Origin of the sequence: Paenibacillus sp. FSL R5-0407, from assembly GCF_038009185.1 — a bacterium.
GTDB lineage: Bacteria > Bacillota > Bacilli > Paenibacillales > Paenibacillaceae > Fontibacillus > Fontibacillus vini.
Genome location: NZ_JBBPAX010000001.1, coordinates 1,932,360 through 1,990,030 on the forward strand (window position 1 = coordinate 1,932,360; position 57,671 = coordinate 1,990,030).

The 57,671-nt window shown below is 50.3% G+C and carries 49 protein-coding genes (2 of these 49 cut by a window edge); 10 read left to right on the top strand and 39 right to left on the bottom strand.

The features are described 5' to 3' along the window. From NYE70_RS09355 to NYE70_RS09405, 11 genes are all read right to left on the bottom strand, one after another. On the bottom strand, window positions 1-24 hold the start of the coding sequence (locus tag NYE70_RS09355; protein WP_211019898.1) for a helix-turn-helix domain-containing protein. It extends 240 nt beyond the left edge of the window; only the first 24 of its 264 coding nucleotides appear in the window; the start codon lies at window positions 22-24; the stop codon falls past the left edge of the window. Window positions 25-36: 12 nt separating this feature from the next. Next, the gene (locus NYE70_RS09360; RefSeq protein ID WP_341045759.1) at window positions 37-1,029 is read right to left on the bottom strand and encodes a hypothetical protein; all 993 of its coding nucleotides are present in this window, start codon (window positions 1,027-1,029) and stop codon (window positions 37-39) included. Window positions 1,030-1,330: 301 nt separating this feature from the next. Continuing rightward, window positions 1,331-5,764 carry an S-layer homology domain-containing protein gene (locus NYE70_RS09365; RefSeq protein WP_341045760.1) on the bottom strand — a complete coding sequence of 1,478 codons (4,434 nt, stop codon included), beginning with the start codon at window positions 5,762-5,764 and terminating at the stop codon, window positions 1,331-1,333. Between the two features lie 105 nt (window positions 5,765-5,869). Next, a complete protein-coding gene (locus tag NYE70_RS09370; RefSeq protein WP_290407940.1) occupies window positions 5,870-6,391 on the bottom strand; it encodes a phage tail protein in 522 nt (173 codons plus the stop codon). A gap of 10 nt (window positions 6,392-6,401) precedes the next feature. Beyond that, the gene (locus NYE70_RS09375; RefSeq protein WP_290407939.1) at window positions 6,402-6,896 is read right to left on the bottom strand and encodes a phage tail protein; all 495 of its coding nucleotides are present in this window, start codon (window positions 6,894-6,896) and stop codon (window positions 6,402-6,404) included. Window positions 6,897-6,916: 20 nt separating this feature from the next. Further along, window positions 6,917-7,435 (bottom strand): phage tail protein, encoded by a 519-nt coding sequence (locus NYE70_RS09380; RefSeq protein WP_290407938.1) that lies wholly within the window; start codon window positions 7,433-7,435, stop codon window positions 6,917-6,919. Window positions 7,436-7,453: 18 nt separating this feature from the next. Beyond that, window positions 7,454-7,933, bottom strand: coding sequence for a GNAT family N-acetyltransferase (locus NYE70_RS09385; RefSeq protein ID WP_290407937.1), 480 nt, complete (start codon window positions 7,931-7,933; stop codon window positions 7,454-7,456). A 524-nt stretch (window positions 7,934-8,457) separates the two neighbouring features. Beyond that, the gene (locus tag NYE70_RS09390) at window positions 8,458-9,474 is read right to left on the bottom strand and encodes a S66 family peptidase (protein WP_341045762.1); all 1,017 of its coding nucleotides are present in this window, start codon (window positions 9,472-9,474) and stop codon (window positions 8,458-8,460) included. 101 nt (window positions 9,475-9,575) lie between these two features. Then, a complete protein-coding gene (locus tag NYE70_RS09395) occupies window positions 9,576-10,373 on the bottom strand; it encodes a helix-turn-helix transcriptional regulator (protein ID WP_341045763.1) in 798 nt (265 codons plus the stop codon). Window positions 10,374-10,465: 92 nt separating this feature from the next. Next, entirely contained in the window at window positions 10,466-10,888 is a 423-nt protein-coding gene (locus tag NYE70_RS09400) for a hypothetical protein (RefSeq protein ID WP_341045764.1), read from the bottom strand. A gap of 102 nt (window positions 10,889-10,990) precedes the next feature. Further along, complete coding sequence (locus tag NYE70_RS09405; protein WP_341045765.1) at window positions 10,991-11,224, bottom strand: hypothetical protein; 234 nt, start codon at window positions 11,222-11,224, stop codon at window positions 10,991-10,993. A gap of 166 nt (window positions 11,225-11,390) precedes the next feature. On the opposite strand from NYE70_RS09405, the gene NYE70_RS09410 reads away from it, so the two are divergent. The 3 genes from NYE70_RS09410 to NYE70_RS09420 all read left to right on the top strand — a co-directional run bounded on the left by NYE70_RS09410 (window position 11,391) and on the right by NYE70_RS09420 (window position 13,446). Then, window positions 11,391-12,380, top strand: coding sequence for a hypothetical protein (locus tag NYE70_RS09410; RefSeq protein WP_341045766.1), 990 nt, complete (start codon window positions 11,391-11,393; stop codon window positions 12,378-12,380). A gap of 185 nt (window positions 12,381-12,565) precedes the next feature. Next, entirely contained in the window at window positions 12,566-12,886 is a 321-nt protein-coding gene (locus NYE70_RS09415) for a PadR family transcriptional regulator (protein ID WP_211019912.1), read from the top strand. Then, on the top strand, window positions 12,883-13,446 hold the full coding sequence (locus NYE70_RS09420) for a DUF2812 domain-containing protein (RefSeq protein WP_290407932.1): 564 nt from the start codon (window positions 12,883-12,885) through the stop codon (window positions 13,444-13,446). The genes NYE70_RS09415 and NYE70_RS09420 overlap by 4 nt, the downstream gene beginning before the upstream one ends. Before the next feature lie 79 nt (window positions 13,447-13,525). Here NYE70_RS09420 and NYE70_RS09425 read toward each other — a convergent pair whose 3' ends face one another. From NYE70_RS09425 to NYE70_RS09525, 21 genes are all read right to left on the bottom strand, one after another. Continuing rightward, window positions 13,526-15,229 (bottom strand): ABC transporter substrate-binding protein, encoded by a 1,704-nt coding sequence (locus NYE70_RS09425; RefSeq protein ID WP_341045769.1) that lies wholly within the window; start codon window positions 15,227-15,229, stop codon window positions 13,526-13,528. Between the two features lie 103 nt (window positions 15,230-15,332). Continuing rightward, the gene (locus tag NYE70_RS09430) at window positions 15,333-16,262 is read right to left on the bottom strand and encodes a carbohydrate ABC transporter permease (RefSeq protein ID WP_213656349.1); all 930 of its coding nucleotides are present in this window, start codon (window positions 16,260-16,262) and stop codon (window positions 15,333-15,335) included. A gap of 26 nt (window positions 16,263-16,288) precedes the next feature. Beyond that, entirely contained in the window at window positions 16,289-17,248 is a 960-nt protein-coding gene (locus tag NYE70_RS09435) for an ABC transporter permease (RefSeq protein ID WP_341045771.1), read from the bottom strand. Window positions 17,249-17,437: 189 nt separating this feature from the next. Further along, window positions 17,438-20,674: a glycosyl hydrolase gene (locus tag NYE70_RS09440; RefSeq protein WP_341045772.1), complete on the bottom strand. Its 3,237-nt coding sequence runs from the start codon at window positions 20,672-20,674 to the stop codon at window positions 17,438-17,440. 220 nt (window positions 20,675-20,894) lie between these two features. Then, window positions 20,895-22,445, bottom strand: a complete 1,551-nt coding sequence (locus NYE70_RS09445) for a response regulator transcription factor (protein ID WP_213656352.1) — start codon at window positions 22,443-22,445, stop codon at window positions 20,895-20,897. After that, window positions 22,423-24,231: a sensor histidine kinase gene (locus NYE70_RS09450; protein ID WP_341045773.1), complete on the bottom strand. Its 1,809-nt coding sequence runs from the start codon at window positions 24,229-24,231 to the stop codon at window positions 22,423-22,425. Before NYE70_RS09450 ends, NYE70_RS09445 begins: the two co-directional genes overlap by 23 nt. 132 nt (window positions 24,232-24,363) lie before the next feature. Next, window positions 24,364-25,335 carry a glycosyl hydrolase gene (locus tag NYE70_RS09455; protein WP_341045774.1) on the bottom strand — a complete coding sequence of 324 codons (972 nt, stop codon included), beginning with the start codon at window positions 25,333-25,335 and terminating at the stop codon, window positions 24,364-24,366. 236 nt (window positions 25,336-25,571) lie between these two features. Continuing rightward, on the bottom strand, window positions 25,572-26,624 hold the full coding sequence (locus NYE70_RS09460; RefSeq protein WP_341045775.1) for a glycosyl hydrolase: 1,053 nt from the start codon (window positions 26,622-26,624) through the stop codon (window positions 25,572-25,574). 3 nt (window positions 26,625-26,627) lie between these two features. Beyond that, on the bottom strand, window positions 26,628-27,623 hold the full coding sequence (locus NYE70_RS09465; RefSeq protein ID WP_341045776.1) for a carbohydrate ABC transporter permease: 996 nt from the start codon (window positions 27,621-27,623) through the stop codon (window positions 26,628-26,630). A 15-nt stretch (window positions 27,624-27,638) separates the two neighbouring features. Next, a complete protein-coding gene (locus NYE70_RS09470) occupies window positions 27,639-28,538 on the bottom strand; it encodes a carbohydrate ABC transporter permease (protein WP_341045778.1) in 900 nt (299 codons plus the stop codon). Then, a complete protein-coding gene (locus NYE70_RS09475; protein ID WP_341045780.1) occupies window positions 28,535-31,108 on the bottom strand; it encodes a DUF5696 domain-containing protein in 2,574 nt (857 codons plus the stop codon). The genes NYE70_RS09470 and NYE70_RS09475 overlap by 4 nt, the downstream gene beginning before the upstream one ends. Before the next feature lie 11 nt (window positions 31,109-31,119). Then, window positions 31,120-31,740, bottom strand: coding sequence for a Yip1 family protein (locus tag NYE70_RS09480; RefSeq protein ID WP_211019925.1), 621 nt, complete (start codon window positions 31,738-31,740; stop codon window positions 31,120-31,122). Further along, window positions 31,727-33,253, bottom strand: coding sequence for an NHL repeat-containing protein (locus NYE70_RS09485; protein ID WP_341045781.1), 1,527 nt, complete (start codon window positions 33,251-33,253; stop codon window positions 31,727-31,729). Before NYE70_RS09485 ends, NYE70_RS09480 begins: the two co-directional genes overlap by 14 nt. Before the next feature lie 13 nt (window positions 33,254-33,266). Beyond that, on the bottom strand, window positions 33,267-34,169 hold the full coding sequence (locus NYE70_RS09490; protein WP_211020235.1) for a carbohydrate ABC transporter permease: 903 nt from the start codon (window positions 34,167-34,169) through the stop codon (window positions 33,267-33,269). Between the two features lie 20 nt (window positions 34,170-34,189). Continuing rightward, window positions 34,190-35,098 (bottom strand): carbohydrate ABC transporter permease, encoded by a 909-nt coding sequence (locus tag NYE70_RS09495; protein ID WP_211019927.1) that lies wholly within the window; start codon window positions 35,096-35,098, stop codon window positions 34,190-34,192. Between the two features lie 12 nt (window positions 35,099-35,110). Continuing rightward, window positions 35,111-38,017 (bottom strand): extracellular solute-binding protein, encoded by a 2,907-nt coding sequence (locus tag NYE70_RS09500; RefSeq protein ID WP_341047561.1) that lies wholly within the window; start codon window positions 38,015-38,017, stop codon window positions 35,111-35,113. Between the two features lie 139 nt (window positions 38,018-38,156). Beyond that, window positions 38,157-39,518: an ABC transporter substrate-binding protein gene (locus NYE70_RS09505; protein WP_290407918.1), complete on the bottom strand. Its 1,362-nt coding sequence runs from the start codon at window positions 39,516-39,518 to the stop codon at window positions 38,157-38,159. Between the two features lie 277 nt (window positions 39,519-39,795). Beyond that, entirely contained in the window at window positions 39,796-40,833 is a 1,038-nt protein-coding gene (locus NYE70_RS09510) for a LacI family DNA-binding transcriptional regulator (protein ID WP_211020236.1), read from the bottom strand. 119 nt (window positions 40,834-40,952) lie between these two features. Beyond that, window positions 40,953-41,774 (bottom strand): ABC transporter permease, encoded by an 822-nt coding sequence (locus NYE70_RS09515; RefSeq protein ID WP_247681498.1) that lies wholly within the window; start codon window positions 41,772-41,774, stop codon window positions 40,953-40,955. 4 nt (window positions 41,775-41,778) lie between these two features. Next, the gene (locus NYE70_RS09520) at window positions 41,779-42,585 is read right to left on the bottom strand and encodes an ABC transporter permease (RefSeq protein ID WP_244861665.1); all 807 of its coding nucleotides are present in this window, start codon (window positions 42,583-42,585) and stop codon (window positions 41,779-41,781) included. After that, window positions 42,586-43,641 (bottom strand): ABC transporter ATP-binding protein, encoded by a 1,056-nt coding sequence (locus NYE70_RS09525; RefSeq protein ID WP_290407916.1) that lies wholly within the window; start codon window positions 43,639-43,641, stop codon window positions 42,586-42,588. A gap of 190 nt (window positions 43,642-43,831) precedes the next feature. On the opposite strand from NYE70_RS09525, the gene NYE70_RS09530 reads away from it, so the two are divergent. The 4 genes from NYE70_RS09530 (at window position 43,832) to NYE70_RS09545 (ending at window position 47,866) form a co-directional block, all read left to right on the top strand. Continuing rightward, entirely contained in the window at window positions 43,832-44,659 is an 828-nt protein-coding gene (locus NYE70_RS09530) for an AraC family transcriptional regulator (protein WP_341045786.1), read from the top strand. 137 nt (window positions 44,660-44,796) lie between these two features. Then, window positions 44,797-45,966, top strand: coding sequence for a Gfo/Idh/MocA family protein (locus NYE70_RS09535; RefSeq protein ID WP_341045788.1), 1,170 nt, complete (start codon window positions 44,797-44,799; stop codon window positions 45,964-45,966). Between the two features lie 36 nt (window positions 45,967-46,002). Beyond that, window positions 46,003-46,746, top strand: a complete 744-nt coding sequence (locus tag NYE70_RS09540; protein WP_341045790.1) for a ThuA domain-containing protein — start codon at window positions 46,003-46,005, stop codon at window positions 46,744-46,746. Window positions 46,747-46,762: 16 nt separating this feature from the next. Then, complete coding sequence (locus NYE70_RS09545) at window positions 46,763-47,866, top strand: Gfo/Idh/MocA family protein (protein WP_211019933.1); 1,104 nt, start codon at window positions 46,763-46,765, stop codon at window positions 47,864-47,866. Window positions 47,867-47,945: 79 nt separating this feature from the next. Here NYE70_RS09545 and NYE70_RS09550 read toward each other — a convergent pair whose 3' ends face one another. After that, window positions 47,946-48,611: a bifunctional 2-keto-4-hydroxyglutarate aldolase/2-keto-3-deoxy-6-phosphogluconate aldolase gene (locus NYE70_RS09550; protein WP_211019934.1), complete on the bottom strand. Its 666-nt coding sequence runs from the start codon at window positions 48,609-48,611 to the stop codon at window positions 47,946-47,948. Between the two features lie 45 nt (window positions 48,612-48,656). Next, window positions 48,657-50,354, bottom strand: coding sequence for a hypothetical protein (locus tag NYE70_RS09555; protein ID WP_341045792.1), 1,698 nt, complete (start codon window positions 50,352-50,354; stop codon window positions 48,657-48,659). A 211-nt stretch (window positions 50,355-50,565) separates the two neighbouring features. Here NYE70_RS09555 and kduI point away from each other — a divergent pair, with 211 nt between their 5' ends. The 3 genes from kduI to kduD are packed head-to-tail and all read left to right on the top strand — an operon-like array spanning window position 50,566 to window position 52,971. Next, window positions 50,566-51,399, top strand: a complete 834-nt coding sequence (gene kduI / locus NYE70_RS09560; protein ID WP_341045794.1) for a 5-dehydro-4-deoxy-D-glucuronate isomerase — start codon at window positions 50,566-50,568, stop codon at window positions 51,397-51,399. 32 nt (window positions 51,400-51,431) lie between these two features. After that, on the top strand, window positions 51,432-52,181 hold the full coding sequence (locus tag NYE70_RS09565; protein WP_341045795.1) for a DeoR/GlpR family DNA-binding transcription regulator: 750 nt from the start codon (window positions 51,432-51,434) through the stop codon (window positions 52,179-52,181). A 37-nt stretch (window positions 52,182-52,218) separates the two neighbouring features. Beyond that, window positions 52,219-52,971, top strand: a complete 753-nt coding sequence (gene kduD, locus NYE70_RS09570) for a 2-dehydro-3-deoxy-D-gluconate 5-dehydrogenase KduD (RefSeq protein WP_341045797.1) — start codon at window positions 52,219-52,221, stop codon at window positions 52,969-52,971. 127 nt (window positions 52,972-53,098) lie between these two features. On the opposite strand, the gene NYE70_RS09575 is transcribed toward kduD, so the two are convergent. From NYE70_RS09575 to NYE70_RS09595, 5 genes are all read right to left on the bottom strand, one after another. Then, entirely contained in the window at window positions 53,099-54,070 is a 972-nt protein-coding gene (locus NYE70_RS09575; RefSeq protein ID WP_341045798.1) for a sugar kinase, read from the bottom strand. Further along, window positions 54,063-54,614, bottom strand: coding sequence for a hypothetical protein (locus tag NYE70_RS09580; RefSeq protein ID WP_341045800.1), 552 nt, complete (start codon window positions 54,612-54,614; stop codon window positions 54,063-54,065). The genes NYE70_RS09575 and NYE70_RS09580 overlap by 8 nt, the downstream gene beginning before the upstream one ends. Window positions 54,615-54,778: 164 nt before the next feature. Further along, on the bottom strand, window positions 54,779-56,494 hold the full coding sequence (gene rnjA, locus NYE70_RS09585; RefSeq protein WP_211019940.1) for a ribonuclease J1: 1,716 nt from the start codon (window positions 56,492-56,494) through the stop codon (window positions 54,779-54,781). 259 nt (window positions 56,495-56,753) lie between these two features. Further along, window positions 56,754-57,422 carry an SGNH/GDSL hydrolase family protein gene (locus tag NYE70_RS09590; protein WP_341045801.1) on the bottom strand — a complete coding sequence of 223 codons (669 nt, stop codon included), beginning with the start codon at window positions 57,420-57,422 and terminating at the stop codon, window positions 56,754-56,756. 181 nt (window positions 57,423-57,603) lie between these two features. Beyond that, window positions 57,604-57,671: the end of a class I SAM-dependent DNA methyltransferase gene (locus NYE70_RS09595; RefSeq protein WP_213656369.1), read on the bottom strand. The gene runs 706 nt beyond the window's last position; the window shows 68 of its 774 coding nt (coding positions 707-774); its start codon lies off the right edge, out of view; the stop codon is at window positions 57,604-57,606.

The window sequence follows — 57,671 nt, forward strand, 5'->3', positions numbered from 1 at the left end:
TTCCATTGAACGTTGTCTGGACATGAGCGTGCTCCTTTATGCCAGGTGTTTCGGAAGCAGGCGTACCCCATGGATGGGCACTCTTCCGTAAACTGCGTGCGGAATCGCTTCGTAGACCAGATTATCAATTTTGAGGTTCGGAACCTGGCCTTTGCTCAATACTTTGACCCGGTGTCCTTTGGACTCAAGCCGTGTCAGCACATCCCTCAGCCTTGCTTCAGGACCGGGGAGCATCGCCTCTGTATCAATGAATATCGCCTGCGAGCGCTCGAGAATCGGGAACAGGAAGTTTACTCCGCTGCCTGCCTGTGTCGATACGGCCCGCTTCTTGAATTGCAGGAGCTGCTTAACGGCGATTTCGAAGCCGCGGCGGATCCGGAGAGGATACAAAGTCTTGGCCAGAGGCCGGCTTTGCATCAGGCTGACCATTCTACGAGTGACCTGATCCAGTTCATTTCGCGAAAACAAATCATGCATACAGCCGCTCTCCCGCAGCAACCATAGCATACAGACCGACTGATCCGTCATGGTTCCATCCTCCAGGACATCCGCACGTAAAAACTCCGTGATCCTTGCGTATTCCTCGACATGGCTGCGGTATTCCTTGATAGAAACACCGGCTGAATGAAAATATAAATCACAGCCGAGCAGATGCGGGATCTGCTCCAGCAGTCCCCGTTCCTCGAGCGAAGCAGCCATGCTTCGTTCAAATCGGACCAGCTTGCCGGCGGACAAGCGGGACACTCTATGCAGCCACCAAGGCAGCTCCTGGTCCAAATCTCGCTTACCGCCTGCGAGTGGCACCAATACCGTTCTCCGATAGGTTCCTTCCGGCGATCCGCCTGTTGTATCCTGCTTCAAACGCATTTGAGCCACTTGATTTTGCAGCCCGCCTTCCAGATTAAGCTCCAAGATTACCGCCGCCGCCATACAACGGAGCGCCACTTTTTTCGCCATCGTCAACTCAAGACTTCGCTGAGCATTCAATGCAACCATCGCAAAGCTCTCAGCCAATTTCAAATCCGCCATCCGCCATCTCCCCGATCCTTAAGAATAGACGTTTCATACCTGGTTAAGCTTATTTGCCCGTTACCTACACCATATATCATCATGCTTTTTGTAACTTTTACTTACTACTTATCACTTATTACTTACTATATACGTGATTTCCTCCAAAATGTCAATGGATGCGAGCAGTCGCCATACAACTAGCTGTATTTCCAATGTCATTTAAAAAGGCTGCCCCGAAGCCAGGGCAACCTTTGCATTACATCCTTGCGATTATTGAAAATCTTTAACATTCATAACAAGCTTTCAATGCTGCTTCGCCCTAAATTAAACCGGCTTGCTGGAGCAAACGTTGGATCATGACAGCCGTCTCAGCTCGGGTAATCTGCTGTTTCGGAAGGGCCATGCCGTTAAAGCCGGTTAATATGTGGAATTTCGCATTGAGGGCTGCAGCAGTCTTGGACCATTCATGAAATTGGCTGCCATCTTTAAAAGCCCCCAATATCCCGGCACTCTCGGTCTCCGTAATGTTTGTATCCATACGAGCCAGATTCATTGCACGGAATAAGAGCACCGTAGCCTCTTCTCTAGTAATTTTTTGATTAGGGAGAAACTCGCCATTTTCAAATCCTTCAACTAAATCATAACTCGAACCGACAGATACAGACTCATAAAACCAGTTGCTTTTATTTACATCACGGAAGGAAACAGATTTGTCGATAAGATGCAATCCTAAAGCTCGGACAAGAATAGCTGTAAATTCTGCACGTGTGATACCTTGATCAGGCATAAACTGCTTATCATTAACGCCCTCAAAAATCATCCGCGCAGACATGTCCTCAATGCTTGCTTTTGCCCAGTGATGGGTAATGTCGGCAAAAGTTTTTTCGTTATAAATTACGGAATAAACACTGTTCGTCAAGCTGTTGATGATAGCGACCGACTTTCCGGCTCTCGTCTCCACTTTTGTCGGAATGTGTGCTACTTTACCGTCTTTCGTAAGTACAACGCCTGTCGTGATTTTCTTCGGATCAACGCTATCCGGGATCGTAATCAATCTTTCTACAAAACTATTAAACTGATCGACTTCAATCTCTTTACCATTATAAGCAGCCGTAATAGAAAAATGCACAGCCGGGGCTATTCGTGTCGCTTCACCCAATCCGCTCGCAAGAAGCTGAACGTCAGCATCAGAAGCCAGCGTAACTGTAACACGAAGTTCGATGTCTTCAAGGGCAACAGCCGTACCCAAGGCTTCTGAAATCTTGTCGATATTAATCTCTTTGGCCGGAATCGTGTAGGTCGCTTGATTGAGTTGAATTTGCAGTGTAACCGCTTTGATCTCCATCGCTTTTATTATGCGGCCGTTTAATTCGGTGACTCCATTATCCGTGTTATGAATCGGAATCACGACTGTCGCCCCCAACGGCTCCTTTTGAAGTTTGTCTTCAAACTTCTTCTCATTAATCGAAACTACGGTTACGTTTTTACCACTTCTCATCTCCACATGCGCTTCGGCAATTTGTTCCTGAACTTGACCGTTTACGATCACCACTATTTTACTGTTTGATTGATCCTTAACGCTGCCAGAATTACTGGTATTTCCTATGCTCCCATTACCGCCAATGTTTCCGTTACTGCCTGTGCCGCCGCCCGGGTTGGTGGTTGCTATTGTAATTGTAAAACCAACAGAGGTTTGGTTCCCCGCTTCATCGGTTACTACAAGCGTGTATTTACCTCCGTTCGAAATCGTAGAACCCGAAGTGAAAGGATTATCGTTCAACGTCGCAATTCCTTCATTAAACGTCACAGTAACAGCTGTTTTATATTCGCCTTGGTCCGATATACCGGAAATCACAGGCTTTGTTTTATCGATTGTAAAGGATACCTTCGTCTCATTCCCTGCTGCATCTGTTACAACAAGCGTGTAGCTGCCTTCCTCGCTGACAGTCGTCCCTGAGCTATAAGGCTCATCGTTTAAGGTAGCCGTACCCTCGATATACGTTATGGTTTGATCCGTATTATAACTTTTTCCATTTGTAATCCCGGTCACGACCGGGGCCGTCTGATCGATGGCGAAGTGAATCGTTGTTACGTTGCCCGCCTTATCGGTAACAATGAGTGTATAATCTCCATCATGACTCACGGTATCCCCTGATACGAACGAGGCATCGTTCAACGTCGCTTTTCCCTCGTCAAACGTCACCGTTTTATCCGTGTTATACAGCTTCCCGTCTTCTACGCCCGAAACCACTGGCTTCGTTTTGTCGATGGTAAAGCTAACCGTCGTCGCATTGCCGGCGGCATCACTCACGACAAGCGTGTAGCTACCTTCTGCACTTATCATAGTGCCCGAAGTATACGGCTGGTCGTTTAACAGAGCATTCCCCTCTGTAAACGTAATGGTTTGATCCGTATTGTAATTGCTTCCGTCTGTTACCCCTGTTACGGTTGGAGGTGTTTTATCGAGTGAAAATGTTACCGTTGTTGTATTTCCCGCCGCATCCGTTACGATGAGCGTATAATCGCCATCCTGGCTGATCGTATCGCCTGACATGAACGAACCACCATTTAATGTCGCAGTCCCTTCGTCAAACGTCACCGTTTTATCCGTGTTATACAGCTTCCCGTCTTCCACGCCCGAAACCACCGGCTGCGTTTTGTCGATGGTAAAGCTAACCGTCGTCGCATTGCCGGCGGCATCACTCACGACAAGCGTGTAGCTACCTTCTGCACTTATTGTAGTGCCCGAAGTATACGGCTGGTCGTTTAACAGAGCATTCCCCTCTGTAAACGTAATGGTTTGATCCGTATTGTAATTGCTTCCGTCTGTTACCCCCGTTACGGTTGGAGGTGTTTTATCGAGTGAAAATGTTACCGTTGTTGTATTTCCCGCCGCATCCGTTACGATGAGCGTATAATCGCCATCCTGGCTGATCGTATCCCCTGACATGAACGAACCACCGTTTAACGTCGCAGTTCCTTCGTCAAACGTCACCGTTTTATCCGTGTTATACAGCTTCCCGTCTTCCACGCCCGAAACCACCGGCTTCGTTTTGTCGATGGTAAAGCTAACAGTCGTCGCATTGCCGGCGGCATCACTCACGACAAGCGTGTAGCTGCCTTCTGCACTTATCGTAGTGCCCGAAGTATACGGCTGGTCGTTTAACAGAGCATTCCCCTCTGTAAACGTGATTGTTTGATCCGTATTGTAATTGCTTCCGTCTGTTACCCCCGTTACGGTAGGAGGTGTTTTATCAAGTGAAAATGTTACCGTTGTTGTATTTCCCGCCGCATCCGTTACGATGAGCGTATAATCGCCATCCTGGCTGATCGTATTGCCTGACGTGAACGAACCACCATTTAATGTCGCAGTCCCTTCGTCAAACGTCACCGTTTTATCCGTGTTATACAGCTTCCCGTCTTCCACGCCCGAAACCACTGGCTTCGTTTTGTCGATCGTGAAATTGATAGTTGTAGTATTGCCGGCGGCATCACTTACGACAAGCGTGTAGCTGCCTTCTGCATTAATCGTTGTACCCGAAGTATACGGCTGGTCGTTTAAGAGAGCATTCCCCTCCGTAAACGTAATCGTTCGGTCCGTATTATAACTCACCCCGTTCACGACACCGGAAACGGCTGGAGGTGTTTTATCAACAGTAAAAGATACCGTCGTTGTATTGCCTGCTGAATCCGTGACCACAAGCGTATAATTACCGTCCGTGCTTACTTTACCGCCCAAAACAAACGGTATACCATTTAATGTAGCTGTCCCTTCATTGGAAGTTATTGTGATGTCGGTATTATACAATCCGCCTTGGGTAACCCCCGTTATTATAGGAGGAATGGTATCCAGCGTTATGGTGTCTTGATAGATCACGGATTCTGCATTCGAGCTGTCGCGAAGCTGATAATAGACTGTTTTAAGTCCGTCTCCGGTGGTCAGCGTCCAAGATCTCGTTGCTGCAGCCGCCTCCCATTCCGACCAATCGACCCCATCGTTAGATAATCTCATTTCAACAGAATCCCCGTTGGGATCGTTGTTCGTCAAATTCAAATTCACACTGGTTGTATTGGTATAAAGCGTTCCTCCAGCGATTTCAATCGAGCCCGTCGGAGGTTGATTCTCCTCATAGGTAACAACCAACTGCGGGCGCTTGTAGACATTGTCTATTTCTTTAGAGTAAATCATCATTTTCACAGTATCAGTTAAGGACTCATTCCCTGTCAGCACAAAAGTAACATTCCGATCGTTTGCGTCTGTCTGTGCATTAACAATAGAAGTGACGTCTATGGACAGTTTCTGATCTTGCCCGGGATTTGGAATTTCGTTGTAACTTACATGTACAGAGGGTCCATCCAGTTGAAAGGTGGGAAATACATTATCGTTATCCATCATCGTGTTATTGGGAGAACCCCAAACATCGATGTAAAATTCATTCCCGTTAAGAGGATCAACGTCCGCTACTAAAGTAAGCTGAAGCTCGTATTTAGTAACTGTTCCCGGGATCGACCCGAGGTTAAAACGAAGAGCTGCTCTAGCAGGTTCTACTGAATCAAAAGGATCTGTTGTACCTACATATAGTTGTTGGGCAGTGTCATCCGTCCCGACATAACTATTCCCTATGGCAAGAAGATCCGCTTCCACTTCCAAATTTCTCGTAGCGGCATGTGCCGTTGTACTTAGCAGCGCCGGCGATACGACTCCGGCAAGCAGTAATACTGCCAGGACAACGGATAATGTCTTTCTGTACATAAAAGATATCCCCCCATATTTAAATAAAATAGTGTCAAAAGTAAAATGACCTGAAATCTCTATAAGAAGTCAGGTCAGTGAGTTGAAAATAGAATATAAATCAGATTACGATCTGGGAGGGAAAATTCCCTCCAGTGCAATAATAAAATTAAGTCCGAGATACGGCTGTCTATTATTGTGCGGCTGGGTGCCGCCTTGTGGTTGAATTGCTCTTGGACTCATGGGCGTATCCGGAGCAGTCCCGTAGATTTTTTGCCCGCTTAATCCGGCAGAGTTAGTCCAGATCGCCCCTGTGGGGGCAGCGACTCCATTAGATACGGATTGGCTGTTCGGAACATGCGAATGTGAAGGAATTTGAGTCTCCAGCAGAGTGACGGCAGCTGAACCTGCCGGTTCACCAACCCTGTAATCGCGCAATCCGGGGCCTCGTCCCTGGTGAATCGGAGCCCGGCCCTGGAAATTCGGAAGGGCAAAGGTGGTTTTTCCGTCCCCTCCATATTGCGTCCCCAACAGGGAGTACAAAGCCGTATATCGGGAAAGCGGGAGCAATTGACCGTTACAAAAAGCCCAGCCTTTAGGCTCAAAATTTCCGGCAAACAAACGAATTTCTCCAAGAAACTGGTCCATGCTGCTCCTCCTAATTCCTTGACGGGTAAATCCCGGTAATGGCAATACAAAATGACAACACATTATAAGGCTGCATATTGTTATGAGGCTGGCTTTGTCCCGTCGTGGATAGAGCGTTAGAGCTCATTAGTGTAGTTGCCTCAGCCGCATACGTAGACGAGGGGGCAGTCCCCCAAACATTATTTGCCGCTTTATTTGAGGACGAAGTACCAGCTCCGAATACGAAATGCGTATGTTGAGGCATTTCTTGGACCGTTAATGTATGATGCTCTTCGCCTGCAGATTGTCCAAGCTGTACACCATTGCCCGGGTGAACGGGCACTCTCCCTCTAAGATCCGGCAGTGCAAACGTAGTAACCCCGTCACCGCCGTAAATGGTACCCAGTAAGGAATATAAAGCCTGGTTCTGATGAATCGGGAGAGTCTGTCCATTGCATGCGGCCCAGCCTTTAGGGACAATCCCGAAAGAAAACGGGCGAATTTCACCTAGGAAAGGTTCAGACATAATAATCCTCCTCATAATTTTTAATCCTGCATCGGATAAACACCAAACAATGAGATAATAAAGGTGGTCGTTAAAATCGGCATCACATTGTCATGCGCCTGATTGCCGCCGGAAGGAGTAATCCCGGCTGGATTCATGGTTCCGTTCGGTTCGCCGACCACATAGGGCCTTGCGTTGCTTGATCCCCAAACGTTATTTTGCGGGCTAACCGACTCACTGGCTCCAGCATTTGCGGAAACCATATGCGTATGAGCAGGAAGTTGTCCGGTAGTTAAAGTTGCCGTTTCAGAGCCTCCAAGCTGTCCTAGCGCATACAAGGTTCTTGTAACAGGATTTTGACCGGTATGCAGAGGAATTCGCCCTCTTAAATCAGGGAGAGCGAAAGTATTCCGTCCGTCACCTCCGTAGGTTGTGCCCAAAAGCATAAACAAGAGGTCATATTCGCTAATGGATAACAGACTTCCGTCACAAAAGGCCCAACCGGCAGGCGCAAAGTTCCCCGCAAACATGCGGATTTCTCCAATATAGGGCTCACTCATTTCCAAATCCCCTCTCCCTCATTGTCCGGATGGATACGGATACCAACTCATTTTCAAGTACAGGTCATCCGAACTACCGGTTAGCTTAAAGCCCAGCCTTTCATAAAGCCGCCGGGCACGGTTATTTGACGTAACTTGAAGCTCAATTGTTTGTGATTTCGCTATAGCCGCCTGCTGCAGCTGCCTGATCAGCGATTCTCCAATTCCACGGCTTCGAAAGCCTGGAAGCATTGAAATATCAACCAAGCTGATTACACCCGTAGTCCGATTAAGGATAATACGCCCAGCCGGCTTTCCTTCGTAAGAGATAATGAATTGCTCCGCATCGGGATATTGCAGCAAGTACGAACCCTTTTGCAACCTCCACTGCATATCCAGAAACTGCTCAATCTGCGTCTCTTCCCAGCCCCATAGCAAAATCTCGTCTCTTCTCGTCGAAGCATACAAGTGGTATAAGAACAATTCGTCTTCGATCCCTGCCAGTCTTGTTTCTATCATACTAAGCCTTTCGTATGGATTTGGATTAGTCGTTTGTTGCCTTGAATTGATAAATTTCCTGTCTACGACAAAAATCACTATTTTACGTTAGTAATTCTACATTTATTTGGATATTCCTTCCTTAATTCATAAAAATAATAAGTTTTGTCAATGGTGCTAACAACCCATGCCTCTGGAACGCAAATAGGGCCAGACATATAACGCCTGGCCCTACTTTTTTCTCAACTTTAATAATGGATATATCCGAGGTATTAGCTGCAGCACATTACAGCTTTATTGATATCCGACTTCTTTATATGAACATTACCAAGCTCATCTGTTCTGAACTCAATCTTATTGTCACCAAGTCTTTGCTCAAGAGACAATCGCGTTTCATCGGTAAGAGCATTACTTTCCGCGAAAATGACATAAGGGTCTGATTTATTGCAGCTTGTTATAAATATACATGCTATTGCTAATATCGAAAAGAAAACCACTCTAATGCGATAAGAAAGTAATTTCATTATTTCCCCCTGGCCGAGTAATTAAGGTCTAAAATACTGTTTAACCGTCCCTTTTCCTTCATTAACCTCAACCTCGGCATATGCACCGTTTATTAACGTAACCTGCGGGGGAACATGGCCGCAATCGATATCATAAATCACCGGAATTCCTAATTCCAGGGCCAACTCCTCATATATATCTTCTAAAGTATAATTTTCAACAGGCCGATTTACGCCACTTCTGCCGAACATAATCCCGGAACAATGATCGAACCACCCGGCGAGTTTCATCTGAACCAGTGATCTGCGTATGTCCGTGGTTACCAGTTCACAGTTTTCCAAATACCAAATGACCGGTTCATTATGGATTTGAGCACTTTGAAAATGCCGCACGTCCCCAAAAGGGGTACCGATCAAATGCCGGATCGTATCGATACAGCCTCCCAGCAGGCGGCCTTGTAATTTTGCACCCGATCCCGATGCAACCTTCCAGCAAGTTTGCTCCGTTAAATGGAAAACAAACGGGGACTCGGCTTCGTGGTTCCATTCTTTTTGATATAGCGGCGATGAATGCTGTTCGATAGATTCCCCTGACTTAGTTGATAATACGGATTGCCACATAGCAGTCGTCTCATCGCTGTACTCTCCCCTTAAGTCGATCAGATTCGTTCCATGCGCCGTAGCGAGACCCGTTTTCAGAGTGACGGCCAACAGCAGCACACTGAGATCCGAATAGCCCAAAATCCACTTGCTTTTCAAGTGTTCAAAATCGACGTATTCCAAAATTTCGATTAACAATTCTCCGCCCCAGGGAGGAATAATCAGGTCGATGTTTTCATCTTGCATCATTTCGTTGAATTCCTTGGCACGAGTTTCAGCTGGCGCTGATTTGGCCTTATGCTGGGTCCACACCGTTTCGCCGCAAACCACGCTGTAGCCTCTTAACTTAAGCCGATCACAGGCACGGTTGACTAAATCATGCAGGTTCTCTTCCACTCCGGATGAAGGTGCGGTTACACCGATGGTTGCTCCTTCTTTTAAAATAGGATATCGAATCATTTCAATCACCATCCTGCTCTATTTAATGAAAGTTATTTCTACAAATCATACATTACAAAGGATATAACAGGTAGTGATTTCCTGAAAATAATTTAGAGTCATCAGTTGGCATTGCTAAAAAGACCGATAATCCGCTCAGCCAACGGCTTCCATAAATGCGGATATTCCTGGTTGATTAACTGCCTCACCTGCTCGGCCCGGATACTGCTGAAATCTTGATCCTGAACGACAAGCGTGTAGGCTCCGTTTACCGTATCGCCAATGGCAATGTGCCCGCTCGCATATCCTCCTATAGCGATGTGCGAAGCGATGGCGCCGCCGCCTAATGAGAACATACCGATCGACAAACCGCCAATCGTCAGAATTCCTAGCGCAAGCCCGCCGATGGCCAGAAGGCCGGTCGCGACTCCCCCAACTCCCAGCAGCAAGCCAATGGCCAGCGCCGCCAGACTGATAAGGCCCCCGGCAAGCACCCCGATACTCAGGCCGCCCAGCGCAAGGATTCCAATCGACAAGGCCCCAATTGAAATATTGCCGACAGCAATGATTCCCTTGGCGACTTTAATACCGCGTCCTAAATGAATATGAACGAGCGGGATTTCGAATAACTTTGCTTTACTTTTGTACTCAAAATGAAAATAGGGACGCCAACCTGCCGGGACAATTCCCGGGACCTGGGATGGGGTTTCCTCGACAACACCCGGAATATCCTTGACCAGATGATCTATCGTTACGTGAAAAAGTTCACTTAATGCGATCATCTTATCCATCTCAGGGTACGACTGCCCCGATTCCCACTTGGATACGGCTTGCCTGGATACACCAATTACCTCCGCCAAATTTTCCTGGGACATTCCCTTTTGTTTTCTGTAGCTTTGCAGTTTATCCGCAAAGTTCATCGTCATCACCTCACGCACATCTTATAATAACGACCTATTTTCGGCTATCAAGTAAGGCTGGCAATGTGTCAACTACAGGTTGCGATGTGAATTTAATAGCTTTTCTTGAAACTGTTCTCGTAATAATCGAAGAATGCCGAGATCTCGGACGCTTGCTTCCTCAGGGCCTCGTCATCGGTGATTAACTGCCAGCCATAGGTGAAATAAGGCTCCCAGTTGGTCTTACTGATAGATGAAAGATCAAACTGCTGTTCAACCGCGTCGATCGCATCTTTGTAGTCTTTGGTAAACTGTTTAAAAGCTTTATCGGTATCCACGAAAACGGGCATGTCTTTTTTGTTATAACCCATTCTGTAGGCCTCTTCGCCGTTTCCGAAAGAAAACTGTGGATTTTGCTCATCCATCTCCTTGACTACAACAGCAAATTCCTCTGAAGATCCCCCTGGATTGAAGCATCCTCCAAGCCCAAAAGCCATGCAAACTAATAGAAGCAACCCGATAATCGGTTTTCTCATGATAAGCTCCTAACCTCCTTAAGACTATCATTTTGCGATCCCAAAAAAATAAATCCGGAATTGCCTATAATTATATAGACAACCACGGATTCGTTCCATCGTTTACTTAACTTCTATTGTTCCTTCTCTCATGCTAAAATAGCCGTTTTTCACAAAAGAGAGGATTCTGCTGACGCTGATTCCGGTTTGGTTGGAAATGTCCAATACGATCGTGTCCGACCGGGCCTCAACGATACTGCGTATTTTCTTGTAGGTCGTTTCGCAGCTTTGGCACATCCGGCTCTCCGATCTTTCATATAAATTACCGCAAAAATCACAAATCCGATAGTTTCCCATGATGTCTCCTTACGTTTCATTAATCTTTCGATTTTCAACCCAGCTGCGAGAATACTAGGAATATTATACTAGGATTTCAGAATTTTAAACAATATTAGTGATAAATTTCTCTTCAAGAGCGTTTAATCTATATAGATCGGAGAGGAGATAACCTGAATATGAAAAAATGGATTTTGGCGATCTTGCTCACATCCCTGCTGGCATCACTGCTCATAGGCTGTCTGACAAGTCTGATGACTCGGGCGTCCAGAAAGATCAGAATATAAAGCCTCCGGCGGAAACGCAGTCAGTAGATAACGGAGCCGGTGCGGATGCGAATTCTGATACGAACACAAATGCAATCGCCGAGACTAATACACCTGGCGAACACCCTGAAGGAGAGCAACATCTCGCGGACATAGACAAATTAAGCACTTTGTTCGGGTTTACGAATTCGGACGGCAGCCAAATCATCGTGACGGGGCAGAATGCCGGACTGGACACTTCCATGCCGGATTACGGAAAAATAATCGGTGAAGGCGGAAAAACTTACAGTGTAAAATTTGTGAAATGGCAAAAAGGCAGCGAGCAAAGCAACGGCCGGGACACCGCCAACAATTTCGCCCACCTGGAGGGTTATATTTTCGATGTAATCAACGGAAAGGCTGCTGGCAACGAGACCTACTATGTGGTGAATGAGCAGGACTTTGACCTGAAATCATTGATTAAAATTTCTTCCCCCGAGCAGACAATGACAGATAAGGAGCTTGAAACGGAGGAAACGCTCAAGGATAACATCTCCCTCATGAAAGACCGGGGCGTAACCGATATGTGGAGTCTAGCCGACATCGGATCAGATCAAAAACTATATCTCGTTAAATTTGAAAATAAGGATAAGGACCGGCTATTCAGCATCGTCTTGTTTACCGGAGACGACTTCTTATTTCAGGATTATCCTGCCATTGCCGAGGACGACTATTCCGTCTGGCGTGTGGATGACGGCGGTGAGGTGTCGCCTGACATGTTTCCGCTGCTCTTCGCCGCTGAAACCAGGCAAGGTCTCCTGCTCGGCTTATCCTGGTGGGGATCTGAAGGACTCAATACCTTTTTCCTGGCGGAAAACGAGGGGAACCTCGAAGAACTGGAAATCAGTTACGGGCGGTATACCGCGCCTTGATGGATTGAAGTCTCGAATCCGTTGCAATCTTGGCAGTAACAACCGAAGCAATCAGCAGACCGCTCAACGTAGTTGGGTGGTCTGCTTTTTTGATGTGTTTTTGCCCCTTGCAATTATATCGGCATCCGATATAATATATCGTAAACAGATATATCGGTCGACGATATAATAAAGGAGTGGGGTTTATGCCAGAAAGCACGGCACTCACCGAAGCGGTTTATTACATCCTCCTGTCCCTCTATGAGCCCATGCATGGTTATGGAATTATGCAGAACGTATCCAAACTAAGCGGCGACCGGCTGACGTTGGCGGCGGGAACGCTTTACGGGGCGTTGAGTACCCTTTTGGAACGCGGATGGATTCAGTCATTACCAGGAGAAACCAATTCCAGGAAGAAGGAATACGTAATTACGGCAGCCGGGAAGCAAGTCGTTCAAAACGAATACTCGCGGCTGAAGGAATTGATCGAAAACGGAGCCAAAATTATAGGGAGGGCGGATTTATGAAGCATACCGTTCATAAGGTATTTAGCATCGGGGCGTTTGAGAAAGAGGAGCAATGGCTTAATCAAATGGCGGCAAAAGGCATGATTCTGACCGACGTCGGCTTTTGCAAATACGTTTTTGAAGAAGGAACCCCAGGCGAATATATCTATCGGCTTGAGCTGCTCAATAATCTTCCTTCCCATGCGGAAAGCATTGCCTATATTTCATTTTTAGAAGATATGGGCATCGAGCATGTCGGCTCCTATTTACGCTGGGTGTATTTTCGACGGAAAGCGTCGGAAGGCAACTTCGATTTATTTTCGGATATCGATTCAAGGATCGTCCATTACAAAAGAATAACCACCCTAAGCTCGGTATTGACCTTAGTGCTGGCGATTCTCGCAGTCGTCTATTTTGGGCAGGCAGTTAGTTTTTTTGCGACCCATACATCCGGCTTCTTCCAGCCGTTTCTTGGATATGGCATCATATTCACTATCGTTGCAGCCTTGTTTCCTTTAGTGACTCGACCTGTGCGAAAATCTTTAAAAGCTTTACTCAAGGAACGTCGGATTCGAGAATAAGGAACTATAATTACTAAGCGCAAACAAAATAGCTGGAGTCTATTGCCTCCAGCTATTTTGCGACTATGTTGCGTATATTCTATTTGCCGCTCCAGAGTTTGACACGGTCTTTGACGAATTTGCCGTAAGCTTCTTCCATCTCTTTCACGCCCGCTTTATCCAAATCCGCCATATAAGCGTCCCAGATTTTATCAAACTCTTCCGGTTTCGCCATGATGGCTTCCGGAACCCGTTTCCAGGTGATGTCCTTCATTTTGGCCATAAGAATCGTTGCCTTGCTGTCGCTCGGCAATGCGATATTGTAAACTGCGCCTGCCTTTCTTTCCGGAAACTCTTCCTCACTCGGGAACAGGTCTTTCCAGTGTTCGATCTTGTAAGCTGCCAAAGCTTCTTTTTCAGGCGCGCTGTAAGAAGCAGTAAGTGATTCGCTGTTGCTCTTCGTGAAATAGTTACCGGTGGAATCCTTGATTCCGTCGCCGTAGTGGACCGAGAGGTTCCAGTACAAGCCGAGACCGGATTCCTTCATATAAGCATTGCCTTCGTTGTCCATTTTCTCTTGTACATCTTTCGGAACGACTCTTTTTCCATCCTCAACAACGTAGTCTTCGCCTTCGACACCCCAGTTCATGAGGATTTGTCCTTCTTCCGAAGCCAGGTAGTCCAGGAATTTAATTGCCGCAACAGGATCCTTGCATTTGCTGGAAATCGCAATACCGTATCCTCCGTCAAAGCCAGCCGGCCAGAAGCTCGCGTCTTTGTACTCTTTGGATACTGTAACCGGATAGTGACCGTACGTCTGATCAAATTTGCCGGCAGACTTCAGAGCCTGCTGCGCCTCGCCATAATCCCAAGCCGGATCGATCAGGCCGAGTACCCGCCCGGAAGCGACTTTAGCTTTAAATTGGTCGGTCTTTTGAACAAAGCTCTCATTATCCAGCAAACCGCTGGCATTCATATGGTTCAGCCAACGGAAATATTCACGTTCCTCCGGACGGCGGAAATGGTAAGTCACATCAAAGGTTTCTTGGTCGACGTAATATTCGCCGTCATCCGGCGCGCCCGTTGTAAAGAAGCCCATGTTCGTCACCTGATACATATGCCAGTCATCCGCATTGAGCGTTAAACCGATGTTTTTGTTTCCATTTTCATCCGTCGGATGTTTAGCCAAATAATCCTTGATTACCTTCTCGTAATCTTCCAACGTGCGAATTTCCGGATAACCCGCTTCTTTTACAACGCGATGCTGGAGCTGGAATCCGTATTCAGCTTTGAATTTCCGCTCGTCAATGGAAGACCATGTCGGAATCGCATAGATGGACTGGTCGTCCAGACTATATTTAGCGCGAACGATTTTGTCGCCCAGCATTTTTTTAATATTCGGTGCATGCTCCTCAATCAAATCGGTCAAGTCCATAACCGCGCCCACATCCACCAGCTTGCCAAGATCCGCCTTGGCTGCGATGAGATCGGGAACCTCTCCGGTCGCCGCCATGATCGATACCTTCTGCACGGGATCTCCTACTGCAAACTCGGCATCCAATACGACGCCTGTTTTCTCCGTAAGTACTTTTCCGATTCGATCCTGCATGTCATTCCAGTTGGAACTCGCATCCTCGGAAAAATAAGTTAGCGTAACAGGACCTGATCCGCTGCCGCCCGAATTCGTCGACTTCGCCGGATCTCCCCCGTTCGCTGCATTGTTCCCGCCGCAGCCTGCGAGCATACTTAGCAGCAGGCCCGCCGTCAGTAACGAGGCTGCCGTTCTCTTTACTTGTTTCTTCATAATGACATTACACTCCCCTGTTTAATAATATCATGTATAGTACAGGCTTACCTGGACATACCGAACCTCAGAACTCGACAGTTTTTACCAAAGCCTTCTGAAATTAGCTCTTTACAGCTCCAAGCGTCATCCCTTTAACAAAATACTTCTGCAAGAAAGGATAGACGATCAGAATAGGGACCGTCGCCACGATGGTGATCGCCATCTTTACTGAATCGGGAGAAACTTGCGCCATGAGCTGCGACATATTTTCACCCCGTACGTTGTTGGCATTCGTCATCGTGCTCTGCAAGACTTTCATCAGCTCATACTGCAAGGTCGTCAACTTCTCGTTGGAACCGTTAAACAGATACGTATCGAACCAGGAGTTCCATTGCCCGACGGCGAGAAACAACGCAACCGTTGCGAGCGCAGGCTTGCAAAGGGGGAGAATGACCCGCCAGTAAATCGTAAAGTCGTTAGCTCCATCCAGCTTGGCCGATTCCTGAAGCGCGTAGGGAATCCCGTCGATAAACGAACGGATAACGAAAATGTTGAATGCACTTACGAGCCCCGGCAAAATATACACCGCGAACGTATTGATCAAGTTCAAGTCCTTGATGAGAATAAATCCCGGAATCAACCCGCCGGAGACATACATCGTAATGGCCAGGAACGTCGAGATGAAGCGTCTTCCTTGAAAGTCTACCCGAGCCAGCGTATAGGCCAGCATCGAACCGCTGACTAGACCCGCCAGCGTACCGACCAGCGTACGGAGCACGGAAATTTTGAAGCCGGTGATCAACCCGCTGTAGCTGAAGATTACCTTGTAATTTTCCAAAGTGAATTCTCTCGGATATATCGTAATGCCGCCCCGAACCGTGTCTACGGAATCATTGAACGAAATGGCAAGCACATTCAGGAACGGATATAGCGTCAAAATAGTAATGATCCCGATGAGCAGGTATACGATGAAATCGAATATCCAGTCTTGAGGAGACTTGGATGTCAATCTCATTCTTTTGGCGGATGTGGCCGATTCGGCTGCCTCCATATCAAAATCCCTCCTTGCACGATGCTTTATATGATGCTTTCGTTTGCGAATTTTTTGAACATCCCATTCGCTACAAACAATAAAATTACGCTGATTACTGAATTGAATATACTAATCGCGGTACCAAAGGAATATCGTCCCATCGATAATCCGTAATTCAACGCATATAAATCGAGTACCTCGGAATAGTCGCTTACCAAATGGTTGCCCAGCAAGAACTGCTTCTCAAATCCGATTCCGATCAAATGGCCGATGGACATAATCAACAGTACGATGATTGTCGGACGGATGCCCGGAAGCGTAATATGCCAGATTTGTTTGAGCCGGCTTGCTCCATCGACCCTGGCAGCTTCATAGAGTTCAGGCCCGATGCCCGAAATGGCGGCCAAATATATGATAGCGTTCCAGCCTGTCTCCTTCCATACGTCGGCTCCGGTTACGATCCCCCAAAACATATGACCCTTCGACATAAATTGAATCGGTTGATCGATAAGATGCAAGCCCATCAGCACGCTGTTCACCACACCGCCATCCGTAGACAGCATTTTGGTTACGATCCCCGCCGCTACAACCCAGGATACAAAGTGCGGCAAATACGAGACCGTCTGCACAAACCGCTTCAAAACCTGCACTCTCACTTCATTTAGCAACAATGCGAACAGTATCGGGAATACTAAACCGGCCACAAGTCCCATAAAGCTCATTGCTAACGTATTTCTAAGCACAAGGTAGAAGTGGTCGTCCTTAAACAAGGTTTGAAAATGCTCGAGTCCAACCCATTTCTGACTAAAAAAACCTTTACCGGGTTTATAGTTTTGAAATGCCATCGTCCATCCCCAGAGCGGTAAATATTGAAAAATGAATACCCAGATTACGAAAGGAATCGACATCATATAAAGAAATTTCTGATTTTTGAACACTTTCCATCTCTGTGATTTTTTACTCAACCCGCTGCTAGTTTGGTTCTCTACTGTTATCGCTTTCATCTGTTTGTTTCCCTCCTCTCATTTCTAATCCTATAGCAATTATTAAGAGAGAAATATATCTTGGATTTCGCACAAATTCATTCCAAAATCCACAGTATTTTCTGAAACTATCATCGTTTGCAAAACAAGGGGAAATTAAAATCCCCCTGTCGGCAGCATGTAGATGCCGTACAGGGGGGGATCGGTGACTCAAGCATTCATGAAGTTCATATAAACAAGCAAACGTTTAAGGATAACGGCTGTTTGGGCACGGTTCACCTTACTTTTCGGTGCAAATCGGTCTGCGGTTTCTCCTTGAATTAGTCCCGAAGCTACCGCTTGTTTAATGCTATGTGCCGCCCAGGAACTAACGGATGAACTGTCGCTGAATTGTTCCAACGTAATGCCTGTTGCTGCCGGGGCCTTACCTGAAATAGCCGCCGCACGAAGTATCATTGCAGCCGCCTGCTCACGAGTTATTAGAGCATTCGGTTGAAAAGTACCATCTCCCAAACCTTGGATGATTCCCATTTCACTCGCGGCTTGGACCGCTCCAGCATACCAGTCCGTTTCCGAAACATCGGAGAAGTCTCCAGTTACAGATTCAGTAGGCAGGCCGAGTGCTCTGCTGATGAGCACAGCGAATTCGGCGCGCGTGATCGATTGGTCCGGTACAAATGTCCCGTCACCTGTCCCGTTAATCACCAGTTTGTTGGACATTAGCTCGATATCGCCCTTCGCCCAGTGCCCTTCAAGATCGGCGAACGTTCGGTTCAGCTTAACCACGGTATAGCGTCCGTTGTGATTATGCTTGATCGTCACGACGGTCTTTCCGTTCCGTGTTGCAAATACCGCCGGTACAAACGACATTTCCTTGGTTACCGGATCAATCGACACCGCCGTCAGATTGTCCCCGGCCGCCGGCGGGATCGTAATCGTTCTGGTTACATAGGTGTTTCCGAAGCTGTTGATTTCTACAGATCCGTTACCGGACTCAGCCGTAATGCTAAACTCGAACACATCACCAGCCAACTGGGCATTCGAGGACTTTGCCTTATTGAGGATATCCATATGGATTTCCGAATCCCTTTTGATTTTGACGGATATTGATGTTTTTGCAACCTCAGTGCCTAACTGTTTCGTTACTGAATCAACATCGATGAGCTTGACCGGAAGGCTGTAAGTAAAGGAATCCGACTTTATCAGGATCGTCGCATTAGGCATACGGCGTGCCGCCTCGGCGAGAGATCCTGCCGGAATGATGACCTCAGCCGTATCGCCGCCTTTTACTTCAATTTCAAAAACTTGCAACTCCGCGGGTTGCTCCTTTAATCTGTCAAGCGCTTGGGTAAGCTTCGAGCCATCCACCTCGACACGCTGAATCCCCTGGTTGCCGGTATCTCCTATGCTTCCTATATTTTCAGGTTTCCCCGAAACGCCTGTATTTCCAGCATTGCCTGTATTACCTGTGTTGCCTGTATTGCCTGTATTACCCCCATTTCCTCCACTTTCTCCATTATCTTTGGAGTACAAATCACTCGGAAGCTCGTCGAGCGTAATAACGTTATCGTGGTGATATACCTTTTGCAAATGTTCCAACGTATTCGTTTTACCATCTCTGATAAAGTCGCCGGTCCAAGTACTGAAGAAGCTCCAGTCTGCGCCATATGCCTGCAGCAAATCCGGATCCGGTATCGGGCCATTCTCGGCTAAACCAACCATCTTCTTATCATTTACCAAGGAGACAAGCCCCTCATATTTTGCAATGCTCGGATTGTAATCCCCTGCCGGATTATAGATATCCACACTTACGATGTCTACTACATCGTCGCCCGGATACCAATCCTTATTTTCGGAGTTCCATACCCAGATCAGATTGTTTAATTTATGATGATTGGTCAACCGATCGTACATCAGTCTGTAGAGCTTCTTCGTAGGTTCAGGACCTTTGGCGCCCCACCAAAACCAGCCTCCCTCCGCCTCATGCAGAGGTCTCCATAACACCGGTACGTTGTTATCTTTCAACCGCTTCAACTGAGCTGCGATGGAATCGATATCCCGGATCAGCAGCCCGTAATCCTCCGATTCCGGATTATTAAGCGCATATTCAACATCAAAGGTCGTAAACTCGGTGTAGAACCCTCTCCACCATTCGTAACCCGGCTCATTGCCGCCGATTCCCTTCGGCGCATTCCAATGCCAGCACAAAGCAACGATCCCGCCGCGTTTGTACCATTCAATCATCTTCTCAGTCTCTGTAGAGGTAGCTCCGTTTTCAACACGAGATGGAGAGTAATCGATTAAGTCCGTAGAGAATATCGCCGGGTATTTTCCGGTCTGCTGATTAATCCACTCCACATCCTCAAGCGTCTGCTGTCCGGAAATGATATTCCGCCCGTACTGGCTGAGTAAGTACTTCATCAGCGATCTGGTCTCCGGCGATGACTCCGGATTGTTCAATGAACCTGTCACATCATGCCCCTCGGATTTGGCGGTTGGCGTCAACTTGACGTAATCAATGTTGTACCACCCCCAGTTCGGCAAAAATTCAATGGTGTTATCACCCTCATTAAGAAGAGCTTTGCCCGCGGAGACTTCGATGAATTCCTTGGTCTCGGTGAAAGTAATCTCAGAAGTTTCCCCGTTAATCACCATGCTTGTCTTCTTGTCGCCGTTTGGAGAGCTATAGCCGATAACGATATCATACATGCCTGCCGAAGATGACTTGTAGATCAGTTGAAGCGACCCCGATTGCTGGAACGCTGCGTACCCTTCCCCCGAGTACCCTTCACCAGAGGTGCCTATCGATACATCCCCGGTCATTATTCCGTCCTCTGCCTCAAGCATGCTGCCTGATACGGGTGCATTGGCCGGTTCAATCTTGATATGTTCAATACCATAATATCCCCAACCGCGCATAATTTTGATGGTATTGCTGCCGGCGTTAAGGAGCACTTTGCTGGCCAGCTTTTCAGCCCGCACAGTCCCAGGCGCAGGGGCATCCAGCGTCAATTCTCCGGCCCCCGCTCCATTGATCTGGATACTTGTTACCTTGTCCCCGTAACCTTCAGGAATGTAGTAGCCGATACTTAGCTTATACAGACCCGCTTCACCAACGTTCACTGGAAATGTCGCGCTGCCCGCCGGTTCTGAAGCGCTTTCATCTTCACCGAAAAAATAAGAGATATAACCTCCCCCATCATACAAAGGATCACTATCTTCACCGACCGGACCGCGCTTCTCAATGCCGTAACCTTCCAACTGTGCCTCGGTATACGTGACTGTCGTGACACTCAGGGGATCTGCGGGCGGCGGCGTAATATTAACATCCGGCACCTCAGAAGAAGCAACTGCTAACAATCGAACCGAATCCAACGTTCCCATCATAGACAACAGCAAAGCGACACATAAAATAACTGAAATCCTTCTAACTATCTGCTTAGTCATTAAGCTCCTCCCAACTTCTCAGCATGATTTGGAAACCATTATAAAACGCTTTCAAACCCAACTTTAAAGGATACAAAGAAATAGAAACATATCATTAATTCATACATTTTCAATTCACAATCTACAGTGATTTCAGAAATAACCATATGTTTTCATTCTGGGAAAAGGACCCCTTGCCGGCATCTGGCCATAATCTGAACAAGGGGGTAACGCATCTTGATTAAGATTTCTTTTGATAGGCGGAAGGCGATTGACCATCGATTTTTTTGAATTTGCTGTGAAAATAATTGACGTTCGGATACCCGACTTTTTCAGCAACCTCATACACCTTCATCCCGCGAGCAAGCAGCTCCTTGGCTTTTTTAACCCGGACATGGTCCAGATAGGTATTAAAATATTCCCCGGTGTGGTTTTTAAAGAGCTGGCCGAGGTAGGATCTGCTGTAATTGAACAAGCCGGACAAGATTTCCAACCTCAGGTTCTCGTTGTAATGCCGGTCTATGAAATCGAGCATCCGCTTCATTTCGTTATCCCTGCTGGAATAGTCCGAACAGCGGGCAAGTCTTTCCAGAACGGCCGCTACATAGTCGACTAGATCCCGAATGCTGCGCTGACTGTAAATCCCCGCAAGAAATTGGGTTGGATCCCCGGAATAATCCGATTCCTGCCAAAGGCTTGGAGAAGTTTTTCGAACCGTTTCATTGGCCAAGTAAAAAAATCGTTCCCGAATCTCCGTTTCATCCTTTCCTTCGGCAACCATTTGGGCAGCCACCCCATCCAGGATGGACTGGATCGCTTCCGCATGCCCAACATCTACCGAGTAGAACAGGCGAAATGCCGCTTCTTCCCCGTCCTCGGGTGACGTATCAAGCAAGCCTGCGGTTGCATGTCTATAGCTTTCCGGAAGTTCAGGCGTCAACAGCCTGCCTTTGTCATAAAAAAACCGGTGTTCCAGCAGCGATCGGGCCGTGCGGAACGATTGCGGGATTTCGAGAAGCGATGGAACCGTTTCTCCTGCCGCCGCTTCCATCTCACCGCGGATTTCAGCAGACAGTCTCAGCAGCTCCCTGTACAGATCCGCCCGGCCGAACTCGCCGACTGGCGGTTTGCTAAGAAGCAGCACGGTATAAGGAGCAAAATTAAGAACAACACCTTGACCATCCGAGGCATATGCAACGACCAAACGTTCCCGGAAATTGCGAATCCGCTCATCCTCTTCCTGATGCAGACCCGGAAAGGAGATCAGTACAATCTGATATTTCGGCCAATCCATGCCAAGGGAATCGGCCAAATCCTTAAAGGAACCGCTTTCCAAATCATGGGCACCGGAGAGAAGAGAATATACGACCCATTCCCGGGAATGGGATTCCTGCTGCACCTTCTTCTCCGCACGTTCCTCGGTAAGGCGGACATGCAACTTTTGAAGAAGAGAAGAGAGTTCCTCTTTATTTACCGGTTTAAGCAGGTAATCCTCAGCCCCGTTCTTAAGCGACTGGCGTGCATATTCAAAATCTGCATATCCGCTAAGAACGATCGCACGGTTGTTCATACCACGGTTGCGAATTTCTTGAAGGAGCTGAAGCCCATCCATGCCGGGCATACGGATATCGACCAGCAGCACATCGGGATTCTGCTTCTCAAGGAACGCAAGAGCTTCCTTTCCATTCGACGCGGTGCCAACAATCTCGTAGCCCAGCTCCTTCCATGGAATCAAAGTCTGCAATCCAAGGCGCAGTTTTGGTTCGTCATCAACAATCAGTACTGAGAACATTGGAATCATTCCCCCTTGGTATGCTAAATGTGATCCGGGTTCCTTCCCCTTCTTTACTTTCAATCGAGAGTCCCGAATCATTGCCGTAGGTAAGCCTTAATCGATCATGCACATTTCTGAGCCCGATCCTCCCTCCGCTTTCCTCCGGTTCCTTTAACTTGTTCTGTAAGTCCTCCATCTTCTGCTGAGGAATACCAGCCCCATCATCCTCAATCTCCACGAACACCTCATCGTCTCCTCTGGCCTCCGTTCGAATGGTGATTAGCATAGGCCCCTCCTCTTTCCCATCCAATCCGTGAAAAATCGAATTCTCCACAAGCGGCTGGAGAATCAAAGGCGGGATTTCGATTTCTCCGGTGCCCGGAGCAAGCGCTATATCGTAGAGAAGCCTGTCTTCATATCGGAACTTTTGGAGTTCCAAGTAGCACTGCACCATCGCAAGCTCCTCGGAGAGCCGGATCTTACCGCTTCCGACCTCTAAGCTGCTGCGAAGCAAGCTGCTTAGCTGCCAGACGGCTTGGGCTAAATCCTCCTCGCCCCGGATATGGGCCTCCATTCGAATCGATTCCAGGGTGTTGAACAGGAAATGCGGATTGATTTGACTGGCCAGCATCTTGAACTTGATCTCGTTTTGCCTGGATTCCACCAGCCGTTTTTGCTGATTACTCTCTTCCACTTCCAGCATCAACTGGCTAATTCGTTGGACAAGCGAGTTGAATTGCCGGGAGAGCTGACCGATTTCATCTTTGCCGTCCAGGTCAAGATACGCATCCCAGGAACCGGGACCGGTGCCTACTCTGGACATTTGTTTGCTTAGGCGCAGCAATCTGCTCGTAATAAGAGATGCCGAGGCGGAGACAAGCAATACCGCTATAATCAGACAGCCTCCAAGAACCATGATGGCCAGCCTAATCACTTTATTCCCATCCCGGACGATATCGGACACCGAGAATACCGAAATGACCCGCAGCCCATTCCAACTGCTCTCCGGGACCAGGCTGGAGATGACCACTTTGGATGGCTCGCCATCCATAACGGCATCAAAGCTGCCGGCCTGTTGCGTCAGTATATTGTCTCCGGCATGCACTTCAGCAAGATTTCTGCCGTACATATTCGGCCGGTTAGCGGCTACAATATTGTTTTGGTCGTCCACGATCATCGTCGTAAACGATTCTTGAGAAAGGATGGAATTCAATAACGAGGTATTTACATTAATGACAAGCACGCTTTCCTGACCAGGTTCATCGAGGCTGATTTTTCGAGCCAGACTTAAATAATACGTCTGATCGCGTTCATCCTGAATAAATCCCCAACCGGCCAGCCCTTTTTTGCTTAACGCCGTTTTGTACCACTCCTCCTGCTCTGTCTTGGCGTCAGGCGGCATGAACTCCCAGTTGTTCAGCATCGTCGGGTTATCCGTGTAGAGTCTAATAGCTTTAACCTCTTTATATAGCCGTACGTAATCCCGTATGTCGGTGTATTGCCGGTACGTCTGAATGACCTCGATGTAACTGCCGTACCTTCGGCTAGCTACGGATTTCATACGGCTATCGTTGGAAAGCTGGTACGAGATATCAAGCGGCACCTTGATTACCTCCTCCGTTCTTTTCCGAACACGGTCAACATTGTCCACGGCTTGTTCGAAGGCATCCATGATCATAACTTCACGCAGCTTGCCGGTTAAGTAAATTCCGCTGGCCAGAAGTGGAACTACCGCAACCGTGATAAAGATAAGAGACAATTTCTTTCTGAGTTTTATGTCATTCAGCATTCTGACAAACATCATGTTCTGGCCCCCTGTTTTGGAACTTCCATAAAAACGACCCCTTTCATAAAAAGGGGCCACCGGTATTCCATGACAACAATATAGAATTCAATTATACCGTCCGAAAAAAAATTTAAAAACAGGAGAAGTCTGTTAATAAAGCTTAGGCAATTTATCCAGTGTGATGGCGTAATCGTTATGATAAGCGTTATAAAGTTCCTCTTTTGTCGTAAACAACTCGGTCTTTCCGAAATCATTGGACCAGGTCATGAACCACAGCCACGGAATTCGCGATTCCGACAACCGGGCTACGCTCGGGATCGGTCCTATTTCGCCGAGTGCAACAAGTTTGCGGGTCGGGGTGATCGCGATCAATTCCTCATATTCCGCCCGTAAATCCGTATGCTGATGAGCCGGCGGATACAAATCCCGGGAGATGATGTCAGCAACCTCGTCTCCGACATATCCTTCAACGAGCGGAGAATTCCAAACCCAGATCAGGTTGTTCAGATCATGAACATTCGTATACCGATCATACATGATGCGGTATAACTGTCTAGCCGCTTCCGGACCTTTGCTGCCCCACCAGAACCAGGTGCCTTCGGATTCATGGAACGGACGCCACAAAATCGGAATGTGCTTATCGCGGAACTCTTTCAGAATCTCGGCCATTTCGTCCATATCGGAGATAAACGCCTTATACTCCTCCGTTCCTTCGATAATCGCTTTAGTAGCGTCAAAATCCGTATGCTCCGCATAGAAGCTTTTATCCCGGCCGCCAAGCGGAGAGAACCAGTGCCAGGTAAAGGTGATCAGTCCGTTTTCCTTTTCCGTCCATTCCCAAGCTTTCTGAAGCGTATCCTTGTTCTCGGCAACCTCCAGCAGGCACTCTTCCCCACTGTCGTCATAATTGATGTTCGGTGAATAACCAAGCAATTCAAAGCCGAGAAGCGCCGGCGATTTCCCCGTCACTTCGCGAATGAAATGAAGTTCATCCTGAGCTATGGTCTGCGTATGCTGTCCCGTAATGATGCCCTTTCCGGATATTTCGCTTAAATAGTTCAGAACGGCCTTTACTTCATCGGATGCTTTGGGATTGCAAGGTACAGTATGGATCGTTTGCATGGAATCTACCCTTTCGTTACGCTCAATGACTAAAATGAGACGTTGTTTAGTTTTTTATAATACATATTTGTTATTTTTGTTATTACATTTGTCATAACAAACAAAACAAATATAACACCGAGATCATTAGCCAGTCAACTTTTCTCTATATTGGCGCGTCAAAAATCAAATTAACAACTATCTTGCTCTCTCGTTATTTTGTTATGTCCTTGTTTTTATCTGTGCGCAACATTTCCTTAACTCCCGATCCATACCTCCCAGTCGGGCAGCCCATCCAGGGTAATCGTCCTCGGATGATGATATGTCTTCCGCAGCTGCTCGAGCTCGGTGTATTCACCTGAATATACGCGGCGGCCGTCCTCTTCCGTAAACACGAACTCTCCGTACCAGGTGCAGTTCCACGCCCACGGCGTGCCGTCTTTAGCCATCAGATCCGGGTCGGGAACGACGCCGTTCTCCGTCAGGGCGATGATTTTATTCCCTTTGGAGTATGAACTGGCGGTCAGAAAACGCTCCTTCTGGGACGAGTAGTCATGTTTAGGCGGATAAATATCTTCACCAAGGATATCTACGTATTCGTCTCCCGGGTACCAGTCGGCATGCTGACCGTTCCACACCCAGATTAAGTGATTCAGCCCATGATGCCGGGTCAGCCGCTCGTACATCAGCTTCCACAGGGCGATACACGGCTCCGGCCCCTTAGCGCCCCACCAGAACCAGCCGCCTGATGCTTCGTGCATCGGCCTCCACAGCACGGGAACCTCCGCTTCCTGCAGCAGGGCAAGCTGCGCGGCGATGGCATCGATATCCCGCAGGATCAGCCGGTAATCTTCACTATTGGGATTGCCCATCGCCTGCGCTACATCAAAGGTCGTCGCTTCCGTATAGAATCCTCTGCCCCACGACCGGTCAGGCGGCAAATCGACAAGATCCTTCGGAGCGTTCCAATGCCAGCAAAAGGTTACGATTCCGCCGCGCTTCCACCATTCGATAGCCAGATCCGTGTCCCGGCACTCCGCTCCTCGCTCCACGCGGGACGGCGAATAATTCATGAAGTCGAACCCGGCCACCGCCGGATATTTGCCGGTGGCTTCATGAATCATATCCAGTTCGGGTGTCGATAACACACCGATTTGTTGGCCAGTCAGCATGTAACGGCCATAGATACTGCACAAATACTTCATCAGGCCCCGGGCCGGTCTGGAAGCCTCAGGGTTCACCAATACCGGTTCAACCTGAAAGTCTGAGCCGAACGAGTTCCGCAAAGTTTGCCGATTGATTTCTTCCATGAGCTATCCCACTACCCCCGTTCTCTCCACGCTTTCCACGAAATGGCGCTGAACGAATAAATACAGCACGATCAAAGGCAGGATGGCCAGCAATATCCCCGTGTCCACGACGAGAGCCACGTAGTTCGGATCCATTTTGCCCGAAGCACCCATTCCCGCCAAAGCCGAAAGGTATTGACCAGCATCGGCCGGAAACGAAGCGATCTTCAGCGGCATCAAGGCGCTGTCGCTCATAAACAACGACGTATAGAACGTGTCGTTATACTGCCAAACGAACGAGAACAAGGTCACGGTAATGAGCGGAGGGAGCGCATTCGGCAGCATGATCGTAAAGAAAGTCTTGATTCCGCCCGCTCCGTCGATGAGTGCCGCCTCCTCGATTTCTTTCGGCAATCCTTTGAAAAACTGACGAAAAATATAAATGAACAACCCAGCTTTCAGCCCTGTTCCCGTTGCGGATGTGATCACGGACGGCCAGAAGCTGTTCAGCAAATTGATGCCATCCTTCCCCGTAAACAGGTGAACCAGGCCAAGCACATCAAAATTCCGGAAATGCAGGTACATCGGCACCATCAAGGTGCTCATCGGAATGAGGATCGTCAGTACCACGAGTCCGAACAACAGGTTGCTCCCCGGAAACTTGAACCTGGCGAATCCATACCCGGCCAGCGCGGTCGACATTGTCGTCAGCACCATGGTGATAACCACGTAGGTCATCGTATTCAGCAGCAACGGCCAATAATCGAGTAGATCCAGCGCCAGCTTAAAGTTATCCAGCGTGAAATGCACCGGAATCATATAAATCGTCGGATTGTAAATATCCTCTTTCGCTTTGAAGGCGACCGAAAACTTCATCAGAATCGGGTAAACGATAATAAACACGATCCCGATGATGAGCAAAAACCGGCAAATCGACCAAAGCCCGTTCAGCGTTTTATTTTTCACCCGGTTGATTCGATTATGGGCGGCCGCGTCAGCGGGATTCCATATCGGTTGCATGCCTAGCGCCCCTTCCTAGTTGTGATAGAACGTCTTTCTCGATACGATATAGCCCATCACGAGCAGCAATACGCTGACAATAATCGTGTACAGCCAAGCCATGGCGGCGCTTAATCCGAAATTTTGCGTCTTAAACGCCGTTTCGTAGATCATTTTCGTTACCGGACTGTCCGAGAACGAATCGATAATCGTATAAATGATGTTCGTCAAAATCAGCGGACTGACCATCGGGAACGTCACCTTCCAAAACGTCTCATAGGCCGTGGCGCCTTCGATTTTGGCCACCTCATACATGGAACCGGGAACCGACTGCAGCGCCGCCAGAAAGATCAGAATTTGCACACCCGAATTGCTGATAATTTCGTAAATCCGCATAACCGCTTCCACAATGTAATCGATAAAGCTGATCGGAAACCCCGCCTCGAACAAAATCATGACCATGGAACGGATATTGAACTGGGAGGATGCCTGCCCCAGTTGTTCCGCAACCTCCGCGTTGCCGACGAGATTAATGAGGCCCGAACTTTCCGCCGCCGCGACCGCACCCGAAGCCAGAATGACGGGAAGAAAGAAAATGGCCCGCGCAATTCCCCGGCCCCGGAATTTTTGATTCAGCAGTACGGCCGAGAACAGGCTGAAGAATAAAATTAGCGGCACATCCACGATCATGCCCAATATCGATTCCGTTAAAATCCGGTTGAAATTCGCATCCACGAACAACGCATCGGTAAAGTTGCTCCAGCCGACATTTTGCAACTCATACCCGCCCGGCGATACCGTCAGCTTATTGAAGCTGAAAGAGATCGATTGGGCCAGCGGCCCCGCGAACAGGAAAATAAATCCGATCAGCCAAGGCGCGATGAACAGCAGACCGAGCATGGAGCGTTTTTGCGTAAGCGTTAATTTCAGTCTCATGCCCCATCACCCCCTGCCGCAAAATGCTGAGCTTCCACCCGTACGCCGTTAATCGTTACCGCCTGATCCGTGTAGTTAATGATGACCGACGCCCCGCCTTCGTATCTCACTTCCACAACGCCCTCCCGATGCCGGATATGTTCCGCAATCGGAACGTTCCGCAAGGGACCGAGCACTTCATTGACTTCCTTATAATAGGACACCGCTTCGTCATACCAGGCTTGGTATTCCGTTGAATACATGTAATCAAAACGCGTGAACTTCAGCGTAGAAGAAGGCTCATATGACCAAAGGAAATGCGGAGAGGTCCCCAGCTCAACCGAGCTCAGCATCTGTCTGCGTACTTCCTGTTGATCCCCGAGATTCAGCGCCTCACCGGCATAATCAATAAACCCGTGAACGACCATTTGATAAAAAGGAATTTCCTCATCGCTCAAGCTGAACCGGCTGCTCGAAGCCGGAACGTCAATGACATGCTTGGCATAAGGCCAGCTGTAGGCGCTCGCGTCTGCGACCATCAGATCCGGAAAAGAGTCGCTTAGCTTCCGAAGCTGGTCGCTTACGATCGACTTGGCATCTTCACGAAATACGACCCGCTGCACCCGATAATCCGAACTGAGAACAGCGCCGAGATCCCGAAGCGACAACGCCCCGATCCCGTATTTATCGTAACTTTTCGCAAACTCGTCGACATAGAACGGAAGCTTCGCCGGCGACAGGAGGTTGTAGGTCCCGTAATACGGATCCATCCGGTTCATATTCCGGTCATACGGATACAGCTCCGCCACTTCCCGGGTTACGAAACGGGCCGCATCCGACGAAGGATTGAAATTCCCGTCATCTCGGTACACTCTTTGAAAAGCAACATCCGGATAAAGTCCGCCTCCCTGCTCCTTAAGCCGGGCTGACAGCTCCTTCAGATCAGTCACGCTTCCTAACACCCGGTCCGCCTTCGCCTTAACCGGCGGCTTGTGATGGACGCCTTTGCCGAACCAGCCCAGATAACGCATCCGTACATTGGCGATACCGTCACCCTCCAGCTGCTGCGCCATTTCCCCAGCTTCCTCAAAGCTGGTCATCGATATCACGGCATCATAAGGCACGCCGAGAGCAGATTTCTGCTTGTCGATACTTCCGAGCACATCCAAGTAGAAGGGAAGGTTAGTTCCTTCCTCCAGCGGGTTCAGCTTGTTCTGCGCGACCAGTGATTCCCTGTAAACTTGCGCCATGCCGGAATAACTTGCGTCCTCTCCAGTCAGAAACCGGTAACGAACCGCCAAATCTCCTGAATAGATCTTGTCGCTTAGCAGTTGAATTTCCTGAATCTGGTCTCCGGTGTATAGCTCCAGCTCATCTTCACCGCGCACGGCAAAGCTGCTGAACACATAGTTGTACGAGTTTTGCTTGCCGCTGATATCCGCCGCGATGCTCGCAATCGCATCGCCTTCTTCGATTACCGCGAACCATGCAGTATCGCCGGCCTTCATGCCGTATACCGGCATGGTGGCCTTCCGGGCGACTTGCCCCCGGCTCCAGCTGTTGTCGTTCGGGTCATCCCCGTACACCCGCTGCACGTACTGCTCTTCCTTGACCTTGCCGTTATTGAGCCGAATCAGGGCGCCGCTGCCGTCAGGCACCAGCATGTACCCCGCTTCCTTCGTTCCCGCCGCCCCGAAGAAACGGAGCAGATCGATACTGCGGATCCGGTGCTTCGCGCTTTCCGTAACCTGACCGACCGGTACCGACACGACCAGAGAGTCCCCGTCCAGCCGGTACTCCAACGGCACCGTGAAATTCGGCTTCTCAGCACCGCCGCCGGCCCCGTACCCGTTCGCCTCGTTATCCGCGGCCAGGTCTTCTTCCGTGTACCCGGCTTCTTGGAAGGCGGCCAGCATTTTTTTCAGAACGAGCGGTTTCTTCACTTGGTCGTCGAGCCGTTCCAGCAGCTCCGGATTGTCTTTCACCGGATAGTAACGGGTCTCCACGTACCTGGCGAGCGATTCCTCCAGCTTGCTCAGCACCTTTTCCTGAAGCCTTGTCTTGGTAATATATTTAGGCATGGCGTCAATCCCTAGTGAAACGTCGCCGAGCGTGTACGTCACCCGGATTCCGTTCCGTATTCCTGCCGCCGAGAAATTGTTGTTCGCCACACTCCACGGATTGCTCCAATAAGTTTCAAGCGTACCGATTTCATCGCGGAAGGAGACCGCAAACTGGGAGGCCATCACTTCCTTTTCAAAAGGGGAGGCGATGGCGTCTTCCTCACGGTCCGAAGGATTGCTATGCCAAATTTCGCCGCTTTCCCGTTCCATGACGGACACCTCGGCCGTTTGTTCGTTGTAATACAATGACAATGCCTCGTTCTGCGCGACCAAAATCATTCCCGGAACGCCTGCGGAGTCATCCTGCAGCTTGCTCAGCTCTTTCCCGGGCTCGGGCGCCTCCGCCTTCGGCCGGTACTCGGCAGGATTTACCGCCGGAGCGCCTTGGTTCCATAGCATAAATCCTCCGGCGACAGCGATAATGACGGCACAGGCGAATATTGTCAGGATCCCTTTTCGTTTGTTCATGTGCCCGCCTCCTATACCCGAAAAATAAGCTCTCTGTAAATATTGAGAAGAAAATCGTAAATTTGCTGTAGCATGCTGAAAATGAGCGTTCCCAGGAAGACGATGATGCCCATGACGATTACGGTTAATACACATGTCAGCACTGTCTTGGCGGGCGTAAATTGATGAACGGTCATGATGCCGACGAACAGGAGACCGAGAAACCAGAGGACGGCAACCGTATTCAGCAAGTAGTAAAAGGATGTTTCCTCCTGTACCATAAACCGGCTTACCAGCGTCATCGGCGGGTAAATCAGAACCATCGGAACAAGCGCGTAAGAGGTCGCCATCACGATGTCCTTGAATCTTCCCTCGCCACCCATTAGCGTCGTGACCGACCAGTTGGCGATGCTCCAGAGCAGGAACGGGAACAGGACAAAAACGAGCTCGCTTATGCTGTTCAGCCGCCGAGGATCGTTGAAGTTCACCAGAAACCCGGCAAACTGCTTCTGCAAAATCATGGCGACCACAAGCAGAAACAGGATGATCATCGCCACACGCAGCCTGCCCTTTTGTTCATATTTCATATCCCAAAACCCGTCGAACGGATGAACGATGACATGGAGAGGAAATTTAAAATCATCCCGCTTCATGGCCACTCTCCCTCCTTTGCTTCCAGTGTCTCGCTGCTTTATATACGACAAAGGCGGCTGCGGCTGCCAATAGCAGTGTCAGTACCGTGCCGAAATGCTCCTTCATCACTTCTCTGCGGTATCTTTTGTAGGCAACGGAGTAGTTTTTCCGGTCCATGCCAAGCTTGAAGTAGGCAAGGGCTTCCTTATTCTCCTTGCGCATCAGCTTGGCTTTGCCGATCCCGGTGTAAGCGATGTCATAATTCGAATTCAGTTCAAGAACCCGGTTCCAATAGTCTTCCGCTTCGGTATCCTCGCCCTGGTAATGGAGCCGGACCGCCCGGTTCACATTGGACCCGAATTCCGTCGGCACAAACACGACGATATTGCCTTTGCCCCGGTCAAGCACAAGCTGCCTTTCTCCAATATGCTCGACGGCAACCGGCGTTTTGAACATCCCGAGCTGATTGCCGAGCCCTCCGAAAATATATAGGAGATTTCCGGATTCGTCATAAGTGAACACCCGGCCTTGCGTGGAGTCGAGCGCGCTGTACATGCCTTCACCCAACACTTTGATGTCGACGAATTTGGAAGGCCCGGTCGTTCTCCGGTAATAAATATCGCCCGAAACATCGTAATAGCCATACCGCTTCAACACGTCCTCGCCGGACGGATTCAGCCGTTTGATCGGCTCCTTGGACCCAACATCGATATTGGTCGCGTATACGAAGCCTTTATGATCGATATCCTGGTTGGAGAATTCCGTCGGTACGAACAAAGCCATCTGCGCCCGCTGCGCTTTGGTGGAGACGAGCCGCCAAAAATAATCGACATAATTCCGCTTGACCTTGATCGTCCCCACGTAGCCGATGAACGTTCCTTTTTCGTCAAATTGCATGATGCCTTCATAGACACCGTTAGCTACGACAAACACCCGCTTCGCCTCGTCGACCGTCACCTTGAGCGGCTGAAACTGAAAGCCCGCCGGAAGAACATCCGACTGCGGATTTTGAATGATCCGAACAAGCTCTCCTCCCGGGCTTAAAATAACAATCCGCTTGTTGCCCGTATCCGCCACATAAATTTGTTCTTCGTGATCCGTAAAAATGCCGGAAGGATTAGAGAACCCATCCTCTGTACCTTCATTATTAAAAGAAGAAATGACCTTAACCTCCGTCCCGTCTTCACGGAACTGCACGATCCGCTGATTGCCGGTATCCAGCACATACACCGTGCCGGATTTAGAGATATGCATATCGGCCGGTTCCAGAAAATCGCCGACCCCGAGCTCCCTGCCTGTAATGTATCGTTCGGGCAGGTAGGCCGCAGGCATCGGTGTCGCTTCCTCCCAGAAGTTATAATTGTAGCTCTCGTAAGGAGCCTGGGCGGATGACCCGATGATCGGGACCGCCGGTGTACTGGCGGTTGCGGTGGACTCGGGTGCGGCAGAAGCCCGTGAAGAAGCACCCGGCATCACGGAAGTCAGTATCAGGGAGATCGCTGCGGCGCAAATAATCCATTTTTTTGCTGTCATGAACTCCCCTCCCTTAATCCTTCATGCCCGACGTAGCCATCGTTTCGATGATCCGGCTTTGCGCGAACACGAACAGGGTGATTGGAACGCTCATCAGGATGAGTGCCACCGCCGCACCCGCTCCGGCTCGGGCGATCCCGCCCAGAATAATCTGGTTGGCAGCGTAATGAAGCGATTTGAGCTGCTCGCTGTAAATGAATCCGTTTCCGTCGCTTCCCCACAGCATCTGGAACAACAGAATAATCAGGGTCAGCCACGCCGGTTTGACGTTTGGCATGACCACCGACCAAAATATGCGGTATTCGCTGGCACCGTCGATTTTGGCCGCCTCCAGCAGCGCATCCGGAATTTGCTCCATGAACTGCTTCATTAAATACAAGCCGAGTGAGAAGGCAAATGCCGGAACGATGACCGCCCAATACGTATCGATCATGCCGAGCCACGATAGGATCATGTAGTTTGGCGTCTGTGTTACGACCGGAGTAAACATAAGCGACAGCACTACGATCGTGAACAGAATCGATTTGCCGGGAAATTTATGCTTGGCCAGCGGATAGGCCGCAGCCGATGCAAGAATGACATGGCCGAGAATTCCGGCGCCGGTAATGAATACTGTATTGAAGATATAGCGGGAAAACGGGACCCAGGACTGACCCAGCAGGTTCATCAGGTCGAGAAAGTTGTTCCATGTCGGGTTGCGGACAAACAGCGTCGGAGGAAACAGAAAGATTTCATCGAGCGGCTTGAATGCGTTATTGATCGCATAAACGAGCGGGAGCGCCATGAATGCGCCGAACACCGAGAGCAGCAGGAACAGAAAGAAAGTTCCGGCAAATGAACGGTTGACCCGCTTCTTCCCCAGCCGCAATTTGAACTTGAGCGGAAACGGACGGCTCAGCGCTCTTGTGCCGGTCATTTTCGTTTCTACCTTCACGTTTACTCACCCACCTTTTGCAGAAGTTTTTGGACGATCAGGTTCGTTCCGACCATAATAATGAACAGCACGGTCGCGATCGCGGACGCAAAGCCCATTTCAAACCGGGTCGTCCCGTAGTCGATCAGGTGAGTAACAATCGTCTCGGCCGCGTAGTTGACGCTCGGGAAGCCGGCCAGCGCGATTGAAACATCGGCGACGGCAAACGAGGTCGTGAGCTGAATCACAGCGCCGAACATCAGCTGCGGCCGCATGGATGGGAGCGTAATATGCCACAGCTCCTGCCAGCGGTTGCGAATGCCGTCAACTGCGCCTGCCTCATACAGCGTTTTGTCTACCGTTTGCAGCCCGGCGATGAATGCGAGGAACCCGGTTCCCAAGCTGAGCCACAACTGGACGAGAATAATAATCGGCAAGATGTAGGCTTCCGTTTTGAGCCATTGAATCGGCTCCAGGATGAAGCCCAGCTTGATCAAAAGCCCGTTGGCGATCCCGTAACGGTCTCCCGAGAAGATCATCAGCCAAATAAAATAGACGTTGCCCGAAATGGACGGAGCGTAAAAAACCAGTGTCAGAAACGCCCTCAGCTTCGGACTAAGCTCGTTGATGATCCAGGCGAACACGAAACAGGCCAGGTAACTGACGGGCCCTGTGATCGCCGCGAACAGAAGCGTGTTTTTCATCGCGGTTAGGAAGATGTCGTCTTCCAGAAACAGACGGGTGTAATTTTGCCATCCTACAAAACGCGGAAATTCCAACATGTTGAAATAAGTAAAGCTCAGAATAATGGATATAAGAACCGGAAGCACCGTAAACAGCATGAACAAAATCATGTAAGGCGCCAGCAGAATGTAGGAATGCTTGCTGGCTTTGATCTCGTGCCACTTCATGGCCCACCAGGTATTGTGCATCTTGCTTCCCCCCTACTTCTGCGGCTGGCCGAATTCTTCTTGCTTGTTGCGGATTTCGTCGTGGATATACTGGACGGAATCCATAATCGCTTCCCGGGGCTCGACCCCGCTGATCACCGACCTGTAAAACGCGTTAAACAGATTTCTTCCCGTGGAGTACCCGCCGGGCACTTCCGGAATGCCTTCTACCCATTTGAACTGCTCTTCCAGGTTCTTGTAATCCTCCACGGGCCAAGGCAGTTGTTCGAGCGCTTTGATGTTGGCGGTCGGATAACGGGCGGCCGCTCCCATCAGCCCTTCCATCTCCCGGCCGAAGCTCGTTTGCGTCTCGTCACTCGTCCACCATTTCAGAAATTCCCAAGCGGCTTCTTTATCCTTGGCGTTCTCCAGCATTAACACCCCGCTACCTCCCGAAGGGACCGTGCGGTCCACGCTGCCGTCTTCTTGTGCCGTTCCCGGTACCGGAGCGAAGCCCCATAACCCGCGAATTTCCGGAGCGAAGACGGACAACTGGTTATAGGTGGTGTAGTCCGCGATTCCGATCGGCATCTGCCCGGTACGGAACCGATTCGGGAAATCGTATTCCCGCTCCAGCTTGTAATCGGTGTAATATTCAGTCCATTGCTTGAAAGCTTCTATCCCTGTTTTGGAATCGAGATCCGATTCCGTGTCGTTATTCCTATAGAACTGCCCGCCGTTTTGCATCAGCAAGGTGGCATACATCGAATTAGGCGGTAATGTCGTCCACTGGTTCGGCGCCTGAGCTACGACCGGCAGACCGAAGGCCATATGGTTTTTGTTCAACACGGCCAGCAGGTTCGCGACATCGTCCCAGGTTTCCGGTACTTCGAGTCCAAGCTCGGCCAGCACATCCTTGCGGTAAAACAACATGTTGAACGTCTGCGTTTCCGGCAGCGCATATACCCCGCCGCGATATTCATAAGGTACGATCGCGCTTTCCCGGAAGCGGGCGGCCACTTCGTCGTAACCGCTTAGCTGCGTCAGGTCGGCTGCCGCGTTCCGCATCGCGAAATTGACGGGCAGGTCATTGCCGATTTGCATCGCGACGTCAGGCCCTTGACCGGCCAGCGTCGCCGGCAGAATCGTTCCCATATTGACCAGCTTCAAATTGACATTAATCCCAGTCTCCGGCGTGAACGTTTCATCAATCATCGCTTTAATCGCATTCGCCTGGTCCCGGCCGCTGCCGATCCATACCGTTACCGACCTTTGATCTTTCTTGGCCGACACGTTGCCGATTTGGTTGTAATCAATGAAGAACGATGCGCCGAAGGTTGATAATTCATGGACGATTTTGTCCCCTGCGCTCATTCCGCCGCCCGGCAGTTTCTTTCCCGGCGACGCAATGTAAATCTCGTCGATTTCCAGCGGCTGTTCCCTTGCTTGCTGCAACCAGGTGCCTAAGCCCCCGGTATTTGTTTTGTAAGCCGCCAGTCTCCGCGGTATCGTATCCGGGTCCTTCACCATCTCATCCAATTGCACCGCCATCGTATTGAGCAAGGCTTCCTGATCGCTCGACTGTCCGGACAACTCCACCAGCCTGTCGGCAATCGCGCGCAGCCGTTCGCTTTCCGCCTGAAACAGCTCCAGCAGTTCGGGAATTCGCTGTTCTACGCGATAATCGCGGAATTCGTCCGGTTTGGTGCCGGTAATCATCAATATTTTGCGGTACATCGCATTCAGATTAAGCAAGCTGTCTTCGACCTGCTGGATCAAAGAAGCAAATTCTCCCAAGCTCACTTCCATACGCAGCACGTGCTTGCCCTCTTCCAGCTTGAACAAATACGGATCGTCCCCGCCCATGACATCGATACGGTAGCCGCTCTTATAACGAAACGGCGCCCGGTTCATCTCCTCGAACGGTACTTGTCCGTCTATGGTCAGCTTTCGTGTCGAGTAAATCCCTCGCACGAAATTTTGTTGGGTGCGGAATCCGATGTGGTACAGCCCCGTTTCAGGAACGTCGATCTCCCACTCGATCCATTGCCCGGGCAGCCGCCAGTTATAGCCGCCGATCGTATTAATCCGGACCTTGGAAGCATTGTAAGGGCTTACACTCGGACTTGAACGTTCGCTTAACGGATACAGGGTCGGAGAGGATTTCGCCGTCGCGGCTTCCCCTTGAACGATCACCAGCTGTCCTTCGGTTTCTTTTAATCCTTCTGCTTGGTACCGCTGCGACACCTGTTCATACGGGAGTGCCTCCGTATATCTGAACAGCTTTAAGCTGCGAATAACCATCGGCTCCCTGGATGCGGACAGCGTCAACGTATGCTCTCCCTTTTCTAAATAAAACTGCAGCGGCTCCGTAATAAAACCGTCGGAATCCTCCAGAAGAACTTCCCGCCAACCCGGCCGTTCGGCCTGTTTCGGTCTGAGATCGTTGCCCTGATTATCCTGTTCGATCTCCGCCTTCTCGTTGTCCCAGATCCGGTCAAATTGCAGGTAACCCGCTTCTTCAAACGGGATGCCGCCGTCGATTTTCAGCTGCCGTTCGATGGAGGAGCTTTTACCTTCGACCGGATAGTAAAGCAGGGACAAATTATAGAGGCCTCCCTCAGGGATGTTCACCTTCCATTCAAGTTCGCCCTGTTCCCCGGTATATACCGAAATCCCCTTGTTTCCTTCGTAGTCCTGGAGCTTCTTGACTTCCGCTCCATCCTCGCGGGAATAGTCCGCAGCTTCGATGACTATTTCATGATCGGGACGAGACTTACCTTCGAACCCGGCTAAATACTCACCATACGAAGGTTCAGCCGTACTCCCCTTCACCCCGGCGGCCAGCTTGACCACAGGGAGCTCTGATCCCATTTCACTGTTACCCTTTGAGGCGGACCCGCCGCCAAAACTGCCGGAGAACCATAAGATCAGCACCACGGCGGCAACAGCGATGAGCATCCAGCCCCATCTTGTTCTCCATTTCCGTATCCCAGTCAATGTCCATCCTCCTCGCACAACCCGTGTGAACAAGAAGGGGACGCGATTAATCATTACGTCCCCTTCTTGCCTGTCTATTCAGCTAGCCGACGCGAACCGTTTATTTACCGAGTTTATCGACGGATGCCTGCGCCTGCTGCTTGTATTTTTCGGCTGTAGCGGTGACGGATTGGTTGTTCACGATAATGTCTTCCACAAAAGTATTCGTTGGATAATCCGGATAGGCTTCGTCCAAGGTAATGACGCCTGTTCCCTTAATGTGCTGGAGAATCATATCGATGTCTTCCTGATTGCCGTACATGCTTTCCAGATAATCCTGCCCCGGATATTCCTCGGTCGGCGGGAAATCGAACGTTTCTTCATAAGCTTGGTATACGGCGGCCGCATCCTTCACGCCTTTAGGGATGAATTTGGCGGATGCTGATGTATTCGCATAGGTTTGTTCCGATGATCCTTGCGGCCCGTTCGGGAAAGGTACGATCCCGATGTCGAAGGTCAAGTCGCCGAGCATCCATTCCGCTGCAGGGAACATCGCCACATTGCCGTCTTTAAACGTGTTTGTTTCTTCCCAATTTGTTTTATTGCCTGTTTTAACCCGAACGACTTTGTCGACATTATATAAACGGTTCACGAATTCCGCAGCTTCAATGGTACGCGGATCGGACAACATTTCTTTTGCGTTTTGGGAATCCACGGTCACTCCGCCGTTGGCCGCCGTAAAATGCTTCACAGCGTCAATGGCCCACCCGGAAAATCCCCAAACATCGGTTTTTCCGTCATTGTCCGTATCCTTGGTTGCCTGTTTGGCGATTTCCAAAAATTTATCCCAGTTCCATTCTCCTTTACTGTAGATCTCCTGAAGATCCGGAAGGCCCAGCTTTTTGAACAATTCCCGGTTATAGTGGATCCCAGGCCCAAGGGAGATCGGATTGTCGAAGGCATACTCCCCGCCTGCAATCGCAGGGTATTTGGTTTGCAGATTGCCCTCGTTGTTAATATTGTTTTTGTCTGTCGTAAACTCGCTGATCTGAAGGAGCTGCCCTTTCAAAATGGCAGGCAATGCCGATTTATATTCCATCTGCACGATATCGGCGAACGGCTCACCGGCCAGAACGCTCGTCGTAAATTTGTTCATGTATTCCTCAAACGGTATGTTCACGAATTCAAATTTGCAGTTATATTTTTTTTCGACCTCGGCAATCTTCTCAAGGCGCGCCTTGTCGCCAGCGGTTGCACCGGCCGGCTTTAAATCCCACCATGCCGCAACCTTAATGATTCGTCCGCCCAAATCGACCGGAGGCTCCTCCGACGGTTCAGGCTCGGCCGTATTCTGCGGAGTCGTGTTGGTTGATTCGGGAGACGGCGCCGGCTGACTCTGTGACGTATTATTGCCGCCGCCGCAAGCGGAAAGCAGAAAAACAAAGCAGAACAACAGCAAAGAAAGCCCTTTCAATTTCTTCATTGTGAAAACCTCCCATTTGTTCTATAGATTCTACCTTCATGAAACCCCTCTTACATTTCAAACCAAACGAATAACAAAAATAACATAATAAAAACAAGTTATTGATAATCACCTCATTTTGTTATTGCCGTTTGGAAAATAATATACAACCAACCAACTAATTCGTCAATAAATAATTATGATAACAGAAGTGATTTTATGCTAACATGTCCGTGAGAATAAAAAGAAAGCCCCAACGACAACATGTCGTTAGGGCTTTCTTCTATTTTAGTTTTGCTTATATTTCTTGATCTTTGTTAAATACGGAATTATCTTTTAAAATAACTTCTCCCTGGATGAGCAGCTTCTCGAAATTAGATTGAGGATTAGCCATACGCCATAAAAGCTTGTCTACTGCACGCATGCCGAGAAGCTCCTTGCTAACATCCACGGTAGCAAGTAACGGCAATGATTCGTCGGTGTTATCGAATCCGGTGATCTGAACATGGCCGGGAACATCGATCCCCAGCTTTTGCAATGCTTCCATAACAAATAGAGCTGTCGTGTCATTCGTGCAAACAAATACCTCGGGTAATTCGTAAGATGCCACGACCTTGGGAATCGCTTCGTGGATATGCGCGATTTCTGGACCAATCAGCTCGGCAATCTGTTCCTGTTTCAGGTTATGATCATCAAGCACCGACTTGAATCCGATCCAGCGTTCGTAGAAGCTTTGAGCATATCCGATAAGCCCGACAAACTGAAAGTTCTTATATCCTTTGCTGATCAGTTTGACCATCATTTCCCTCATACAGTGAAAATTATCGGCAAACACGGCATCCGCCTGAAAGGCCGGATCCTGATGATCCACCATAACTACGGGAATTTCCAGCTTTTTGATGTCTAGCAAAATCTGTGTCGATACGGCTCCGATCGTGACGATACCGCCGATAGCCTTCGGGTTGAGCAAGGAAAACATATGCTCGCCGGAAGGCTCCGTGAGCGTAAGAATATCCGCCCCTCTCTGATTCAGTCGCGCGGAGATTCCGTTAAAAACCGGTCCCCAATAAAGTGAATCCGCGTCCTGGTAGCGGACATTGGGAAACAGCACAAGAATAGCGCCGGAATGGGCTTCCCCTTCCGTGTAGGTCGGAGAGCTTTGGAGCATGACCGATTTGCCTGTATCCTTAAAGTATCCAAGCTGACCCGCGGCCTTCAAAATCATCTCTCTCGTCTGGGCACTGACTCCCGACTTCCCCGAGAGCGCGCGTGAAACGGCAAACTTGGAAACACCGGAAAAATCTGCGATTTCTTGTATAGTTACTTTTTTCATTATATCAACCTACTTGACGACATATTTATTCACCAACTGCAAGCCTGTTAGCTTTCGTTAGGTTGATTCCATAATAACATGGATGGAACATAAAGCAAAATACAGATTTCACAATGTTTCTATCAGTTTCCCGCACTCTCATACCGCCGCAGGCCGATTCGCAGAATCAGCAAGGCCAGACCGACGAAATAGGCCGCTACCAGCGGACTGAACCAGCCCCAATAGCTCCAAGGCTCCTTACCGAACATGGCGGCCGCCGGAAAGAAACTGACGAATGCAAACGGCACGATGATCGAAATAAAGAGCTGCAGGCCCAGCGAGAAAATCGTGATCGGATATTTGGCGAACTCGCCCAAATTATGGACCATGATCGGGAAGGCGTTCCCGCTGCTGCGGATCCAGAAGGCGGAGCAGTTCGCCGCCAGATTGATAGCCACCCGGATCGTCATCGCGGAAGCAAACAGCAAAACGGCCATAACGATGGTCTGAAGGTTCCAGGCGATGTCGATATGGGACAAAGAAATAGCGATAATGCTTCCGCCGATTAGAATATTTCCTAATCCGTTCATGCCGATCCCCGTACAAAAAATTTGCAGCACGATCGGAACCGGCCGCACCAGATAACGGTCCAGTTCGCCCATATTGACCAGCCGGAGCATCCGCCAAGTCCCTTCGAAGAACAGTGAGCCTACCCCCTCCGACACATAAATGGCGGCATACATAAAAGCAACCTCCCAAAGTCCCCAGCCTTGAATATCCGGAATTCGGGAGAATACGACCCACAGGAACAAAAACCCCGTAATCTGGGTCATCGCCGCGGCACCGATCATAATATAAAAATCCGCGGAGTATTCCATCATCGCTTTTAACTGCTGGCTGTACAAACGCCAGTATAAATACAAAATCCGCCGGGGCGAATTTTTCACACGTATATTACTCTCCATACCGTTACCCCCCATGAATCGTAATTTGTCGGACGGCCCGGGACCACATCCATTTGCCGAGCAGCCAGAGCAGAACGATCCATACCCATTGGATAGCGATCAGTTGAAGCGCATCGGTTCCCGCCGTCATGCCGAGGCCGATGGTGACTGGCGTATTGACGATACCTTGGAACGGCAGCACCATGGCGGTCGATTGCAGCCAACCCGGGAAAAACGCCAGCGGCACAAGCGCTCCCGACAGCAGGTTCGTAATGGATGTCCTAGCCCAGTATATGCCGAAGCTGCTCGTAGTCCAGAAGCAAAGCAGGGCCGACAAGTAAACGATGCTGAACTTTAACAGAATCGAGGACACGATGCTGAACGCGAACAACAGAAGGGTGCCTGCATCGTGCGGCAAGGAAATACCGAACGTGAAAATCGCCGCAAGCCCGATCAAAATGCAACTGAGCAATCCCTCCAGCACGCAGGAGCCGAGCGTCTCGGCCAGCCGGGCCTTCTGGAACTGGATCGGGCGCAGCAGGTCCATCATGACGCTGCCGTCGATGATTTTGCTCGTAATGCTGGACTCCGAATAATAGGAGAGCATGGAATTGACGAAAAAGGTCACCAGCAGGTAGGCCTGCATCTGACTCCAGGTGAAGCCCGAAAGCTGATCCTGGCCCGTGTATATGGCTTGCCAGAGACAATACATGGCGATCAGCCCGATAAAGCTAGCGAGGAAATTCAGTATAAATGAGAGCCGGTAAGCAAGCGTGTTCTGCATGGAGCAACGCGCCAAAGAAACATATTTTTTGAAGGCCGGTGCGATCAATCAGGCACTCCCCTTCCCCGCTGCGGACAGGGCGGCTGAATCCAGTTTGCCGTCGTAGACGCGGCGGATGATCTCTTCGATGCTTGGCTCGTCAATGCGGAAATCGACCACTTCTCCGCGGCTCATCACCCGCTTGACGATATCGCTGGCCGTGCAGCGGAAGCGGTCGAAACGGATGGATAAATCCGTATCCGAACTAGCTCCTAGCGAATTTCCGGTCCGTTTCACCTGGATTTCCGGCAACCCGCGGAACAACTCTTCCGCATCCGGGATCGGCGAACTTAATTGCATATGTATTGTCCGTTCTCTGGCAAACTCGTCCTTGACCTCCTGAAGCTTGCCGTCATAAATGATCCGGCCCTGATCGATAATGACCAGCCGCTCGCACAGATCCTCGATATCCCCGAGATCATGCGTGGTCAGCAGCATCGTCGTCCCCTTGCTCCGGTTCATTTCCTTGATAAAATCGCGGATCCGGTGCTTTACCGCAACGTCCAGCCCGATCGTAGGCTCGTCAAGGTAGACGATCTTCGGATCGTGCAGCAGCGCTGCGGCCAGGTCGGCCCGCATGCGTTGCCCGAGCGAGAGTTTCCGGGCCGATAAATGCAGGAACGAATCCATGCCTAGCAGTTCCGTGAAGACATCCAAGTTTTTCTTGAACCGGTCCGTCGGCACCTGATAAATATCTCTTAGCAAGCTGAGCGATTCCCGGACCGGGATATCCCACCATAACTGCGTCCGCTGGCCAAATACTGCACCGATCCGCTGGGCGTTCTCCATCCTCTGCTTGTAAGGAACCCGTCCGTCAACGATGATCTCTCCGCCGGAAGGTACCAATACCCCGCTCAGCATTTTAATCGTTGTCGATTTTCCCGCTCCGTTCGGGCCGACGTACGCTACCGTCTCCCCTTCCTCGATCTTCAGGTCAATCCCTTCCACTGCATACTTGTCTCTATAACGTTGGGTAAATAAATGTTTTACCGCGCCGGCCAATCCGGGATCTTTTACCGCCTGGCGAAACACTTTTTGCAGTCCCTTTGTCTCGATTAAGCTCAAGGCTGTCCACTTCCTCCCCGTATGAATTTTCTTAATCTAAATAACTATATAGCAAAATATTCCTGCTTCCTACCCCATTAATTAGGAAATCTATCACTAGATTTCTTAGAATATTAAATCGGCATGAATTAGACAAAAATTGCACTTCCCGCTATGATGTGGGGAAAACCCGCAGTAAGGGAGCCGCCTTATGAAATCTTTTTATCAGAACTGGAAACTCGATCAGGAGCTGCCTATGGTGATCCACCAAAGCACCGATCTCTCCTTTTATCCCCATTTTCATGCCGAGGTCGAATTCGTCTACGTGGAGTCGGGCAGCATTCTGGTTGGAGCAAATGAGGATAAGCGCCTGCTGAAGCAGGGCGATATGGCTATTTTCGGCAGCAACGACATTCATTACTTTGATAGCAAGGATCTTTCCTCCAACATGATCGTTGTCATTTTTCACCCGGAGTTGGTCGGAAAATCCGTGAGTTGGCCCGGCGATTTTCGTTTTGAATCTCCCTTTATTCCCGCCGATCAGCCCGGACTGCACACGGTGAAGGCGATACTGAATCGTATTCTGCGAGAGAAAAAGGAAGGCAAGCCCGGGCACCGGCTGCTCATTCAAGCGAGCTTGTTGGAACTGTGCGCCATACTGCAAAGACACCTCCCTGTTCATGCCCTGGAGCGGGAATCGCAAGAACGAATCGCCACCAGGAAAATAAGAATCCAGCGGATATTGTCGTTCATTGAAGAGCATTATCAAGAGGATCTTTCTGTCGAAGCGATGTGCGTCCAGTTCGGAATGGAGCCGTCCTATTTTTGTCGCATGTTTAAAAAATCGATCGGTATGAACTTCAGAACCTACCTCAATACCATTAGAGTACTGAACGCTACGAGACGGCTGGAAATCAGTGATGCCAGCATTACGGATATCGCATTGGACTGCGGTTTTGGCAGTGTCCGCACCTTTAACCGGGTATATCGGGAGCTTCAGGGCTGCCCGCCTTCCGAGGTTCGCAGAGGGAAGAAATAAATGATCTCCGAGACAAAAAGTGCATTTTTTGACTATATAACGGCATAAACTGGCGAGAGATTTCGCTGGCTTCTTTCTATAATGGACTTACATTCATCATTTCAAATTTGAAATCTTTGATGGAGGGATTCTATTCTATGAAGCAACTACGCGTCGGAATGGTCGGTTATAAGTTTATGGGAAAAGCCCACAGCAATGCCTATCGCACGCTGCCCATGTTTTTTCCTGAAGCCCTGAAGCCCGAAATGTCGGTGCTGTGCGGCAGAGACGAGAAAGCCGTCAGTCTTGCGGCCGAGCAATTGGGCTGGAGAGAATACGTCACGGACTGGAAGGAGCTTGTTGCCCGGGACGACATCGACCTGATCGACATCAATGCGCCCAGCGACGTCCACAAAGAGATCGCACTGGCTGCGGCCAAGGCGGGGAAGCACATTTTTTGCGAAAAACCGTTAGCGCTTACATTGAATGATTCCCGTGAAATGCTGCAAGCGGCTGAGGAAGCTGGCGTACGTCATATGGTTGGGTTTAACTACCGGTTTTCGCCGGCGGTCCAGTTGGTCAAAAAGCTGGTCGAAAGCGGCCGCTTGGGGCAAATCTATCATTTCAGAGCCTGGTTCCTCCAGGACTGGATTCTTGACCCGGAATTCCCGCTGGTATGGCGGCTGCAAAAAGAGATCGCAGGTTCCGGTTCACACGGCGACCTTGGAGCGCATCTTATCGATCTTGCCCACTATCTCGTCGGCGACATTCGCGAGGTGATCGGCATGAGCGAGACCTTTATCAAGGAACGGCCGCTTGCCGACGAGATGACCGGACTCAGCGCCAAGGGCGGCAAGGGTAACGACGCCCCCAAAGGACCGGTAACGGTAGACGATGCCACCCTGTTCCTGGCCCGGTTCGAGAACGGGGCGCTCGGCAGCTTCGAAGCGACGAGGTTTGCCGCCGGACATCGCTCAACCAATTCGTTCGAGATCAACGGAAGCCTCGGCAGCGTCAAGTTCGATTTCGAACGGATGAATGAGCTCGAAGTCTATTTCACCTCGGACGACGAAGACGTGCAGGGATTCCGGCGCGTTCTGGCGACGGACCCCGCTCACGCCTACGCGGAAGCCTGGTGGCCGCCAGGACATACGATCGGTTTTGAGCACACCTTTATCCACGAGGTGCTGGAACTCGGAGCAGCGATATCGGAAGGCCGCCAGCCTGAACCGAATTTCCGCGATGGCGTGAAATGTCAGGCCGTGCTGGAGGCGGTGGAACGCTCGGTGAGCGAACGCCGTTGGGTGGACTTATCAGAGATGGAATAAGAATGAAATCCGATATATGAAGGAGACCCGATCATCATGAAAAAAGCGTTAATCGTCTGGGGAGGCTGGGACGGCCACGAACCGGAGCAGGTGGCGGATATTTTCGCCGGGGTTCTGCGGGAGCACCGCTTTGACGTTGAAGTCTCGGACACGCTGGAAGCTTATGCGGATGCCGAAAAATTGCTAGGCCTGGATTTGATCGTTCCGGTCTGGACGATGGGTGAAATTTCGCAGGAGCTTGTCAATAATGTGTCGGCAGCCGTACAGGCTGGGACCGGTCTCGCCGGTTGTCATGGAGGCATGTGCGATTCGTTCCGTAACAATGTGGACTGGCAGTTCATGACAGGCGGACAATGGGTAGCTCATCCTGGAAACGACGGAGTGGATTACCAGGTGGAAATCAAACAAAGCTCCAGCCCGCTGGTCGACGGCATCGAAGATTTTGCCGTGAAGACCGAGCAGTATTATCTGCATGTCGACCCCGCAGTCGAAGTACTTGCCACGACCCGCTTTCCGGTCGTCGACGGCCCTCACCGGTTCAACAAAGCGGTCGATATGCCGGTCGTGTGGACGAAACGCTGGGGCCACGGACGCGTGTACTACAACTCGCTCGGCCATCACGCAGATATCGTTGCTCTGCCGACGGTCAAGGAGCTCATGACACGAGGCATGTTATGGGCTGCAGATGGCAAACAACGCGCTATGTCACAGCAAGGGAAAGACTCATCCGTCGGCGGGTTCAGCTACAGCGGGATGGGCGACAGCCAATATGACGCATAAAGGGATGGAACCGGTTATGGAGAAAATCAAAGTTGGTATTATCGGCTGCGGAAAAATCAGCGGCATCTATATGGAAAATTGTCCTAAATTCGAGGTGCTGGATCTCGTGGCCTGCGCGGACCTGGATTTGAACCGGGCCCGGGAGCAAGCGGCACTGTACGGCATCCCCCGCGCTTGTACCACCGAGGAACTGTTAGCCGATCCGGAGATCGGCATCGTCATCAACCTGACGATCCCTGCCGTGCACGCCGAAGTCAGCTTGCAGGCGCTGCGGGCCGGTAAGCATGTGTATGTGGAAAAGCCGCTAACTGTCTCCCTCGAGGAAGGACGGCAGGTATTGGAGGAAGCTCAGGCCAGAGGCCTGTTGGTAGGGAGCGCGCCCGAAACATTCTTCGGAGCCGGCATTCAGACCGCGCTCGGGCTGATCGAAGACGGCGTAATCGGGCGTCCGGTCTCGGCCACGGCGTTTATGATGAGCCGGGGCCACGAGCATTGGCACCCCGATCCCGAGTTCTACTACGCGCCGGGCGGCGGCCCCATGTTTGATATGGGCCCCTACTATTTGACCGCACTCGTGCAATTGCTCGGGCCTATCGCCCGAATTGCCGGCATCACCGGCAAGGCTTTGCCGGAGCGGACCATCACCAGCGAGAAAAAGTACGGCTCGCGGGTTCCCGTTGAAGTTCCGACGCATGTCGCCGGAACGCTGGAGTTCGAAAGCGGGGCGATCGCCAGCCTGATCACCAGCTTCGACATTTTCGGCGGCAGCAGCCTGCCGCCGATCGAGATCCACGGCACCGAAGGTTCGCTGCTGGTGCCGGATCCGAACACGTTCGGCGGGCCGGTCAAATATCGCCGGACCGGCGAAGCGGACTGGACCGAGCAGCCGCTGCTGCCGGGCTACGAGGACAACAGCCGCGGCATCGGCCCCGCCGATATGGCGTACGCGCTGCTGCACGGCCGCAAGCACCGGGCAAATGGCGAGCTCGCTTACCATGTGCTTGAAGCCATGTGGGCGTTTCATCATTCTTCCGATTCCGGTCACTATCATGAAATGAAGAGCCGATGTACGCGCCCTGCTGCGCTTCCGGCAGGCCTTAAGCCGTACACGCTGGATTAATAAAGGGGATCGGTGCGAATACAATAAAAAGACGGTGAAGCCGATGGCTTCAACCGTCTTTTTTGAATTTGCGCTGACATTAGCGGGCTTTGGCCTGCAAATACGCCTCTTTATAAGCAGCCGCCTTTTGAGCGATGATGGAGAAATCCTTTTGCTTCAATGCCTCATTCGTCAGGTCCGAGCCGATGCCTACGGCAACCGCGCCGGCCTTGATCCAATCGCCGAGATTGTCCAGCGACACGCCGCCGGTCGGCATAATGTTGGCCTGCGGCAACGGCCCCTTGATCGCTTTGATCATGGACGGATCGTAGAGGTTGCCCGGGAACAGCTTGACGATATCCGCTCCGAGCTCCAGCGCTTCCTGAATTTCCTTGATGGTCATAACTCCCGGCATGACCGGGATCCGGTAACGGTTGCAGAGCATGACGGTATCCCGGTTGAGACAAGGACCTACGACGAATTGCGCACCGCTTAGAATCGCCGCCCGAGCGGTCTCGGGATCAAGCACCGTTCCTACGCCGATGATGGCGTAGCTGGCGGGATCTTTCGAATCCCACGAATATTTGGCGGATAGCATCTCAATGGCCCGCAGCGCGAAAGGCACGGTCATCGTCACTTCGATCACTTTAATGCCGCCGGCAATCGCCTGTTCAGCCATCTCTACCACTTGCTCGGGCGTTTCGCCGCGCAGCACGGCAACGACACCTTCCTCGGCGATTTTCTGCACCAACTGTAATTTTTTCATATGGACTCCTCTTTCCTCATAGGATGGTTGGATGATTGAAATGATTCACACGGTATATTGCTGAAATGTAATTTCGGTTCCGTTGACGCTGGACTCCGCCTTTCCTTCCGCCAACTTCGCTAAGCGAAGGTTCTCTTCATGAAGGAGTCCCGTATATTCAACGGTTAGTCCCCCTTCATCGGCAAAAACGGGAGTTCGTCCCGCCATCAACGCCGCAAAATCCGTCAAGCTGTTGATTCCTTTAGTCTTGACGTCCTCTAGGGAGACGGCCTCGACGACAACGCCGATCCGGGAACCGCGGCAAACAGCAAGGTTGTACCCGGACATCGGACGGATTTCGTAGCTTCCGTTCAAATAAACGGCAAACAGCACCTCGTCCACTTTTCCGAATAACGCTTCCGCTTCGTAAATCCATTCGCCTTCAGGCAAGACACCGACAACTTCATTACCTTCCGGAGCATCCTGTTCAATGGCTTCGGCTGGAAGCGGATACAATGATATTACCACATTTTTACGGTAGAGGACTTCCATCCACGGACTTTGATGGCGCGGATTCCGCCCGGAAGGATCATACCCTTCGCCCGGATGGAAAAAATAGAGCTGATTTCCCTGACCGTCCCGGCGGACCGGAAGACTGAACATCCAGCGCACCTGCTCGTTGTCGAATTCCCGGACACGCTCCCATAGGCCGCCGGCGGCATAATGCTTCGTCACGTAAGCATAGGAGTGAAGCTGCCGAAATCCTTCGTCCGTGACTTTCCAAAGTGCCCGGCTCACCTCCGCCGGCTCCGTCCGGTTTAATGCCAGACTTCTTGCTCTTTCCGGCGCTTCCCGGAACAGAAAACCGGCATATTCCGTCCGGGGCATGTCTGCCGGAAGCTCAAAATCGCCAAACTGGACATAATCATGGAGGACATTGGCATCGCTTGGAGCATCATGCGGCCATCCTCTCGAATGGGCTCCCACCCAAGCTCCCTTCAAATAATAGGAGGCTCGCAGCGTCCACAATTCGTCCAGCAGTTCCCCAAGGTCGCGCTTTACCTGCGGATCGGTAGCAAATTCCAAAGCGCAGGTGAAAGCCTGAATCCAGTGCCAGAACCAAGGCAGGCATCCATACTCGGCCATACCTTCCTTGCGAAGGCGCTCCAAGGTCGAGGCCAAACAGTTTTTACCGTCCTCCAGAAGCTCCTCGTCGCCATAAAGCTGTCCGAAAATCAGCTTCGCCGCTGTGTATTTGGCCTCATGATGATTGCAGACGGTAAGTGGCCGGCGATAAAATCCTCCGCGATAAACATGACCCAGCGCAGTCTCAAACTCCCCCGCAAGATGTCCGCTCATCTGCCGTTCGTACTTGCGGTGGAAATAAGCCATCAGGCTGCCCATCAATTCCACCGGCAGCTCATGCGGGGCCGCCTTTTCCGGTACCGGGTCCAAATTCAGCGGCCAATGGCCGTACATCGGACGGTCCGGATCCCTCTGTTGAAGCCGGAGCACCCGGACCAGGACATGCTCCGCCAACCGCTTGGCTTCCTGCCGGTCAAATGGCAGTTCTTCTTCATATAGCGGATCTGTCGAAGCGGCGAACAGGTAGGAAGCATAGTAAAAGTTATTGCGCACGTCCCCATGAAACCATAACCCGCTGGTAAGCAAGGGCTCTCTCCATGCTTGTTCCGCTACAGACCGAACGATCTCATTCATTCTTGTGGTGTAACCGTTCATTTTCTCCCCTTTCCTTTTCTTCATTTCATCCCTATCCCCTCGTTGATTAATATCCTAACATGTTTGTCCGGGACTCGTAATTCGGCAATTTAAAGGCAAAACCGCATTTATTACAACATTTTTCGATCCCATACTGAGTGCAGAAGAGGATAGCTTGCAAAATGAACAAAAAAGGATTAATGTAAACCTATATAAACATTATAAACCTAAATAAACGAAAAGAGGAGATTTATTTATGGAAAGACGTTACGCCTCTCATCCCAACGAAGTTAAGCGGTTCGACACAGAACGGCTTCGTCAGGAATTTCATATTCCCAAACTGTTCACCCCAGACCAGCTTGAGCTGGTGCTTACCCATGAGGACCGCATGATTGTCGGCGGAGCGGCGCCGGTAAACGAAACTGTGAAGCTGGAAGTCGATTTGAAAGAACTGGGTGTGTCCTACTTCCTGGAGCGGCGCGAACTCGGAGCGATCAATGTCGGCGGCCCCGGCATCATCTCCGTAGACGGTACGGACTATGAATTGAACACAAAGGATTGCCTGTATGTAGGAATGGGCTCGAAAGAGGTTCTGTTCAAAAGCAAGGACGCTGCGAATCCGGCCAAATTCTATCTGAATTCAGCGCCTGCCCATAAAGAATTCCCAACCGCAAAAACAACGCTCGCCGAAGCGGAATCCGGTGCACTGGGCTCTATCGAAAATTCCAACGACCGGACGATCCATCGCTTCATTCACGAGAACGGGCTTCAAAGCTCGCAGCTGGTGATGGGAATGACGCAGCTCAAAACCGGCAACATGTGGAATACGATGCCTGCCCACGTTCATCCGCGCCGGATGGAAGCTTACATGTATTTCGACTTGCCGGAGGAAGCTGTTGTTTTCCACCTGATGGGCGAGCCGGACGAAACGCGTCACATCGTAATGAGAAACGAACAAGCCGTCATTTCGCCGAGCTGGTCGATTCACAGCGGAGTGGGCACCAGCAATTATACGTTTATTTGGGGCATGGCCGGAGATAACAAAGCTTATGCCGATATGGACGCCGTCCCTATGAAACATTTAAAATAAGAGGTAAAACTAAACGGAAGCGTGGACATGATATGAGCTCGATACGACGTTACGAAAAAATTATGGAGGTTCTGCTGACGAACAAAGAGGTAACGGTAGCGGAACTAAGCGACAGGCTCGGGGTTACGGGCAAAACGATCCGTGAGGATCTTACCCGGCTTGAGGAGCAAGGATTGATTATCCGCGTGCATGGCGGAGCGGTTCTTGCCCAAGGGGACCAGTTCGGTATTCTTCCCGCCAAGGAACCCCTGATCAAGCATGCGGAGGAAAAAGCCGATATCGCCCGCAAAGCGCTGGCCCATATCCAGGAAGGCGACATCATTGCGCTCGACGGCGGCAGCACCACGCTGGAGATTGCGCGCCGCCTCGATAACCGGTCTATGACCGTCATTACGAACGACGTCTATATTATCAGCGAACTTGCCGCCAAAGACCATATCCGTCTCGTCGTTCCGGGCGGGTATCGCGTCCGTAATATGCTGGCCGGTCCGGAGGCAACGGATTACGTAAAACAATTGAACATTCAAAAAGCGTTTATTTCGGCGACCGGAATCCATCCGGAACACGGACTATCCATCTACACCGGCGATCTGATTGAATTCAAGCGGGCCTTGATCGATACGGCCCGTGAAGTGATCGCCGTGATCAATCATCATAAATTCGGACAAACCGCGCTTCGTACCTTTGCATCCCTGAACGAAATCACGCGGATCATAACGGACGGCGCACTTCCCGCCGAGATAGGCCGTACCTATTCGGATGCGGGCATTATTGTGGAATAACTACGATTCTCCACTTATTCTAAGGAGTGTTCTTACTATGAAATTTTTCGATCTTTCGGGAAAAACAGCCCTTGTTACCGGCTCGTCCGGCGGACTCGGCCAAGGCATCGCGATCGGCCTGGCAGAAGCGGGCGCCGATGTCGTGTGCGCTTCTTATAGTTCAAGCCAGGAAACCGCGGACCGGATTACGGCACTGGGCAGAAAAGCATCCGTCATCGAGGTCGATCTCAGCAATCACGATAAGCTGCAGGCAACCTTTGACGAAGCCCTCAAGTTGACCGGGCATATCGATATTCTCGTCAACAATGCCGGTATCATCCGCCGTACGCCGGCCAAGGACCATAGCGAGAAAGACTGGTTCGATGTCATCGACATTAACTTGAACACCGTATTCCTGCTCTCGCAGATCGCCGGCAGACATATGATCGAGCGGGGAAGCGGTAAAATCATCAACATCTGTTCGATGCTCTCCTACCAGGGCGGTATCAATGTTCCGGGTTACACGGCCTCGAAGCATGGAGTCGCCGGGCTGACCAAAGCCTTCGCCAATGAGTGGGCAGCAAGCGGCATCCAGGTCAACGGGATCGCCCCGGGATATATGTCAACGGACAATACGGCTCCGATCCGTGCCGATGAGAACAGAACCGCCTCGATCACCGATCGGATTCCTGCCGCACGTTGGGGAACGCAGGAGGATGTTAAAGGACCCGCCGTCTTCCTGGCATCCACTGCAGCCGATTATGTGAACGGTCACATCCTCTGCGTCGACGGCGGCTGGATGGCGAGATAACTGAGTACAGCTGAGTACAAATAAGCATAACTAAGCACACAAATAAGCCCGTTCGGAGGTTGATCCCCCGAACGGGCTTTTCTTTATTTCTATTACTGAAGCAGGCAGGAGAAGTTATAGAGGTTATCTACCGCTCCACATGGCCTTTCCCGGCCAGCAGCCTTTCGATCTCCGCTGCGCTCGGCAAGCCTTCCCAATCCCCGACGGCCTGAATGACCTGAGATCCGATCAGGTTGCCCAAGCGGACCGATTCCTCAAGGCTATACTCCCGGAGCAGACCCGCCAGGAAGCCGGCGCAAAATCCGTCGCCCGCGCCAACCGTATCAACGACGTGCTCCGCTTTGAAGTAAGGGACCGCCGTCAGTTTTCCTTTTTCGTACAAGTAAGTCTCGTTCTCTCCGCCCTTAATGACGCTTGCTCCCGGCAGCTCATCGAGCTTCGCAAGAATCGCGTCCATCGAATCGGTCTCGTACAGCAGCTTTAGTTCATCCAGGCCCGGCAAGAAATAATCCGCTTTCATAGCGAGCGGCAAAAGCACCTTCCTTGCTTCATCTACTCCCCACAGCTTCAACCGCAAGTTCGGATCAAAGCTGACTTTGACGCCATGACGCTTGGCCATGTCCATTGCGGCCGCTACCGTGTCTGCGCAGGATGCGCCCAGCGCCGGCGTGATGCCGGTAACATGCAGGATTTTGGCGGATGCTATGTATTCCTCGTCCAGATGCTCCGGGGCCATACGGCTCGCGGCCGATTGCTTGCGGTAATAGTAAACCGAGCTCTTGCCTGCGACATTCTCACGAATCATCAGCCCTGTAGGGGCTTCTTCCGTCAGCTCCGCACGGGAAACGTCAACGCCTTCGCCGCGGATGGATTTCATGATCCGTTGTCCGAACGGATCATTTCCCAGACGTCCGCACCAACCCGAGGCATGCCCCAGCCGGGCCAGCCCGATCGCCACATTGCTCTCCGCCCCGCCGAACGAAGGCTCCAGCGATCTGGCGTATTCCAGCCCTTTGCCACCCTCGGCGATCAGTAAAGCCATACTTTCCCCGAAAGTAATGACCTCGGGGGTACCAATCTTTGTCACTAGTTCATTCATTCCTGTTCTCTCCTAATTCCTTAAGGGCTTTAGTGAATAACTCCAAGAATTGTTCCTCTTCATACTCGTTTGTTATCGACCTCGACGAAGCCAAGTAAGACAGGCCGTTAAATTTCGTAGAAATCAAGATGGCGTTTAATGGCACTGAACGATTGTATTGAATTGTCAGGCCGTTCACGGTCCGAGTGTTCTCATATTCCGTTGTTGATTTTCCGGCTACGGGCTCACTAATTCCAATCTCCAGCAGTCCATCCCCTTCATAGGGCCCATAAAGAGCCTGAATGCTATCTTCGGGACCAAACTCGGATTTCAACTTCTTTCCTTTGCGCTCTGTGTAATTAATAATAAAGGCCGAAGTATCAGATTGAGGCAGAGATATATCAAAAACAGAGTTCACCTCATAACCATCCAAGACTGGAATGGTGAAATTAGGAATAGTCTCCCGAATATCCCTAACAACTTCGGCGAGGCTTCTATCGCTGGGATTACACGCTGAAAGAAATACAGTGAATAAAGTAAAGAAAATGAATAACGATTTTCTCATTCCTGACCTCCCCCCATAGAAAAAATACATCTGGATACTTAATAATATTCTCCATATTTTCATGAAAACCTTTTAAAAAAGGGAAAAGTTCGAGGCGTTATTCCTCTCAGATTATATTAAAAAGGGCGGCCCCTAAGGCCGCCTTCCAAACTACTTGTTTCTTATTATACCTCCAAAATCGAAGGCATAATATGTGGTGCTCTTCCGACTTCTTTCATGAAGTACTTCCGCATCATCCGATGAATGCTTCTGATCCAGACCGCCCGGTCATAGGCCTCTCGTTCAGCCTGTTTAGTAAGGCCTCGCTTGAGCACCGCTTCCGCCCGTCTCAGCAGCGGTCTTGCATCCTGCATGTACACGAAGCCGCGGGTCACGATATCCGGTCCGGCCAAGATTTGCCCGGTCTTCTTATCCAAGGTCATCACGACGATGACAATGCCTTCCTGCGCAAGCTCCAGCCGTTCTTCCATCAATTCATCCTCGCGGGCCCGCATTTCGCCGTTGCTGATAAATACTTCACCCGATGGAATTGTTCTGCCGCGCTTGGCCCGGTTGCGATAGATAGAGAGCGTATCGCCGATATTAAGCACAAAGGTCCGGTCTTCCGTCAGGCCGGTTTGCAGCGCCAATTTCTTGTGGCTGAGCAGCATCCGATACTCTCCGTGAATCGGAATAAAGAACTTGGGACGAATAAAGCTGAGCATCAGCTTCAAATCCTCACGATTTCCGTGTCCCGAGGTGTGGATGTCAAAAATTGAACCGTAAATCACATGCGCCCCGGCCCGCATCAGCATATCGATGCTCCGGTTGACGTTTTGCGTATTTCCCGGAATCGGAGACGAAGAGAAGATCACCGTATCGCCTGGATAAATCTGAACCGAACGGTGGGCGCCTGAAGCGATCCGGCTGAGGGCCGCGTTAGGCTCGCCCTGGCTTCCGGTACATACGATCAGGATTTGGCTGTCTTCATACCGGTCGATATGCTTAACATCGATCAGCATGCCTTCCGGAATACGGATATAGCCCAAATCTTGTCCAATCGAAAATACTTTTTCCATACTGCGGCCGATAACCGCGATTTTCCGGTTGCACTGCATGGCTGCTTCGACAACCTGCTGCAGCCGGTGGACGTTCGACGCGAACGTTGCGAACAGGATTCTTCCGTCGCATTGCCGGAAAGTATCCAGAATAGCGCCGCCTACCCGGCGTTCGGAAGGGGTGAAGCCTTCCTTCTCGCTATTGGTGCTGTCCGCGAGCAAGGCAAGTACGCCTTCGCCCCCAATGCTGGCCATCTTGAACAGATCGGCCGGCTTGTCCTCCGGAGTAAAATCGAATTTAAAATCGCCCGTATGAACGACGGCTCCGTAGGGCGTGTCCACTACGATGCCGAACGCGTCGGGAATGCTGTGGGTCGTCCGGAAAAAATGCACCGAAAGCTGTTGAAAATCGTACCGATCATTTTCCTCGAACACATGCAACTTGACTTCCCCAAGCATCCGGTATTCCTCCAGCTTGGCACGGACCAGGCCGATCGTCAGCGGACCGCCGTAAACCGGAACGGACAACTGGCGGAGCACAAAAGGAAGCGCACCGATGTGGTCCTCATGCCCGTGAGTCAGAAACAAACCCTTGATTTTGTGTTGGTTCTCGATCAAGTAGGTAATGTCCGGGATAATATAATCGATACCGGACAATTTGGAGTCCGGGAATTTCAATCCTGCGTCAATAATTACAATCTCGTTCTTGTATTCGATGCCGTACATGTTCTTGCCGATTTCGCCGATTCCGCCGAGGGAATAGATCCGTACCGGGGGCGGCGAAGGCTTAGGGCGCCGGTTAGGCTTTGCCGTAGCTACTGGTTTGGTATTTGCTTCATTCATTATGCGGTTAATCCTCTCTAGAATAATGCAGACTGATCTAAACATAATTATACTGAAATCTAATCGCAATAACTAATTAATTTTTAGAAGAGACCACATTAACCTTAATGCACAGAAACAAGCTGACGCCGGAACAAGGCCGAACGCCAGCTAAAATGCGCTTATTTCGAGAATTTACCCAATTGGCTACTGGTTAAAACACTTCATAAAATCGAATTATTTCAAGGGCCTGGCCCCGCGCCGATCCGGATTAACGGTGCTAATTCAAACCAAGCTGCTGCAGCAACCCGCTATCACTTACTACTTCCAGCCAACGCTCGGCGATAAGATGATGACCTGCCGCCGTAGGGTGCACTCCGTCCCAAAGCCAGTAAGCTTCCTCCCTGCGTCCGGCAGCGGCGTCGAAGGCATCCTGAAGCGGAACATGAACCGCGTCGAATTCCCGGGCCAATTCACGGACGATGGATTGATAAGCGGAAATCAGGTCGGTCCATTGCTCCCATTTGGCCACGGTTGCTCCCGTTTTAAGAATAAACGGCTCGCACAATACCAGTTTGGACTGAGGCAGAACCTCCTTGGTTTCGGTCAGCAGATGCCGGTAAGCCCTTTCAAATCGGTCTGTAACCCCGCTCGGTTCTTCGGACGTGATTCTCCAAGCGTCATTCACGCCGATCAGGATACTGAGCACATCGGGCTTCAGGCTGATCGCGTCTTCATTCCAGCGCGCGTACAAATCCGAGACACGGTCACCGCTCACGCCCCGGTTTATAAACAACGGATTTTGTTCGGCGCAGGTATGGCCTAGCTTCCCCGCGATCATATAAGCGTAACTATGTCCCAATACATGATTGAGGTCGGTTCCCCGATCCCGGTTACCGTCGGTAATCGAATCTCCCTGAAATAAAATCACCTTGTTATTCTTTTGCATAAATTAAAATCCCCTTTTCGATGAACTTGTTAGTACAAGTTCTTTAATTATATAAGAGAATTCCGTTTTTCGCAGCCAAATTGCGGTAGAGCAACTTAATTATCTAACACTGCAAATTCCGGCCGCAGCAAAGAAGGCTCCGCCTCATCGGGGCAGGGCCTTCTCTTATTTTGTGTCCGCACTATTTTATCGCTACAAAAAACAGTCTGGCCGCATCATCCTTCGCTTCCACCCACTCGAAGTCGGCAT

Coding starts and splice junctions, on each gene's coding strand:
- NYE70_RS09405 (WP_341045765.1), bottom strand. CDS start 11,224: ATGGGAAACTATCGGATTTGTGATTTTTGCGGTAATTTATATGAAAGA.
- NYE70_RS09535 (WP_341045788.1), top strand. CDS start 44,797: ATGAAGCAACTACGCGTCGGAATGGTCGGTTATAAGTTTATGGGAAAA.
- NYE70_RS09580 (WP_341045800.1), bottom strand. CDS start 54,614: ATGAGAAAATCGTTATTCATTTTCTTTACTTTATTCACTGTATTTCTT.
- NYE70_RS09575 (WP_341045798.1), bottom strand. CDS start 54,070: ATGAATGAACTAGTGACAAAGATTGGTACCCCCGAGGTCATTACTTTC.
- NYE70_RS09485 (WP_341045781.1), bottom strand. CDS start 33,253: ATGACAGCAAAAAAATGGATTATTTGCGCCGCAGCGATCTCCCTGATA.
- NYE70_RS09470 (WP_341045778.1), bottom strand. CDS start 28,538: ATGAGACTGAAATTAACGCTTACGCAAAAACGCTCCATGCTCGGTCTG.
- NYE70_RS09495 (WP_211019927.1), bottom strand. CDS start 35,098: ATGCACAATACCTGGTGGGCCATGAAGTGGCACGAGATCAAAGCCAGC.
- NYE70_RS09530 (WP_341045786.1), top strand. CDS start 43,832: ATGAAATCTTTTTATCAGAACTGGAAACTCGATCAGGAGCTGCCTATG.
- NYE70_RS09385 (WP_290407937.1), bottom strand. CDS start 7,933: ATGATAGAAACAAGACTGGCAGGGATCGAAGACGAATTGTTCTTATAC.
- NYE70_RS09465 (WP_341045776.1), bottom strand. CDS start 27,623: ATGCAACCGATATGGAATCCCGCTGACGCGGCCGCCCATAATCGAATC.
- NYE70_RS09360 (WP_341045759.1), bottom strand. CDS start 1,029: ATGGCGGATTTGAAATTGGCTGAGAGCTTTGCGATGGTTGCATTGAAT.
- NYE70_RS09430 (WP_213656349.1), bottom strand. CDS start 16,262: ATGGAGGCAGCCGAATCGGCCACATCCGCCAAAAGAATGAGATTGACA.
- NYE70_RS09440 (WP_341045772.1), bottom strand. CDS start 20,674: ATGACTAAGCAGATAGTTAGAAGGATTTCAGTTATTTTATGTGTCGCT.
- NYE70_RS09365 (WP_341045760.1), bottom strand. CDS start 5,764: ATGTACAGAAAGACATTATCCGTTGTCCTGGCAGTATTACTGCTTGCC.
- NYE70_RS09500 (WP_341047561.1), bottom strand. CDS start 38,017: ATGCTCATCGCTGTTGCCGCCGTGGTGCTGATCTTATGGTTCTCCGGC.
- NYE70_RS09395 (WP_341045763.1), bottom strand. CDS start 10,373: ATGAACTTTGCGGATAAACTGCAAAGCTACAGAAAACAAAAGGGAATG.
- kduD (WP_341045797.1), top strand. CDS start 52,219: ATGAAATTTTTCGATCTTTCGGGAAAAACAGCCCTTGTTACCGGCTCG.
- NYE70_RS09545 (WP_211019933.1), top strand. CDS start 46,763: ATGGAGAAAATCAAAGTTGGTATTATCGGCTGCGGAAAAATCAGCGGC.
- NYE70_RS09480 (WP_211019925.1), bottom strand. CDS start 31,740: ATGAAGCGGGATGATTTTAAATTTCCTCTCCATGTCATCGTTCATCCG.
- NYE70_RS09390 (WP_341045762.1), bottom strand. CDS start 9,474: ATGATTCGATATCCTATTTTAAAAGAAGGAGCAACCATCGGTGTAACC.
- NYE70_RS09445 (WP_213656352.1), bottom strand. CDS start 22,445: ATGTTCTCAGTACTGATTGTTGATGACGAACCAAAACTGCGCCTTGGA.
- NYE70_RS09540 (WP_341045790.1), top strand. CDS start 46,003: ATGAAAAAAGCGTTAATCGTCTGGGGAGGCTGGGACGGCCACGAACCG.
- NYE70_RS09515 (WP_247681498.1), bottom strand. CDS start 41,774: ATGGAGAGTAATATACGTGTGAAAAATTCGCCCCGGCGGATTTTGTAT.
- kduI (WP_341045794.1), top strand. CDS start 50,566: ATGGAAAGACGTTACGCCTCTCATCCCAACGAAGTTAAGCGGTTCGAC.
- NYE70_RS09565 (WP_341045795.1), top strand. CDS start 51,432: ATGAGCTCGATACGACGTTACGAAAAAATTATGGAGGTTCTGCTGACG.
- NYE70_RS09505 (WP_290407918.1), bottom strand. CDS start 39,518: ATGAAGAAATTGAAAGGGCTTTCTTTGCTGTTGTTCTGCTTTGTTTTT.
- NYE70_RS09450 (WP_341045773.1), bottom strand. CDS start 24,231: ATGATGTTTGTCAGAATGCTGAATGACATAAAACTCAGAAAGAAATTG.
- NYE70_RS09475 (WP_341045780.1), bottom strand. CDS start 31,108: ATGAACAAACGAAAAGGGATCCTGACAATATTCGCCTGTGCCGTCATT.
- NYE70_RS09460 (WP_341045775.1), bottom strand. CDS start 26,624: ATGGAAGAAATCAATCGGCAAACTTTGCGGAACTCGTTCGGCTCAGAC.
- NYE70_RS09490 (WP_211020235.1), bottom strand. CDS start 34,169: ATGACCGGCACAAGAGCGCTGAGCCGTCCGTTTCCGCTCAAGTTCAAA.
- NYE70_RS09370 (WP_290407940.1), bottom strand. CDS start 6,391: ATGGACCAGTTTCTTGGAGAAATTCGTTTGTTTGCCGGAAATTTTGAG.
- NYE70_RS09410 (WP_341045766.1), top strand. CDS start 11,391: ATGGATTTTGGCGATCTTGCTCACATCCCTGCTGGCATCACTGCTCAT.
- NYE70_RS09375 (WP_290407939.1), bottom strand. CDS start 6,896: ATGTCTGAACCTTTCCTAGGTGAAATTCGCCCGTTTTCTTTCGGGATT.
- NYE70_RS09435 (WP_341045771.1), bottom strand. CDS start 17,248: ATGAAAGCGATAACAGTAGAGAACCAAACTAGCAGCGGGTTGAGTAAA.
- NYE70_RS09400 (WP_341045764.1), bottom strand. CDS start 10,888: ATGAGAAAACCGATTATCGGGTTGCTTCTATTAGTTTGCATGGCTTTT.
- NYE70_RS09590 (WP_341045801.1), bottom strand. CDS start 57,422: ATGCAAAAGAATAACAAGGTGATTTTATTTCAGGGAGATTCGATTACC.
- NYE70_RS09455 (WP_341045774.1), bottom strand. CDS start 25,335: ATGCAAACGATCCATACTGTACCTTGCAATCCCAAAGCATCCGATGAA.
- NYE70_RS09425 (WP_341045769.1), bottom strand. CDS start 15,229: ATGAAGAAACAAGTAAAGAGAACGGCAGCCTCGTTACTGACGGCGGGC.
- NYE70_RS09420 (WP_290407932.1), top strand. CDS start 12,883: ATGAAGCATACCGTTCATAAGGTATTTAGCATCGGGGCGTTTGAGAAA.
- NYE70_RS09555 (WP_341045792.1), bottom strand. CDS start 50,354: ATGAAGAAAAGGAAAGGGGAGAAAATGAACGGTTACACCACAAGAATG.
- rnjA (WP_211019940.1), bottom strand. CDS start 56,494: ATGAATGAAGCAAATACCAAACCAGTAGCTACGGCAAAGCCTAACCGG.
- NYE70_RS09550 (WP_211019934.1), bottom strand. CDS start 48,611: ATGAAAAAATTACAGTTGGTGCAGAAAATCGCCGAGGAAGGTGTCGTT.
- NYE70_RS09380 (WP_290407938.1), bottom strand. CDS start 7,435: ATGAGTGAGCCCTATATTGGAGAAATCCGCATGTTTGCGGGGAACTTT.
- NYE70_RS09415 (WP_211019912.1), top strand. CDS start 12,566: ATGCCAGAAAGCACGGCACTCACCGAAGCGGTTTATTACATCCTCCTG.